Raw genomic sequence first — 49,501 nt, 5'->3', positions numbered from 1 at the left:
CATAAGAAATAGCGGCGCCCGCTTTTCCAGCTGCAATAAGATTTAATGAATTGCCAATACCCCAGATTATACCACCAAAAACACCGACCATATGAATTTTTAAGTTCCCACTAAAGTAAGCCTTGTAATTAGTGGGTTTGCCGCTAATACTGCCTCTAGACGTAATCTATTATGATTCCATTCCAATAAAGCAGACATTCAAAATGGCTCTATCAGCAAAATTTTGAAAGCTTTGCTGCCCATAAAAACAGAAATTAAAAACAACAAAGACAATGATAAACATCGAACTTATTGCGCTTGATGTTTTTCGCAAAATTCTATCTATCGAATTTGGGAAAACCTTTGTTGACGTAATGTTTCGTTTTTAATTTTCATTCATATTTTCTAATTTAGATTAGATTCACCTGAAGAAGGCAAATAAATAAACATATACAGCACCATCGCTTAAGCCAGTGTTTTTAATATTTCTTTGAAATATTTTCAACTTAAAACTATTGCCTTTATTTTTAATGACTTATGGCATTAGATTATAATAACACAACTAAGAAGAATTAGTGTATATCAAATGTTTCTATTAAATTTGTACAAACGTTAATTCAAGATATTTTCATGAGTGCTAAAATAAAAATTAAAGATATTGCGGAAAAGACTGGTTTATCAACTACTACAGTTTCTAGAGTCTTGACAGGTAAAGCAAAACAATATAGAATAGGAAAAAAATCGCAAAAAATAATCCAAGAAGTTGCAAAAGAACTAAATTACATTCCCAACCATTTTGCTGCAAACCTGAGGTCTGGAAAAAGCAATACCATAAGTCTTATTGTCCCCTCTTTAGGTAATCCTTTTTTTGCGAATATTGCCAGTTTACTCAATCGCGAAGTAAGAAAGCTTGGTTACACTCTGATCATTTCTGACACCAACGAAGACACTAAAGCTGAAATGCTTGAAATACAACAGCTTATCTCTCGGAATGTAGAGGGATTTATTATAATTCCTTGTGGTGAAAATTTTGAACATATTGAGAAATTATACAGCCAGGGGTTACCCTTGATTTTGTTAGATCGTTATTTTGAGAATAGTAATCTTCCTTTTGTTTCTACAGATAATTATTATGGTGCAATTACTGCAACAAAATATTTGATAGAGCATGGCCACACTTCAATTGCATGTATTCAAGGAGTTAAATCATCAACTCCCAACAAAATGAGAATTAAGGGTTTTAAACAAGCAATGCAAGAAGTTGGCAACACAAACATTCATGTAATTGGCGATGATTTTAGTGTACAGAACGGCTATCAGGAAACTAAACTTTTATTACGCTGGAAAGAACGTCCAACTGCTATTTTTGCATTAAGCAACACAATTACTATGGGATGTCTAAAAGCTTTAAAGGAGGAAAATATAAAAGTGCCAGACGATATTTCAGTAATTACTTTTGACGATCACCCGTATCTTGATTTTTTGGAAACACCAATAACAAGCATCGCTCAACCGGTTGAACACGTGTGCAAGATTGGCTTAAAATATTTGCTTTCAAAATTAAATAATGAATTGGAATTAATTACTGATCATGTAACATTAAGGCCAGACTTAAAAATACGGAACTCTGTTAAAAAGATTTAACTATTAAAAAATGTCCTTTGAAGATTTAGTGCTGAAGGAATGCGATTTCAGCATTTTATCAGACATTTGAACTCCCATAACAAGAGACTATACCAAGAACAAAAAACTATGATTCACCATTCAGAGTTTTGCCCATATTTTTTTTTCATTCCATCCGATCAAATGCTAATTAAATGATATTTTAAATTGTTTCTCAAAATATAAATTCTTTTGAGAGATGTTTTTAAAACTAACCACTAATTCATTTAGTTTGACACCTAAAATGTGATCTTCAAAAAATCTCTGATATACAAGTGCTCTATTCCTTCAAAACCTCTTCGTACAGTTATCCATTGATACAACTATTTTGGAAAGTCTATCTTCAATTTTTAGGAAATTATCAAATTCCCTTATGATATTTTTCTAAAAGACATTTGACCTGCACATACTTCTTTTCGTTCTGTCATTCACAAACAAAGTCAATTTCGAGATCTTTCAATACATCAACTTTTGCGGCATATCCACTATTGTAGGATTTTTAAGTCTTACATCGGAAGAATTTAGTTGATTTCTTTCAAATAGACAAAATTATTAACCCACATCAGTCTTTTTGAAAAATCAATATTATAATTTTGTTGTTTTAAACTAAAGTAAATTCGATATGAAAGGATCAAAATTAATTTTAGGAAGTATAATTTTACTTTTTGCAATGTTGTGGTTGCCTATGGGACAGTACGATTTTTTAATTGACCATTGGATGAAAATTGGAACCTACGCTTTACCATTTCTGCTAATAGGTGCATTTTCGTTAAACAGGAATGGAGAATTTAAGAATCTTAACAAAGATTATAGATTTATTAGCATTATAATGTTGATAGCCTATATTGTTCATCAATACGAAGAACATTGGATAGATTTATTTGGGAATTATTATTCGTTTTATGTTTTCAATAATAAATTCATTCTTGGTAATTTAGGTGCAACTGGTTCGGCAATAAAACCGCTTACAAAAGAAGCCATTTTTGTAATTAACACATCATTGGTTTGGTTAGTAGGTGTTTTAGCTATTTTGCGTGCCCCGAAGCATATTTTCCCTTTAATTGCTATGGCAAGTATAATTATTGTAAATGGATTTGTTCATATTTTAGCAGGGGTGATCAAATTTGAATACAATCCTGGAATGTTTACTTCAGTAGTTATTTTTGTTCCTATATACATAACGTTTGTCAGATATTTAATAAAACAATCAAAACATTACATAAAGCAGATTTTTGGAGGAATTGTATGGTCGCTTCTTGCTCATGTGATAATGGTCTCTGGCTTATTAATGGCTAATTGGTTTAATATTTTTCCTGAATTTGTGTATTTTATTGGATTGGTAATTTGGTCAGTCATACCTTTAGGATTATATAGAAATAAAATTCGGATGCAAGTCGAGTAATTTAGGAAACTTTCACATTAGAAATACATTTAAATAATAGGTATACCAAAAATCATGGCATACCTATCTAATATCAAAATAAATCAAGCTATCCTAATAAAACCTTACCTTAGTAAATTAACACAATTAATGATTTAAATTGATAAATCAAAAGATTAAATAATACTCGTAACATATTATGCTTTATAACTAACCAAACAATTCTTAATAAAAACAATATTTACACCATTTAATCTTTTGATATGTTTACAATTAGAAACTCACCTTTTCGTAATCAGCTAGAAAAACTTCTAAACCTTTATCCGTTAAGGGATGATTTAACAACCCCTTAATCGCACTCAATGGACATGTTGCGACATCAGCTCCTGCATCCAGACATTGGATAATATGCATAGTATGGCGAATAGAAGCTGCAAGCACACTTGTCTCAAATTGATAATAACCAAAAATCTTAATAATTTGATTTATTAAAACATTTCCATCACTTGATATATCATCTAGGCGTCCAATAAATGGAGATACATATGCAGCTCCAGCTTTAGCAGCCAACAATGCTTGTCCAACGGTGAAAATCAATGTGCAATTGGTTCTTATGCCTTTCCCTGCTAGATATTTTATAGCTTTAATACCATTTTCAGTACAAGGAACTTTAACCACGATTTGAGGATGAAGTTTAGCCAAGTGTTCACCTTCATTAATCATACCATCATAATCAGTCGCGATTACCTCAGCACTTACATCTCCATCAACTATTTCACAAATATCAATGTAATGCTGATTAATTTTATCTTCACCTTTTATTCCTTCTTTAGCCATAATAGAAGGGTTTGTAGTTACCCCATCTAAAATACCTAAACTATTCGCCTCTTTAATTTGATTTAAATTTGCTGTATCTAAAAAAAATTTCATAATTCTTATTTTATAAATGTTTGATCTTAAAGTTTAACTTTTCAATTTGAATACTTAGTTGAGCATTCTACAATTAAATATGTTATTTAAAATGATAGTTTTTCTTTATTTATAATCCTCCTTTCCTTAATCATGTATAATGTCAAAGCAATTAGATCAATCAACATATATAATTAATATGTACTTCCTTGATGTTGACTTTATTTCATAGTAGATTTATTTTATTGATTTATCTAATATTTTGGTATAAACCTATAAAAAATTCACCTATTGCACAATCGTTTGTTCTTTTTTTACAACTTTCTGATATATCAGATACTAAAAATCCCATCAACCCTCATAAATAATCAATAAATGAAAGTATTGTCATCTTAGGCAAAAAATAGCCATATCTGGACAAAGGTTAATTCCAATGATTTACTTATACAGATAACAAGTGTTAATGCTATTGCTAAAATGAGAAAACTCTCTATTAGACCATAGCAAGAGTTTTTAGTGGCAAAGCAGAACAATATAGAATTAGGAAAAATTTACTTTATAGAGTTAAGGCTGCAGCGCAAGAATTAAACAGATGCTTTTTATTATCAGCAAGCAAATAATTGAAGTTTTTTATAACAGGCCTTATTATCCATAACTAGATCCAGACATCAATTGATATCTTGATTTATTTAGAATTGAAGTTGAATCGTTAAAAAAATTAATTCATTCTTTTCTTGAACTAGTTCAACCTTTTTTATTTAGAACCATTCTTTCTTTGTATTTAAGAAAATTAAAAGCTAGTGATATTAGACTAGAACTTATTATTAATAAAAAGCAAATCAATGAAAAAATTTAAAATCATCAATTGGATTAGTACAGGATTGTTAACTACAATGATGCTTATGTCGGTAGTTTTGTATTTTACTGAGCATTCAGAAATGGTAAAAGGATTTGAACTTTATGGTTATCCTTCTTATATCATATATCCCTTAGCCATAGCCAAAATATTTGGTTTGTTGGCCATTTGGTTTTGTAAAAACAAAGTCATTAAAGAGTGGGCTTATGCAGGTTTCTTCTTCAATTTTGTACTGGCATTTTTAGCACATTTTATGATTGGCGATGGTGAATTTGGAGGAGCCATTGTTGCGATACTTCTTTTAGCAGCATCCTATTTCACAATGAAAAAAACTGATTCAGTTATTGCTTAACTTAAACAGTTTTAATGAGCTTTAAGGTAATGTAGTTGATTTCTGTTTTTTATCAAAAGTGATCATTTTAACTGGTTGTTAGATATCAATCTTTTTGATTTACAAAAATGTAAATTTCAAGTTTTTTAAGATTGCAATAGTGCTTTAGATCATATGGGAATTGGTGCATATTTTTGAAGGTATCATGACCATGAAAGATGTGTTAACATGAGATATTGTTGTTTTGGCAACAGGCATTGCCTATAAAATTAACCCTGAAACATTAAAAGTGAATTATCTTGGCTCTTCTGAAGCAATTATTGGACAATATGGCCTCAATTTATTTTGGATCGGAATGGTAATTTTTATTAGTCCTTCTTTATAAAACTTATGGTTTAGATCAAAGCATATCGCGCAAAGCCACTTATGTGGACATGAAACCTGCATAGAGTGTCACTTAAATGTATTCAATGATTGGGTGGATTCCGATCACGATAAAGCCATGGATCATGCCAATGATTCTGCGATTTTTGGGGTTTCACCAACAAAACCATTGAGTACAATGGCATGAATCATAAGCTCTATAAAAAAGAAAATCGATTCTATGCTTTTACCTATGGCGAAGATAGAAGCATGCAGGAGTTTGAAATCAAATATGTGTTTGGAAATTATCCCTGTAGCAGTATTTGGTTGAATTCGATAGGGTAGATTACGATGCCTACCTCTGACCTAGAACTCGAAAGTTAGTGTGTGGCATCACATGTCCGCAGCGGTGTATAAAAATGAAATGATCGAACACAACACCTGGTTGCATTGGGCCAACCAGGCTCAAAACTGAAATGGGATGTGTTCCGATGGTCATTCAACCAACCTGGTAAATTTGGCGTATGTTGGTTTGATATAACAGTATAAAGCACAACATTCTCAATGTAACGAAGCATCATAGTCCAACCTTTACAAGAAGTAATCTTTTCCTTAAAAACTCTGATTTTTGTTATCTTGTTGCCTATAAGAGATAGTTTGTGTCACTTTTAAAGTGAGTAATTTAATTCGTTGTGGCAACAATCAATTTGCTTAAATTCAATAAATTGACACAACTATCTTTTTTTGGTCGTTTTGATTCGATCAGCTTAGGTTCAATGAAGGTAACGACACATAACTCAAGTATTAATGCAATTGCAAACCATACCATTAATTTCCTTGCCTAATTCTACATGAAGTAATATTTACCTAATCAGGTTCAGAAACAAGTTAATTTGCTTAGAAACTTTGTTAGTGCTTCTTTCCATATTAAAATTTACCGATTTACAAACCCTCACAATATAACAAAGAGTCACAACTATTTAATTGTGGCTCTTGTATTTTAATTCCCGTTATAATTATTTCACGGATTGTACTAGCGTTAGTATTTCTTTCCTAGTAACTCAGGATGAAGTCATTTAACGACTTTATATCTACGACAATTCTTAGGACAGTATTTCTGATTATTAGTTTAAAGAGCTAATAAAGCAGTTTTTAAAAGTCAAAAGACATTAAGCAATTCAATTTTACTCTTGTTTATGAACTTGACTAATTAGACCTACATGGTCAAAACATGCCTATTAAAAAACATTACTTTACCTTATAAGTAACTTCTAACGGTTTAGAAATATCTAAATCGCAGTTTGTCGGTGAACAATTACCTATATACAACTTATACTCTCCTTTTTTTATTAATCCTTTCCCTTTTTCATCAAACTGCATCATACTTTTTGATGAAATAACGATATCTATTTGAGATTTTTCTCCAACTTCCAGCGTTACTCTTTTAAAACCTACCAGTTTTTTAAACGGTGCAGTTTCTCCCGCTCCCGGCTGCTCTAAATACATTTGAACCACCTCTTCTCCCTTCATATCACCAATATTAGAAACCTCACAAGTCAAGGAGATATCCATTCCTTTCTTAATATTCACAGCACTTAATTCTACATTTTTTATGTCAAACTTTGTATAATTCAGCCCATATCCAAACGGAAATAGCGGATTGTAATTCATATATTTATAAGTACGGTTCTTCATACTATAATCCTCATATGGAGGAAGCTGATCTTCTGAAGCCAGAAAAGTAAGTGGTAAACGGCCTGAGGGAGATACTTTCCCAAAAATAATGTCTGCTATAGCAGAACCTCCTTCCTGCCCCGGATACCATGCCCATAAAATTGCATCGGCCAACTCTACCACTTCAGGAATAATCATGGGACTGCCTCCTGTCAGTAGCACAACAATAGGCTTATCATTGTTTTTTCTAAGTTTTTTCAGAAATTCCAATTGATTATCTGGCAAATACGGACTTAAACGATCACCTTTAGATTCTGAGGCAATAGACTCTCCTTCTTCCCCTTCAATGGCTCCACTTATACCCAATACAGCTATAATAGCATCAGCTGCTTGTGCTTCCTGTGTTGCCCAGTCAATTGGATTAACATTTTTACGATATGGCAGACATCCTGGTTTATAGTTGATAGTTGTTCCAGCACTTACTGCTGAAGTAATTCCTTCTAATATATTAACCAGGCGATTACTCATTCCATAATAATTCCCTAATAACACATCACTATTATTAGCATGCGGACCGGTTACGTAAAGATTTCTAATCTCGGGTGACAATGGTAACACCTTATTTTTATTGGTCAACAAAACCAGCGATTTCTGAGCAGCCTCTAATGCCAATGCTGAATGCTTATCACTACATAACACATCCTCACTTATGGCATTATAAGGATTATCTTCAGAAGGATCAAATAAACCTAATTTAAAACGGGTTCTTAATAATGTTTTTAGCCTTTGGTCAATCGTTTCTTCTGTTACCAATCCTTGTTTAACCGCTTTAACCAAGTGAGGGTATGTACTTCCACAATTTAAGTCAACACCACTGTTAATAGCTAAAGCCGCCGACTCTTCGGGTGTGTTTGTAACATGATGGAAAAGATGAAAATCAGATATTGCACCACAATCAGAAACAACATGTCCTTTAAACCCCCATTTTTCACGCAATATCTCCTGTAATAAAAACGGACTTCCGCAGGCAGGTTCCCCCAATACCCTGTTGTAAGCCCCCATCACTATTTCAACATTAGCTTCCCGAACCAGTGCCTCAAAAGCCGGCAAATAGGTTTCGTGTAAATCTCTAGGTGTAACAATCGCATCAAACTCATGTCGCAAAGCCTCAGGACCAGAATGAACTGCATAATGTTTTGCACATGCTGCTGTTTTTAAATATTTTGGATGGTTTCCCTGCAGCCCCTTCACAAAGGCAATCCCGATTTGAGAAGTCAGGTAAGGGTCTTCACCATATGTTTCCTGTCCTCTTCCCCAGCGAGGATCTCTAAAAATATTAACATTAGGAGTCCAAAACGTTAATCCTGCATATCTCGAACGATTATCATTTTTAACTGCGATATTATATTTAGCACGAGCCTCATCCGATATTGCTGATGCGACCTCTTCAATTAATTCTGTATCGAAAGTTGCAGCCAACCCAATAGCTTGAGGAAAAACAGTTGCACGTCCATTACGAGCCACTCCATGCAAGCATTCGTTCCACCAATTATATTCAGGAATGTCTAAACGAGGAATAGCCACACTGTGATCTGTCAATTGTGACACTTTTTCTTCAATTGTCATAGCTTCTATCAAAGCTTCAATCCGATCTTCTATTGTAAGGCTAGTATTAAACCACTCAAAATTAACTTTCTGAGCAAAGGATGGAGACGAAACAACCATCAGAATATGGAATAAAAAAAATAACTTCTTCATAAATTTTCTAATAATTCAAACACTTAAAGATATAAAAAATAAAGTTTTGTTATTTAAAGATAAGCTCTAACTGATCACTCAGTTGAGCTCCACTTTTTGCTACAATCTTATTCTTTCCTGGTCTTAATTGAACATCAAAATAGAAACGCCCGTAATCACCCTTAATACCATGCACCTTTTCCCCATTTAAAAACAGTGTAACCTTATTCTGATTGGAATAAACTTTGATTCTTTGGTTGGCATTACTGCGCTCTGTAACTCTTTTTTCAGCAATATAGACCATAGGTTGCTTGTTCCAATTGACTTTATAGAAATAAAATGCATCTTTTCTTTCCTTTCTGTCGAAACTCACCAAGCCTTTATCATTCTTACCTCTCACTTCACCTTCTCGACGGTGAGCCGCTCCAAAATCAAACAAACTCCAGATAAATGTTCCCCACAAAAAAGGACGTTGGTCAATTTCAATCCAATGCTCTTCATGAAAATAAGTCTGCCAGTTTTCTGGATGCCAGTAGCTTCCTGCTATAGTTTTTATTAACTTTTCTTGCTGATGATATAAACTTGCTCCTGCTCCATATTCACTTATCCCAATGGGCTTATCAGGCATTTGAGCATGCTGTTTATCAGCCCATTTTCCAATTTGACTCACATTATTTCCATACCAGCCAAAGTACTTATTCCAGCATATTAAATCAGTTATTGAATTTAAAGTTTCATCATTTTGATTACTTGCAGCAGTTGTAATCCTTGTAGGATCTTCACTATGAGCAAGCTGTTGCAATTCCTTAATATAGGTTACAGGATTATCTCCCTGTACCTTTAACTCATTAAACAAGCCCCAAAATAAAACCGAAGGATGATTCATATTCTGGCGAATTAACTCAGTTAATTGATATTTTCCATTTTTTTTAAATGATTCCTGATCAACAAAACCTTTGTCTCTGTAACCACCTGGTCCAACAAATGGTATTTCACACCAAACTACAAATCCTTTTTCATCCAACAACTGAAACATGTAAGGATCTTGTGGATAGTGACTCATTCGATAAGCATTAGCGCCTATTTCTTCCATAATAGCCACATCTTCCGAATGATGACAAGTGTGTAATGCATTTCCTATTTCAGGACGATCCTGATGTCGACAAACACCACGCAATTGAACATGTTCTCCATTCAGGAAGAATCCCTTGTCCGGATCAACATGATAATATCGCAAGCCCATGGGCTGAACCACCTTATCAATGATCTTACCATTCTTTTGAAGTTCTACATGCACAGCATAGATATAGGGATCCTTCCTTCCATTCCACAAATGAGGTTTTTTCATTTCAAAAGGAATCATTACTTCACCTTTATCTGTATTTTTAGCCTTTTTGACAAGCACAATGCCTCCTTCATGATCCTTCACCTTTAATACAATCATCGTTTCTTCATCTGTCAGAACTTTAACAACAGCTTGAACTTTGGCCAACGACTCAGATACTTCATGTTGGAAAAGGTAAACACCTTCTGATCCATGATCAAGTAAGGAGATACAATTACTATCAGTGATATACAGATCTACATCTCGATAAATACCTCCATACATATTAAAATCTCCTACCAATGGCATTATATCCAGTTGTGGAGCGTTATTTACTCGAATCCAAATTTCATTTTCTTCTCCATAACTTACAAAATCAGTTATTTCAAAAGCAAAAGCTGCATATCCACCGCGATGTTCACCAACATGTTTGCCATTCACAAATACATTTGCAATTGTATTAACCCCTAGGAAACGAAGGAACAATCTTTTGTTTTTCCATTCTTCCTTTACCAGAAATGAACGCTCATAATTACCTAAGCCCCTGTAATAGTCCACGTTTCCTCCTAAGGCATCGGTCGTATTCCAAGTATGGGGTATGTTTACTTCAGTAAAAGCATTTTTACGTACTTCGTACCCAGATGTAAATTTCCAGGATTTATTCAAGTTGACCTTTTCTCTTTGAGCTTTAATATTACCCACTAAAAATAGACAAATACCTACTAACAATATTTTTCTAATCATGATTTTTATTGATTTTTAAACTCAATTCTTTCACTACTTCCTCATATTTTGGATTATCAGCTACGTTTATATTTTCATCTGGATCATTGGAGTGGTCATAGAGCATATTAACCTTATTGCCATTTTTCTTTTTCCATTCGGTATATACATAACGTTTTGTAATGACTGATTCTCCTGAATGATACCTGGTAAAGACAGTATCCTTATGTATTTTAGACGGATTATTTAATACAGGCTGCAAACTCTTCCCATCCAAATGCTCAGGCATGTCAATTCCGGCTAAATCGCATAATGTTGGGTAGATATCTATAAATTCAACTAAGGTATTGGATTTTTTACCCTCCTTCATACCTGGCGCCTTGAACATTAAGGGTGCCTTCATCACCTTATCAAAGTTGCAATGCTTGCACCAAAGTCCATGCTCACCTAGATGCCAACCATGATCACCCCATAAAACTACAACGGTATTCTTATCTAACCCTAACCTTTTCAATTCCTTTAGAACCTTCCCTATCTGAGCATCGGTATAGCTAACGCAGGCATAATAGCCATGAATTAATTGACGGGCTAACTCATCTGACACAGGTCCCTCCTTTGGAATCCCAGCATACATGCCACGAAGTTCATACCAATCTGTTTTTGCTTTTTTAGGAGCATTTTGTGGCATAAACGGGTTATCCGCTAATTGAATATCCTCCTCACTATACAGGTCCCAATATTTTTTAGGCGCATTAAATGGTAAATGAGGTTTCCAAAATCCAACACCTAAAAAGAATGGTTCTTTAGATTTGGCAAATTGGTTTAGATCCTCAATCACCTTGTCAGTTAGCATTCCATCCGGATAGGCATTATCTTCGACATCTGCCATTTCAAATGGAGGTCCTTTAACTTGATCAGGATTTTTGGGATTTTTATTTGCTTCAATTATTTTACGCGATTCTTCTGTTATATAGCTTCTCCAACTTATACCGGCTGCTGGTATATAAGGCTCCTCAGACCATGCTTCCAAATCATCATCGCTATGATGATATATTTTACCTCTAGAGAGTGTGGTATAACCATTCTCCTTAAACCATTTGGGGATACTAGTTACATCTGGTGCATCTTTATCTTTCCACGTATGATAATTTACAAATCGTTTTGAAGTTGGCCTTAAACCTGATAACAAACTGGCTCTGGATGCCCCACAAACAGGAACACTGCAATACGCCCGGTTAAAAACAACTCCATCATTCCCCAGCTCATCAATGGCTGGTGTAATCATTTGTGATTGACCATAAATCCCAGCTTGAAGACGAAGATCATCTACTGCAATAAATAATACATTCTTTTTTTGCTTATTTATATTTTCTGAAGTTTTATAGCCGCATGAAGCAATTAACAAACTAATTACAAACAAAGCTAAAACTTTTATACTAACGAATCTCATATCTTGAATTTCCTACATTAATTTTATTCCTCTTCCTGAATAGGCACTGCTGTCACTTCAGAAACCCGATACTTGTTTTTTAAAATTGAAAGTTCACTCTTTAGTGTCTTTAACTTTTTCTTATATTTTGGATTAGAACAGATATTATTCATTTCATTTGGATCATTTTTTAGGTCATAAAGCTCCCATTCCTCACCATTGAGAACACCCAATCCATAGAACCTGATTAATTTCCAACGTCCATCAAAAACACCTTCATGACGACGTACACTATGAAATCCGGGATACTCATAATAATGGTAATAAAGCGACTTGCGCCAATCCTTTGGTGTTTTTCCTTTTAATAAGGGAACAAGACTCTGCCCTTGCATATCCTCGGGAATCTGAGCTTCTGCCAGATCCAGGAAAGTTTCGGCAAAGTCAATGTTTTGAACTAAATCAGTGTTAACTGAACCGGGCTTTATTTTTCCTGGCCAGCGCGCAATTAAAGGAGTTCTGAAAGATTCTTCATACATAAATCGTTTATCAAACCATCCATGCTCACCCATAAAAAACCCCTGATCGGATGAATACATCACAATTGTATTTTCATCTAATCCTAAATTTTCAAGTGTTTGAAGAATCTGACCTACACTCTCATCCACGGCCCAGGTACAGCGCATAAAATCTTTCATATATGTCTGGTATTTCCACTTTACCAGCTCTTTTCCTTCAGGCTTATTTTTGGCAAACCATTCCGCTCTTTCATTGTATCTTGGATGATTGCCCCATTTACCCTCCACCTTTAAATCATAGCCTAATATCATAGTTTTTTTAATGCTCATGTCTTGACTATTTGCTGCACTGCCACGGTTAGCATAGTCATCAAACAAATTATCTGGTTCAGGAATTTCGACATCTTTATACTTACTCATATGGCGATCTGCCGGTTCCCAATTACGGTGTGGAGCTTTATGATGTACCATCAACATAAAAGGCTTATCCTTATCCCGTTCATTCTCTAACCAATTTATTGTCCGTTCTGTAATTACGTCTGTTACATAACGCCCAGGATAGGTAGTTTGACCTTTTTCAGTAATAAAATCCGGATCATAATATTTCCCTTGGCCAGGAAGTACTTCCCAATAATCAAATCCTTGCATCTTACCATTTAAATGAATCTTACCAACCATGACCGTTTGGTAACCACATTTCTGAAGTATCTTCTGAAACTGCTGCTGCTCATGATCAAAACCTCCATTGTTATCCATCTTACCATTCAAATGACTATGTTTTCCTGTTAACAGTGTAGCGCGACTTGGCGCACAAATGGAGTTGGCAACATAAGCCCGATTAAAACGAATACCCTCTTTTGCTAATTTGTCAATATTGGGCGATGGGTTTAATGAAGCCAGTTGCCCACCATAAGCACCTATAGTCTGATAAGAATGATCATCTGAAAAAATCCAAACTATATTCGGTTTTTCCTGTGCGGATACTATTAAACAAAAAAATGTTAATATGAATGTTATTATTTGCCTATTCATTTTAATAATATATCTATTGTTTTGGATGTTTTAATACACGTACTTTCCTATTTTCTTGTAAATACTATCAAGTTCATCCAGGTTTTTTTTCAGGTAATGGGACTCTACCGTAATTTCTATATCAAGTCGGATATTTCTATCACTTCTTTCAGTATAACGTGGCCAATTGGGCAGATCCTTAGAGTTTGGATTACCTGTTTTTGCAAATTGCGTCCAATATGTAATCATTGCCGTAGATAATTTTTTGTAAGCCTCTGTTTGTTTTTGAGGATCTAGTGATCTAAAAACAAAAACAAGTTCTGCTGCATGAGCCGATCCACCTGCAGGCCATCTCATGCTTGGGTGAGCAAAATGGTAGAGATAGGTATTTTTATTTTTCTTTGACATATATCTGGCCATCCAACGTGTTGGCTGTGCAAACCAAATATCATTTATAGTTTGACATACTGCTCCTTTGATATCACTTTTCGAATCAACCGGATACATTTTCATAATATCTTCAGCATAACCTCTAAATACTTGCTGAGCTCCAGCCTTATATTGATCTACTGATTGCTTATCTGCTCCGTAAAGAAACATGGTTCCCTCATCAGTATTTGTTCCAACTAACATAGGCCTGCTCTGCTGTTGGCCCTTTTCAAAAATATTAGCAGGATTATCCTTCATCACAAAACCATCAATAGCAGCAGGAAGTCTAAATCCCTTACTTTGCTTAACCAAATTGCTAACATCTATACTACGCAGAGTATCCATGGATGAAATTCCATCGCTAACAAGTTTCTCTGCAAAACGAATACCTGTTGCTTGAACCGATTCTCTATCATAGGCCGGTTTGGTAAGAGGAGAAATGCTGGCATCGGTAACCCATGGACTTTGCGCTATAGCTTTGTGAAATAATCCATGGGTTAAATCAGAAGAGCATAATATATAAACCGCTGCTCCTCCAGCCGACTCACCAAAAATAGTTACGTTATCCGGATCCCCACCAAACTGTTCTATATTTTTCTGAACCCATTGAAGCGCACTAATCATATCTAATAGGCCATAGTTGCCTGATATATTTTTTTCGGTTTCTTCTGAAAGTAAGGGATGAGCAAAAAAACCTAAAGGCCCTAACCTGTAATTAATAGAAACCAAAACAACTCCTCTTTCTGCTAAAGCACATCCATTCGACAGATTACCGGAACCTCGGGTAAATCCTCCTCCATGAATCCAAAACATAACAGGAAGTTTTTCATCTTTATTCTTAGCCGGAGTCCAAATATTGAGATAAAGACAATCTTCGCTCATTTTATCAGAATTTTTATCCCACGGATTTACCTGTTCACAAATATCTCCAAATGCATTCATTTCTCTTATCCCTTGCCATCCTTTGGCAGGTTGAGGTGCCTTCCATCTTAATTTTCCTACTGGTGGTGCAGCATATGGAATGCCTTTAAATACGTTAATATCTGGATTACGATCGGTTAACACGCCTCTTATCAGTCCTTGTTCAATTTGTAATGTGGATGTTACCTTTGCTGAATCCAGTGAGGTATCCATCTTACTCTTTGCCTCAGATGTAACTGAATAGAGACTTATAATTAAAATAAAACTTTTGTGTAAAAGTTGATTAAATTGTTTCCTTCTCATTATTAAATGATTTTTTATTCCTTACTTTTTTCAGTATGCTCTATGAGCTTAGGTAAATTAGAACAATACTCCTCCGTTTCCGTTCTCTCTGTATTCATTATTTGAATCATCTCTTTAACTATATCAGGACGTTGATCTGCCATATTAATCCTTTCTTTCTCATCGTTTGATAAGTCAAATAATTCAAACTTAGTTTTATCCTGTTGGGAGGAATGATAAGCAACTCCCTTCCAATTCCCTAAACGAACTGCCATACTACCTCCTTTTTCTTGAAATTCCCAATACAAATATTTATGCCTGGCCTGCTCCTGTCCCAATAATTCCGGTAAAAAAGAAATACCATCAATTTCTTCAGGAGTTTGAACACCTACTAAATCAGCACAAGTAGGTAAAACATCCCAGAAAGCAGAAATATGATCAGATATAGTACCAGGTTCAATAGTGCCTGGCCACGAAACAATAAATGGAGACCGTATACCTCCTTCGTACAAGTCCCTTTTATATCCTTTTAATCCGCCATTACTATTAAAAAAATCCGGATCGGCTCCACCTTCACGGTGAGGACCATTGTCGCTGGCAAACATCACTACTGTGTTTTTATCAATTCCTAATTCTTTTAGCCGATTGACTATCTGACCAACGTAAACATCCATACGATACATCATGGATGCAAATACCGCTCTGGGCTTCGGTTGAGAACAATAATTACTAATGTTCAGATCCTCACCATAATCAGCTCCTTGGGTACCCACATAAGGAATTTCTTTAAACCTGTGTTCAAATTTTGCATATATGGAATCATACGGCACGATTAATTCAGCATGGGGAATAACAATAGGCACAAAGGCAAAAAAAGCAGTATCTTTTTGATCTTCAATAAATTTTAAGGTAACATCCTGAATGACATCCTGAGCATAAGTTACTGTATTTTTCCAATCGTTTCCAGGCATTTGTACCCGTTCCTGGTTATGCCATAAGTATGATGGATAATAACGGTGTGCCATACGCTGGCAGTTATAACCAAAAAATTCATCAAATCCCTGCTTGTTCGGATCTCCTTCCGATCCGGGATATCCCAAACCCCACTTACCAAATGCACCAGTAACATAACCAGCCTGTTTCATGATTTCGGCTATTGTTAGGGATGATGCGGACAATGGGTGCTGTCCTTCCGGTTCTACTTCTAGGTTTCCGCGAATCGGAGTATGTCCGGTGTGCTGCCCTGTAAGTAATGAAGAACGGCTGGGTGCACAAACCGTTGAACCTGCATAATGCTGAGTAAACCTTATACCATTCTCAGCCAGTTTATCCAAGTTTGGGGTATTAAATCTGTTTTGTCCGTAACAACTTAAATCTCCATAACCAGCATCATCTGCCAGTATATAAATTATATTGGGTTTACGACTCTCTTCTCTATCGTTGTCATCGCTTTTAGAAAAATCAAGACGACAACTTGTAATCCCCACAATAGAAAAAAACACGAAACTTACTGCCAGACATTTAACCCTATTCATTTGCTACTTTTTTTGAAATACTCTTACAAAATCTATCTCATATTTTCTTGGAAAGCTCGTTAGAGACGGATCACCTCCCTGACCTCCTATAGCCAAATTTAATAAGATATATTGAGGTTGATGGAATGGGTTTGTACCGTCAGCATTAATGGTCGTTGAAAGATCGACTTCATTGAGCAGTAAATCATCCAAATACAAACGGATGAATTCCTCTGTCCATACCATTTTCCACATATGAAATTGATTACACCAATCCGGTTCCTTATTTGTAAATTGTGATAAAGGTATTTTCTCTGAATCCCAAACAGGTTTCATGTCTTTGTCTGCCCAGGCTGCATTAGCTAAAATAGTGGGTTCGCCCTCGTATCTGTAATACTCCATCTGGTCCACTTCACCATTCGATGGCCACTGTTTGTCAATGCCTAGAGTCCAAATAGCAGGCCACATCCCTAAACTTGTATCGATGCGGGCTCTCACTTCCATAATACCATACTGAAACGAAAACTTGTTTCGGGTTATAATGCACGCAGAAGAATATTCTGCATACATTCTATTCTTTTTCCAACTAGGATCATTTTCTTTATATCCCTTGTTTTTAATTCTTTCATGTCTGCCTTCAATAATTAAAACACCATCCTTTACATTAGCATTATCTGGCTGATACCATTGTAATTCCTTGTTCCGGACAAAACCATTTTCATATGACCAATATCGCTTATCGGGTTTTCCTTCCTTTGAAAATTCGTCAGACCAAATTAACTGATAGCCTAAAGGTTCCTTAACAGGTACACTATTTGCCTTGTAAGGATTTATCATTGAAACAGAGTCTGGTGTTAAATTCTTTTCTGACCCTTTTCCCTGAGCATGGAGTATAGTTATTACACATAAAGCAAAACAGAAAACCACTAATTTTATTATAGTTTTATTTATCATGATTCTTTAATAAGCTATCATTTTATACTATCACTAGATTTAACACCTGAATATGAAATTCATAGATACACACAAATCAATGCATTGGTTTAATTGTATAACTGAACTGATAATTATTATTTATTAATCGGTAAGGCTTTAATGGAAAAGCATGAGTTAACCAACTTGTTGTACCTCCAACACCCATTTGTGTATTATCTACATTTAAGAATATGTCAGGATGACGAGTTAATTCAAACGAATATGCACTAGTTTCAATATCTTCCCTGCTAAAATGCGATACACCAATACCTAATAGATTACTACCTTTAATTTTAATTCCTTTACCCTCATTATTAGTCATTACAAACCAACGAACATCTGACTTATAACCATTTTCCTGAGGTCGAGAATATTCTACCCACTCATGATCCACTGTCGATGAATAGACTCCTATTTTTTCCACATTTCTATCCTGGTAAGTAGGATTTTTCCCGGGACCATACCATTGCACATTTTCAAATCCACCTGAAACTACCAGTTTAGTTCCTTGTCTGGGTACCATAGGAAGTGGCATATTACCTGCAACATAGTTACATTCCACTTTTACATGACCTGCACCGGATATGGTATAAGTTTGAGTATAATCTGCACCTACCAATGGTAATTTTCCTTTTGCAATCAATATTAGTTTATCATTTTCCTCTTGAATGGTGAAGTCATCTGTAATCCATGTTCCGGCCGATTTCCATATTCCCAACTGTGGCAGTTTTCTATTTCCACTATTAACTGCACCTAAATCATTATCAGTAAGTGCTCTCCAAAAATCTGCTTGTGGACCTTGTTTAATCACTAACTCATCATCCACGTAATACTTTTCTATACATCCAGTAAGTTTATCAAGAATAATTGAAAAATTATCTCTCCAAACATATACTTTCCTTCCCTCCTCACGATACTCTGGTCTTTTATCAGTAATTTGAATATTCTCAATCTTTTCTTTGCTTATTGGTAGTTTAAACTGATCCCAAGCCAATTCATGTCCTTGGGAAGCAAAGAACTCCTTTTCTTTTAAATGAAAACTAAAAGTGATAAAATATTCTTTCCCTGCTTTGGGTATGAATTCACCCAATTCAACCTGGATCACTTTACTTCCTCGTGCCGGTATATCCAATCCATCAAGCACATTACTTTTAACCACTATTCCATCTTCTAACAATTCCCATCTTCCTGTCACCCTGTCGGCAACATTGGAAAAATCGAACCAATTGGTGATTTTGAATTTATACTTCTCTAATTCAATTGCTTCCACATGGATGTTTCGATAAAAGTACTTGATTGTATTCAGTCCCGGGTGGGGAGTTCTGTCTGCTGCAATCAAGCCGTTCATGCAAAAGTTCCCATCATGATGGATACCTCTTGCATTCTCCCACCATCCACCATACGCATAAAAGTACTTGTCAGCGCTAGTATTTTTATATTCCTGCGGTACGGATTGCTTTATACCCTGATCCATCCAGTCCCATACAAATCCCCCCTGAAAATTATTATCGGCATAAATCAAATCCCAATATTCTTTAAGGTTACCATTGCTGTTTCCCATTGCATGCGTATACTCACACAAAATAAATGGCATATGCGCTTTTTCAGTAATTATTTTCTTGCATCCTTCTGGAGAAGTATACATCCTTGAGTATATATCAGCATAATCTCGCCCCCCTTTTCGTGTGGTACCTTCATATAAATAAGGCCTGGATTTATCTATAGAATTAACCCACTCATGACAAACTTTTGCATTGATTCCGTCACCGCTTTCATTTCCCATTGACCATATTACTACAGAGGCATGATTACGATCGCGATAAACCATTCTTTGTACACGGTCTAAAAAGGCCTCTTGCCACTCCGGTGAACATGTCAAACGATTTTCTCCATTATTACCAAATCCATGCGCTTCAATATTTCCTTCATCAATCAGGTAAAGACCATATTGATCGCATAAGTCGTACCATTCCGGCACATTGGGATAATGACATGTACGAACAGCATTAATGTTATTTTGTTTCATCAGCATAATGTCCTTCATCATATCCTCACGTGTAATATAATGCCCCGTTACAGGATGATGTTCGTGACGGTTGGTTCCCTTAAACAATACTGCCACTCCGTTAATCAAAAGCCTTCCTTCCGCAATCTCTACCCTTCTAAAACCAATTTTTTGAGGAATAATCTCCAGCACATTATCACTTTCATCTTTTAACTTGATAATCAGGTTATACAGATTAGGTGATTCTGCATTCCAGCTATCAACATTCTTAAGTATATGTTCCTGTGTATTAAAATCAATCATCCCTTTTGAAACAGCAAGTGCTTTTTTATGATCTAATACTACCTCACCGTTTTCATTGGTTAGTTTATAGGATAATGAAGTTGCACCCTTGGTTTTTGACAGGATTTCTCCCTCAATTTTAAATACCCCATTCTTATATGATTCATCCAGAGAGGCTGTCACGTGAAAATCGCGAATATGGGTGCTGGGCGTTGACCATAGGTAAACATCGCGGAATATACCGCTTAATCGCCAAAAATCCTGATCTTCAAGGTAAGAAGCGTCGCTCCATCTATAAACTTCCACAGCAAGTTGATTTGTTCCAACCTTCAGGTATTTGGTAATATTAAATTCGCCCGGGGTTCGGCTTCCTTGGCTATAACCTACTTTTTTACCATTTACCCACAAATAAAATGCGGACTGCACCCCATCGAAATTGATAAAAACATCTCTTCCATCCCAATAATCAGGTACTTTAAAAGTATGTTTGTAAGAACCTACCGGATTCCATTCTTTTGGAGCTTCCACATTTTCTTTTTCAAAAGGGTATTCTATATTGGTATAAATTGGGATACCATGCCCATGCATTTCCCAGTTTGATGGAACAGGTATCTGTTTCCATTCCTTGACATCATAGGTAGTTTTGTAAAAATCAATAGGTCTTTCAGAATGATTTTTTGACCATTTGAATTTCCAATTACCGTTAAGACTTTGAAAATACCTGGATTGTTCTTTTTTAAAAGTGATGGCATTCTCCTCAGAACTGTACACCATCATAGTTGCATGAGGTTTTTCGCGATTTATCTGCAATACTTTTACGTTGTCCCATTCCGATTTTAGGGCAGCATAACTGATGAATTTGCACACTATTAAAAAGAATAAAAGAAATGAAATCCTTATCATTATATATTAATTTATATTTTTTCGCTAATTTATAATTACAAATACTTATTGGGGTGCACCACAAAACTCACTTGTTAAGAAAATCTGCTTTTTGTTATTTATCCCAACATTTGAAATGATCTACACAAAAGCAAATTTCCAAATGTCCCCTTCAGCGAACTTAGGGATCAAAAAGGAAATTTGTCTTAAGCCTTCCTTATCTTATTTACCTATACTTTAATTTCTTTTGTCAGGTAAGTCTTCTCTATAAAATAAATGACTTCGTTTCACCACAACATAGGATTTTTAGGAAGAAAAAGACAACTTCAGGTATTTATTTCTTAGTGGTTTTATTTTAAAATCAGCATTGAAGAAAATAAGACCCTTCAATGCTGAATTGTACACACTACTTAATCAAAACTTGTACTTGCTTTGAGGTACCTTGTCCGCCTTATGCTTTAACGATATAATATCCTTTGGGAAATGCAGATAAATCGAATGTAGTTTCATAAGCCTTATTATCAATCATTTTAACAGCCTTTCCATATTATAAGCCGAGCAAGTTTTATTGAATCCAGAGAGACCTAGCATCTCTCTGGAAATATTTAAGCAACATGCTATTTATTTCTCTAATTTACCAACCAGGATTTTGGGTTAAATTAGAGTTTTTATAAAGTTCTGTCTGCGGAATTGGAAACAGGTTCATTCGCTCGTTCCACACACGGGTTTCCACATCTATGTTCCTATAAATATATTCCCCTTCAGAACCCAATTCTACATGCATACCATTTATATCAATATCAGCTCCAATTTTCCATCTTCTCACATCCCAGAAACGGTGATCTTCAAAAGCCAATTCAACCCTTCTTTCGTTTCGTAACTTGGTACGGAACTCATCAGCACTCATACCTGAAGGGAAATCAGGCATTCCTGCGCGACTGCGCAGTTGATTAACTGCTTGCAGAGCTGTCATTCCATACCCTGCGTTATTTTCAGGGCCATAGGCTTCGTTCATTGCTTCAGCAAAATTCAGCAGCACCTCGCCCAACCTAAAATAAACCCAAGTATGTCTTTTCTTACTGATATTCCCTGTTTCCAAGTTTACACTCTCAATCACATATTTTTTAAGATAGTAACCAGTTTTTGTAGCATTATACTTAGGCTCTGCATTGGCTCCTCCATACCAAACTTCTATGCTTTGTCCCTTCCAGCTCGAACCATTTACAATAACCGTTTTCGCTAAACGGGGATCCCTGCCTGAGTAAGGGTTCACATTATCATAACCCGATGACGGGTCATCAATTGAAAGGCCAGTACTCTGCATTTCATAAGCATCCACCAGGTTTTGAGTTGGACAAGTACCAGTGTTTCCACCTTCATAACCAATAGGGAAATTTTTAATTTCAAAGTCATTACTTTCATCTTGACGTTTTTCGAAAATAAGCTCTGAACTATTTCCTTTGTTAACAACGTTATTATAGTTTCCTTCCAGACTATACCATGCCGAATCTATAATGGCATAATTTGCCTGCGCAGCAGCTTGCCATTTGTTTATATCGTTGGATGTATTGTGCAACGGGCTGGCGGCATACAACAAGGTACGCGCCTTAAGTGCCATGGCTGCACCTTTGGTAGCTCTTCCAGTTTCTGAGTTATTACTAAAACCATCGAATGTTACAGGCAATACCTCTATTATGGCATCACATTCACTTACAATATAATCGACCAATTCATCAAACGAAGCCCTGATAACTGAATTTGCTTCTTCTGCGCTTAATTCTGTTTTAACAATAGGCACTCCGCCATATCGTCGCAGGAGCTCAAAATAAAAGTAAGCTCTTAAATAACGAGCTTCATACGGATACATCTCGAACTGTTCCATAAGCTCAGGATAATCTTCATTCCACATAAGCTCTTCCCAAGTTTCACCTTCGATCTCAGATAAGAACAAATTTACATCGTAAATGCCTGAGTACATACCCGACCAATGGCCGTCAACCGTATTAATGGCACTCCATGTACCATCGTTAAACTTACGAACATTAGATAAGCTATTTACATGTACGGCCTCGTCAACACCACAAGCCCGTATTGCGCCATCAACCGTTCCCCAATCTGCCGGCAATTGGGTATATATATTGGTCAAATAACTTTCTGCCCTTGAATACTCCGAGAATACATCTTCTCTGGTAAGATAAGAAGATTCGTCATAATCAAGATAGTCGCATCCACCAAATAATAACGAACCGATAAATGCCAGTATTATTGATATATATTGCTTCATTTTAATATATTTTTAATTTAAAAACCAATGTTAACACCAATGTGATATGAAGCCAATGTAGGATAGCTTATACCATGCGATTCGGGATCTACATCATCAAAATCATCAATCGAAAATAAATTCATGCCTTGCAGAAAGACTTTTGCCTTTGATAATTTGAATTTAGAGACCAGTTTTTCCGGTAAATTATAATAAACATCAAGTGTTCTTAGTTTTAGATAATCTCCATCTTTCAACCAAATAGAGTTTTTTCTATAATTATTGTCATTGTCTTCCATAGACAACCTTGGTAAAGTAGCCGTTGACTTTGTGTCTGGAGTCCAGCTATTTGCAGAAAAAGTTGAAATATTGGTATTATTTCGGAGTGGCCAATATACACTTGAAGTATTCAAAAATTGCGTTTGATTAGCAATTCCCTGGAAGAGCGCATCAACCCCAAATCCTTTGATTTCAAAACCTAATTTTAATGAATAATAGATTTCAGGATTTACATATGACTTTCCTATTGCTACTTCGTCATATGCATCAATAACTCCATCGTTATTTTGGTCCTTGTACTTAACATCTCCTGGGCGCACATCAGAAAACAACTGCTGTGGGCTGTTATTTATATCTGCCTGATCTTGGAAAAATCCAGTGGCCTCAAGGCCAAATTGCTGACCAATAGCCCGGCCTGTTCTATTCTGGTAACTATAAGGTCGATAAACCTCATTTTGGTTAATGATTTCATTCTTTGCATAAGAGAATGAACCACCAACATAGTAATTAAAGCTTCCTAAATTGTCTTGCCACAACAAATCAACCTCAAAACCTTTATTCTTTACTTCGCCATCGTTTGTATAGTCTGATGTGATCCCGATCACATCAGATACAATTCCTTCCGAATCAACCAGGATGTCTTTTCTTTTTTCGTAAAAACCATCAAGTGTAACATCTAACTTTTTGAAGAATCTAAAATCAAAACCGATATTTGTCATAAAAGCGGTTTCGTAAGTAAGATCACTAGAAGCCAGACGTCCTGCTGTATAGCCACTATAATCTGCAAAATTATTAGTAAAATAATAAGTTCCTTTCTTAGAGAATTTCTGGTCTTCCAGATTTGCAGAAACCGCATCGTTACCTGTCATACCCCACGAAGCCCTAAGCTTGAATAAATCGATTAATGACGATTTCTTCAGGAAATCCTCCCGTGAAACGATCCAGGCGCCTGATAAAGCAGGGAATACTCCAAAACGATTCCCATCTTCCAAAAGACTGCTCCCTCCATATCCCACTGTTAAATCTGCGAAGTACTTTCCTTTATAACCATAATGTGCTGTTAATGCAACATCCTGATGCAGATAAGTATTATATTGACCATCGTTAACCACTTTATCCTGTGAATAGAGCAATGAAGTTGCTAATTGGCTACTGCCCCAGTTTTTTTCATAATTAAGCTTAGCCCTAAAGGTGGCCCTACGGGATTGATCTAACCAATAATGGTTTCCATCCACATCTTCCAGATCTGATTCAGCACCATATAGAACTGAAGTGGGCTCCCCGTAAACTCCATTTTCGTCACGGACAGCAGAAACACTCTCATATTCGTAACTCTTGCTTTTTCCCTCGTAAAATATTGCTGAATTGTCATAGGCCACCATTAACTCAGCGGATAAACCTTCTACTAATTTATCCATATCCTGCTTAATGGTTAAATCACCCATGAACTTTCGGACAAAATCTTCGCGGTAACCAGTAGAAGCGATCCGGGCAACGGGATTATCGTTGTAATGCGCGGTTCCACCCCATTTTCCATTCATAGTACGAACCGGATAAGCAGCTGCTGGAGTATTATAAATTGAGTTCATGATAGACCCTACTGACGTATTTGGTGATTTTCTGTCATTTAAAGCCACTTGTGCATTTATGGATACCAAGGTATTGGGGGTAATATCAGCATCAATATTACTTCTAACAGTAAATCTGGTATATTTTAATTTACTGTCATATCTCGAATCCAAATCCGTTTGATCAAATAATCCCGTTTCGGTTTGATAATTTAAGGAAGTGAAATATTTAAGCCTTTTGCCACCCCCTTTAAACTGGGCATTAAAATTGGTAGATACACCATAATCCTTCATGGTTTCATCCATCCAGTTCACATCAGGATTAAAATAAGGGTTAGTACCATTTTTAAAATCCGCTAAGTCCTCTGCAGAATATATATCTGAATTACCATCCAATATACTGGCTTGGTTTACGGCCAAGGCATACTCATAAGCATTAAGCATATCCGGCATACGAAATGCGGTATTCACCCCATATTGATAAGAGGCTTCCACTTCGAAAGATTCATACTCACCTCTTTTTGTGGTTACCACTATTACACCATTTGCTCCTCTTTGTCCATAAATAGCCAAAGATGAAGCATCTTTCAACACGGAGATACTTTCAATTTGATCCATTGAGATAGACGATAAAGACCGCACCACACCATCAATAATAACCAGAACATTATTATCATTTAAGCTACTGACACCGCGTATCATTAAATCTGGGTTTCGGCTCCATGGGGTTCCCCCGTTTTGTAGCACCGTTAAACCTGACAATTGTCCGTATAAGGAATTTTCGGGATTGATTACGCTAGCTTTGTTAAGGGCGTTGGAATAGGTGGTACTCACTGCACCAGTAATTTCATCGGGATGCCTATTACTAACCATTCCTAAATCTATCTCACCATGATAGCGGTCTAAAACATAATCGAGATCATCTTTTTGCAGATTGAACACTTCTGATACCAAACCTTTCTCAACCTTAATCAAAGTATCTTCCGGATCTACCTCAAGTGTAAAAACACCGTTTGCACCTGTTTCAACACTTTGCTGGGAGCCTATCAAAGTAACCATGGCACCTTGCACATATTTTCCTTCGGCACTTAAAACGCGTCCGTTTATTGGTTTGGTTTGTGCATTCGCTGTTGAAGACAGCAACCAACCAAATATGAACAACAAAATATATGTTGGATATAAATTTCCTTGCATCTTTTTAAATTTTTAATTGTCAAAATCCAGTTTTCATTACTCCCATCCAGGATTTTGTACTAATCCATACTCTTTATTCACCTCATCAGAAGGGAAAGCACTTAAGTACCATTTAGGCGACCAGAATTGTTGCCAATGGCGAGACGGGCAATCGAATAATTCCCTGGTGTAGACTCCATCAGATTCCTTATATATATTAGTACCATGCAGATTTTTCGTAAAGTCTCCTTCCCTTTTCCAACGAATCAGGTCAAACCATCTCACTTCTTCAAAGCCAAACTCTTTGGCTCTTTCCTCCAACACCGCCTCTCTGAATTCCGTTTGTGATAAACCGGATGGAAGCCCTGCCAAACCAACACGGGCTCTTACTTTATCGACATACTCATAGGCTTTAGCCGTTGGGCCACCATTCACTTCATTTAACGCTTCGGCTGCGCTTAGATATATTTCTGCCAATCTTAAATAAGGCCAATGAACAACCGAATAAAGAGAGGTTGAATAATTTCGTTCCAAAAGGAATTTTCTTAATCCATACCCACTCTTAACTCCAGCTGAATTTGTAGTTTTTCGTTCCCGTCCACCTATCCATAATTCGGCAGTACGACCCTTGTAACTATCTCCGTCCACCAAAACAGTTTCGTATAATCTGGGATCGCGATCGACAAAAGGATTATTAGCATCGTAGCCCGAAGAAGGATTAGTAATCGGTAATCCATTCGACATACCAAACATATCTATATATTCCTGCGTTGGACAGCCTGCACCATAACTACCTGCACTTTGATAGAAATAATAGTATTGGCTCCAATAACTATAAGAGGTATATGAATAACGCGTGGAAATCAGAACTTCACCATTTCCACGGTCATAATAGGCATCCTGAAAGTCCTGCCTGTATTTCCCAGTATTTACTAGACCATACCCATGCCCTTCTGCTTCCCGAATTAAATCTTCTGCTGCTTCAGCCGCATCATTCCACAAACTCTCATCCTTGCTGCCGAACCAAACCATTTTCTGCTGGGCTGCCTCTCCGTCCAGATAAGGTACATCATCATTAAACAATGGACTTGCGCCAAACAATAGCATACGGGCTTTTAGTCCCATGGCAGCTGCTTTGGTAAATCTTCCGTCCCAATTACTGCCATCTTCTATGGTCCAGGGTAAATCCGGAATTGCTTTATCAATTACACTAACTATTGAATCGAGCGTTGCCCTTGCCGTAGAACGGGGAAGATAAGTATCTTCATCTGCTGCATAAACATGGTTAACCCAGGGTAAACCACCATAATGCCTATACATATCAGAATAATGTAATGCGATAATCATTCGGGCTTCAGCCTTCAATTGATCAATATATTCAGGTTCACCATCCGGTATCTGATCAGCATTTTCTATGAAGTTCCATCCTATCCTAATTCCTTCCCATGTTTCTTCTATAGTATAGTGAAATTTGGTTTTTGTAGTAATATAATTATCCGAGTCATAATTTTCGAAGCCTGCTGTATATTGTCCGTTATAATATAATTCATTAGCCCCTGCCCACGATAAATAACTGTGGTTTAAATCAGTCAAGCTCTCCAGAACATCCATCCCTAATTTATTGCTTTTTTTGTCCCAGTTTACATTTAATCCATAAGGAAGTGTGCTATAGCCTTCCCAGAGATAATCCTCTGCATACTCGAGTCTCGAAAATATAGTATCTCGGTTAACACTCAACGTAGGAGGGTTCTCCAATGCTTCATCTCCCAATTCAAGCTCCTCGCAACTAAATAACATAAAGCTACTTAAGCAAAAGAGTATAATATATTGATATATCTTCATTTATTAAATATTTTAGTGATTAGAAATTGACTTTTACCCCTACGTTATAAATCTTCAGCAATGGATATTTTGAATCATCAGCTGTATTAGATTCAGGATCTGCAATATCCAAACGGTCAAATGTTAACAGGTTGGATCCGTTCACGTATGCCCTGAATGTTTTTATTCCAAAAGATTCTAAAACACCTCCTTTAAAATTGTAACCTAATTCAACATTCTTTAAACGTATATAGGAAGCATCCCTGACCCAAAAATCAGAATTTTGGGTATTATAAGCACTATTAACCAAGGTCAGGCGCGGATAAGATGCTTTATCTGCTGTTTCCGGTGTCCATCGGCCATCAGCCATATATTGTAATAGCGAACGATCATTGGTTGCTCCAAAAGCATCCCGATATGTTTCTCCCAACTCCCTAGAAACATTTGTTGCCCCGGTCCATGACATCGTAAAGTCAAAACCTTTATAACTGCCACCTAAGTTTAGCCCAAAAATATATTCCGGAGTACGGGAATAACCATGATATCTCATGTCGTAGTTATTAATCACTCCGTCGTTATTTAAGTCCTTATATTTCATATCTCCTGGTTGTAGTCCGGAGTCCGCATAAGTACTTGACGAAAGATCTTCCTCTGTAATAAAACCATCGAAAGCATAACCATAAGGTGTGTTCACCCGATGACCTGTTAGATGCATGTAAGTTTCTGGTTGTTTTACCTCGTCAAGCTCCAATATTTTATTGCGCGCAAAGGATACATTGGCATTGACCCAATATTTAAAATCAGCGACATTATCCCTCCATTTTACTTCAATTTCATAACCCTTGTTTTCCATTTTACCCAAGTTTACAGGTACCTCATCATAAGCCGTATAATCAGGTGTGGTTTGTCGCAGCGCTAGGATATCGTCCCTTTCTTCCCAGAACAGATCAACATTAACCCCCAATCTGGAATTAAAGAAATAGGTGTCGATACCAATATTCTTTTTGTGGGCAGTTTCCCAGGTTACGTTTTTATTTCCGATAGACATTTCTCTTGCGGTACTTTGATTGTTCGGATTATCTGTTCCGAAATTATAACCTCCTGAAGCTAAATCATATGGTCCACTTAAATATAAAAAACGTGAAGTATTATATTTATCATTACCTACAATCCCATAAGAGCCCCTAATTTTTAGATAATCGATAAAGTCAAGATTCTTCATAAAAGATTCCTCAGATACTACCCAACCAATAGATCCAGCAGGAAACCATCCATACCTGTTATCTTTATGAAAATTTTCAGAGCCATTATAACCAACATTAAACTCTGCTAAGTACTTGGTTTTAAAGTCATATGCAATACGCCCCACAACACCGACAACCCCGGTGGGAATATCATCATAATCCATATCAGATCCCCAGGAAGTTGTAGGATAATACGTTTTTCGTTGGTTATAAAGTAACAAACCAGCCACATTGTGATCCCCAAACTTTCTATTATAATTAAACCCAAAATCGGTATACCAATTCCGCCATGTCTTAGATGTCCATTCACTGTATCCCAGATCACCTTCTTCACCTTCGCGTCGGTATACCACTGTTTTATCATTCGGTGTGGTGTTATATTGTTGATAAAACTCACCATTCTCGGTCAAGTGTTCTTTAAAATATGGTGTATAGTATTCTTTTGTTGAACTGCGGTATTTTGTGTGTTTATAAGTAGTATTATACGAAAACTTGATCCTAAATTTCAATCCTTTAGTTAGCATATCAAGTTTTTGCTTCAGGTCAATATCAAAATTCAGCGTTTGAGTTGAAACATTGTTATATCCTCTTCCATAAAAAGGGGTAAGCCCTTCCTTTTTATCTGCGTCGGGTATATATGTATCATTGGCTTTAATCCACTTGTCATCAACAATTCCTGGTCCGGAATAAGGAACCGCCCAATAGATGTTACGGAACAAATAATCAATGCCGTTTGAGGTATTCGGTTCATTTTTATCTCCAATCCTTCCCCCAATCGTAACACCTAAATCCGTGGTTTTGGTTGCCTTGATATCGATATTTGATCGGTAATTATAGCGCTTATATGAAAAATTATAATCATGGTCCGACTCAAAGGTTTTAAACAATCCTTCCTGATCCAATATCCCAACAGAAACAAAATATTTAACCTTTTCCTTACCTCCGCTAATACTTACATTACCTTTATATTGAGTTGCTGAATTTTTTAAAATATAATCCACCCAATCTGTGTTGGAATAAATTAAAGGATCAGAATTCGTTCTGAAAGCTTCCACCACGTTAGGTTGAAATTTGTAATCAGTTTCAGGTTCCCCATCATTTGCTTGTGCTTCATTATAACGCATTGCATAAGTATAACTGTCTGCAAAATCCAATAATCTGGTAGGTATTTGTAGACCGGTTGAAACTGAAGCTGAAATTTTTGCTTTGCCCTCTTTACCTCGTTTAGTTGTAACGATAATAACGCCATTTGCCCCCCTGATACCATATACCGAGGTTGCCGAGGCATCTTTCAGCACCGTAATACTTTCTATTTCATCGGGATCTAACTGCGTAAATGACCGTTCCACACCATCTACAATATAAATGGGACTTGAATCATTAAAAGTACCTTGTCCCCGGATATAAATTTTAGGATCATCAGCTCCAGGCTGGCCAGAAACCTGTACGCTGGATAATCCTGTAACTTTACCTGCCAAAGTGTTGGCAACTGAAGCATTGGGTGATTTTAATAACTCTTCCGAACCAACACTACTAACAGATCCAGTTATGGTCATTTTTTTCTGTGATCCATAAGCCACAACTTGTACTTCTTCGATATCCATTGTTTTTTCTTCCAAAACAACATCAATATAGGCAGTGTTTATAGCCTTTTCTTTTGTTTTCATTCCAATAAAGGAGAAAACTAAAGTTTGATCCATGTCTGCAGATATAATAAATTCACCAGCAATATTTGTAATTACTCCATTGGTTGTCCCTTTAACAACTACTGATACTCCAGGTAAGGGATCATCATTAGAATCAGTTACTTTACCTTTCACCTGCATTTCCTGTGCCACAACATTGTAGCTGCAAAAAAGCCACAAAGCAGTAACAAGGCTTATTAGTTTTAGATGTCTTAGCTTTTGTTTCATATAACTTCAACTGATATTTAGTTATTATTTCTTTGAATTAACAGTTACTTAATCGATAAATTAAGCATTAGGACTCTTCTGATATTTTAAATGACAATAATATAGAATTATATACCGTACTTTTATTTTTTTCCATTATTAAACTTTTCATAGATTTTTTTTTTCATTGCTCTTTGATTTTATGATGCTTCATTATTTAACAACCGAAAATTCACACTTTTAAATATATTTTTCCAGTTTAAAATTTTCAAGAAAAGGGGAATATAGCTTCATAACCAAGTGGTCAATATTCTCAAAAAAAGAGGCATACATCACCATCTATCCATCATATAAGACTCTCTTTCATTTCATTAACCGTTTTTTTTGAAGCATTTAATTGGAATGTTATTTAACACAAGTAACCGTTGCACAACCAAGTAATATTTCAAAAAATAAGATAAAATCCTTAAAAGTAAGTGTGTTCACAAGCTTTTAAGGCTTTGTTTTTTTGCTTGATTGTATTTGTGTTTTAAGTTATTGAGTGCTTAAATCACTTCTAATTAAATCAAAACACATCTTTAAAAACAAAAATAGAACAACAATGGCCTGATATGTCATTGTTTCAGCTGTTTTACTCATAAATTTTATCAGTTTTTTTTAAGATTATAGGCAGTTGCCGACATTTGCATTACCTTGTTGGCCTGAGCAATTCCTATGGTGTTAATTTTCCGAAATCCTTTAAACTGACTTAATGTTACGAAAATAGACTCGACTATAGATTACTGTTTGCCTTTCATGTATTACCCAAACTTGCTCTGCACTCTTTTGTTATTACGTTTGGGCTGCTCAACTTATAGAGTTATTGCAATCTGTTTTTCATCGCTTTTGCCCAGACTCTTTTTCTTGATAGAGCAATTTTACAATCACTTTTATTGGTCAGAGAATTATACTGCAAAAATTTGGTTACCATTCTTCGTTTACGAAAAGTAACTTTCCTCCGCCAGTATTTTTCTTCCTTGCAGAATGTAAAGCCTTCGGGACCGGCCTTTTAAGTTTTGTGTGGAGTAATGTAACTGATAATGATTCTCTTTCAAGAACAGCATAGTCTTCTAAGCTACCGTAACCAGCATCAGCCAAACGAGTTGACCGCAACATAGCTTGTTTTTTCAACCTGTGTTTTAAGCGCTTTGAGGCATCTTGCAAATTTTGATTGTCTTTTTTGTCGGCTAGGTATGCTTTTACATCTGTTATCACATGATTATCTGCACCAACACTGATATTGTATAGAAAATTCTGCTTTCTGACCTTACAGGGTTTTACACTTATTCAGATATCGGGATCGGTACGACTTTAATGGTTTTTGTTATTGATATACTTAGCGCCTTTGTTAGTAGATCCCGGACGTTTATCCTGATTCTTTTGCCAGTTTCTATTGCGAGAGTTGAAAGCTGGAAAATACCTTCTCTTGATAAAGCTTATTCCCTTACATTTTTGTTACAAGTTAAGCTTATATCATTGCTAACTAAACTTATTATTATTGGATTTACGAACAAGCTATCAATAGTTGTGCAACAGGCACACAAATTGTAATTTAATAGGAACACATATTAAAATAGAGCATATTAAATTTTGGCAATATAGATATGAAAAGAAGCTATAGAATCTTAAGTGTCTCTTTTCCAAAAGCCAACATTGTGATAAAGATTAATCTACAGAGTAAATGAATATACCATTTAATCCTCGCACTATGCTTTTTGCTCTTTTCTATATTGCAAAGGATTAAGTTCAAAAGTGGCTCTAAATATTCTCCTAAAATTTTTCAGATCTTGATACCCTACTCTTTCCGCTATCTCAGAAACGCTTAATTCTGTTTCGGCCAATAATTTGGCAGCATGTTTTATTCTTATATCACGAATAAATTCACCCGGGGTTTTTTTTGCAAGTCGTTTGGTTTTTCTGTATAAAGTAGACACGCTCATGGCCATCTCATCGGCTAATAGGTCAGGATCAAAGCTAAAATCACCGATATGCTTTTCGATAAATACTATCGCTTTATCTAGGAACTCACCTTCCTCAGTGCTAATTTCAATATCATGTGGCTCAAGAAGTACTTTTTTAGAGAACTTTAAGCTTAGTTTTTCCCTGCTGGCAATTAGCAACTTTACCTTTTCAATGAGCAATAATGGGTCAAATGGTTTTGTTAAATACACATCGGCTCCTTTGCGAGCCCCGAACAACTGATCCTGAGTGTTTACTTTGGCGGTTAACAAAACAACCGGAATATGTGAGATGATATCATTGGTTTTGATTCTATGACAGAGTTCGAAACCATCCATAAGCGGCATCATAACATCCGAAACGACTAGATTCGGCATATGTTCGATTATCTTATTATAACCTTCTGCTCCATCTTTTGCCTCCACAATATCATAAAACTCAGATAAAAGATCGCCTACATAATTTCTCACTTCTTCATTATCCTCAACCACAAGCACTTTAGCCCCCTTTGTACCCGTATTTAAAGATCTTTTATTAGCATTATGATAAGTGTAATGAGCAATGCTTTGCTGCAAATAATTTGGATCAACCTGTTTAATATCATCCTCTGACAGATGCTGCCTGCCTTTTTTAAGAATGACGGTAAAAGTAGTTAACCCACCGGGTGCACGTTCAACCTTCACTTCACCTTTATGAAGGTCCACATATTTTTTAACCAAGGCCAAACCAATACCTGAACTACCCATATTATGTGTTCCCACAGCCCGATAAAATCTTTCAAACAGATATCGCTGTTCAATTTCGTCAATTCCTTTACCATCGTTTGTAATGTTAATAATAAACTCTTTATCATTTTGCGAAAGCATTAACCTAACATACCCCGGATTAGCAGCAAACTTAATAGCATTTGATAATAGATTATTAATTATCACTCTCATAAACTCTGCATCGAAATACACTGAGGTATCTTTTGCTTTATATACTTTCTCAAAATTCACATTTTGCGTATGAATCAAATCCTCAAAAGCCTCAGTCAATCTATCTATAAAGCTAACTATTTCATTTTCTGAAGCTTGCAACTTTAGTTTGCCAACTTCTGCTTTTCTGAACTCCAACAATTGATTTACCAAATTATATAATCGGCTCGTGTTTTGATAAATCAGCTTGATTTTATCCTCTACGTAATCAGGAGACAAAACACTCTTGTCTTTGTTGAGCAATTCTTTTACCGGTGCTAAAATAAGCGTTAATGGAGTACGAAGTTCATGTGATATATCGGTATAAAACCTCAACTTGTATTCATTCGCCTCTTTATCTTTTTCGCGGAGTATTTTTTCCATACGTGCCTGATAAGCCAACCTTACCTGCTTTCTGCCTACAGATACAATTAAGACAACCACACCAAAAATAATAAGGATATAAATTGCAATCGCATAGACTGTTCTCCATGGCGCTGGCAAAACTTTAATATTCAATAAGCGTTCGGTATCGCTCCAAACACCGTTGCTATTGGCACCTTTTAAATGCAAAATATAGTCCCCCGGACTAAGGTTACTGAAAGAAATATGTCGTCTTCTTCCTATATAAATTGTTTTATCATCTCGGCCTTCCAGCCAATAAGCATATTGGTTGTTTTCAGGAGCTTTAAAGTCTAATGCTGAAAATTCCAGGGAAAACTCTTTCTCCTTATGCGATAAGGTTAACAATTTCAGCTCATTTATATGAACAGGCAAAATCCCATCACTTGATACTGAAACATCTTTATTCATTACTTTAAAATCTGTGATCACAAGTGGAGGGATCGACTGATTATCTTTTATATTGTCTGGATGAAAAATGGTCAGATCAGAGTGGGCTCCAAAATACATTAATCCATCCTCATTTTTATAACACGAAGATTCACAAAAATTCAAGCCTCCAACCCCATCCGCAACATTATAATTCCTAATTTCTCCGTTACTAACACTTAACTTTGAGAGACCTGCATTAGTACTTACCCAAACATTGCCTGAATCATCTGAAAGAATGGCATTTATGTAATCATCTGAAAGTCCGTCTGTTTTTGTATATTCTTTCATCAAATAGCCTTCGCTACCCTCTGTAATTTTATTCAAACTACAAGGCGTACCAAACCACAAATTATTGTTTTTATCAATGTGGCTACAAAGAATAATATTACACATCGTTTTTTTAGCATCAGTCAATAATAAATCCAACGATAATAATACAGAATCAACAGGTTGATAAAGATATAAACCATTATATGTGGTCACCCATAAACGTCCAACTTGGTCTTTACATAGTGAAGAGATTTTAATGCTTCCTATATTGCTTTTACTTTCCGAACGCCTAATTTTTTTTGCCAACTGATATTTACCTTGTTTATTGTCGAACACGAAGAGCCCTGTTTGCTGTGTAGCGATCCAAAGTTCATCATCATAATTTTTGAAATCCTGGGCTTTTAAAACATTGTGCAAATCGGGACTATTGAAAAAATCAGCAGCATGAACCAAAACCCTGTTACCGTTAGGACCATCTGTAACAACGTAGATTCCGTCCTCCATACTCACCCACAAATTCCCTCCTTCATCCTGAAAAAGACACTTAACAATCTCTCCCTCTACACTTTTTAGGGTTTCTTTATGTAAATAGCCTACCTTTTTAAAACCGACATCCTTTGATTGAAAAAACAATCCGCCACCTTTTGTTCCAACCCACAACACACCATCAATGTCTTCAATTACTGCACTCACATGTTGATCTTTTATATTATTCCAATTCAGCGACCTAGCAGTTTCAAATTTGCTTTTATTGGACAACCTGACTACTCCTCCCCCATTGGTACCGATCCATATAGCGTTGGTTTGATCCTGATAAATATCTAAAATAACATCATAGCTAATGTTGGAGCTTATCGCATCCTTGGGCTCTATTTCAACTTTGGTAAATAATTTATTTGTTACATCAAAATAATATAAACCATTCCCCCAGGTTCCTACCCAAAGGTTCCCTTCTTTTTCTTCCAATAATGAATATGTGTTGATTCTGTTAACACCTTTATTATCCGGGAGGTTAAATTCCTGAAAAGTCTGACTGGCTATATTATATCTTATCAATGGTAATTCCCACCCTACAATCCAAACGTTTTCTCCGGTAGCATCCAGCAACATTTTGGTGACTTCATGATATTTATTCTTAAACAAGACAGCTTTAATTTTCCCATCTTCCCTCAAATATCTTAAACCATATGGTGCTCCCCAAAACATAATACTATCCCCTAAAGAAACAATAGAGTTAACACGTCGTCTGGCAAAATAGGGCATTAAAGAATCTTTGTTAACATTCCATTTATGCATTCCGTTTTGCCAACTTCCCATCCACATGTTTCCTTCAACGTCTTCATGAAATGACAATACGCGAGATAGCTTATCACTTTGCTCTTTATGAAGGTGATAAAAATGTTCCTTTTTACAATCATATATTGAGTAACCTCCCGACTTAGTACCAATCCAAATGTCACCCTTTCTATCTAAATAGAGTCTTTCTATACTAGGACAATTTAAACTCTTGCCATTATTTTTATCTGGTTTAAAATGTTTAAATGTATAACCATCATATCGATTTAAACCTCCCCTTGTTCCAAACCACATAAATCCATACTTATCCTGAATAATGGAAGTGACTTCATTCTGGGATAAACCATCTTGTACAGACAGATAACTAATTTGATACTCCTCAGAATGAACACGCAAAGAATTGACTATCAACAATATAGTAAATAAATAAATTCTATATTGATGTATTAAATAATGGTCACCTTTCATGCGTTTTTATTTAATTTGTTTATAAATGACTTTTAAAACATATACATATAAACTCGATTACAAATATACATTTCTTAAGAGCTATAAACAGAAAAATCCCAAAATAATCGATAAATGATAGGTCTCGGTGTTTAATTTTAACTATTTAACCTGTTAGTCTAAATCCAATTTTGATTATTTATTCATTTACCCTAATTATTTAAAAAACTGGTTCTGTATTTTTATAAAGTAAACACCTAAAGCTAAACCAGACATATTAAGCTGATCTTTCTTAGTTCTAATCATTCCATTTAATACAACTTTTCCTGAAGCAGACATAATTTTATAATGAACATGGCTAGAATAATTATTTTCAATGGTAATAAGAGATGATGTAGGATTAGTATACTCATTAATATCATTCTTAATTAGACTTTTAAACACTTATTTACTTACCCTTCCTATTTCCCTATTTCCTTTTCCGGTTTTCATGTTCATGTGTAAATCACCCAACTCTTCCCTGGCCTCCGTTGCCACTTCTAGAAGTTCCTGAACAATTTCTGGATACAATTCAGCTACATTATAACATTCACCCGGGTCGCGCATTATATTATACAACTCAGGCGATTCCACATTCATTGTGATTCTTGGCCCGCCATAACCATTGTTCTTGGTAATGTTTCATACGATTTGTAGATATGTGGCAACACCAACTTCCAGTTTCCGTTGCGTACTGCATTCAGGTTATTTTTTCCGTAATAATAATACAGTCCTTTTCTCGGTTCTGTACTAAAATCACCTCTCCATAAATCTATCATATTAATTCCATCAATATGATGGTCGGGTAAATCTGCATGTACTATAGATGCCAGCGTAGGCATTATATCAATGGAACATGCCAGTTTGTTGCATACTTTTCCGGAAAGGATATGATCAGACCATTTGATGATAAAAGGAACTCTTTGCCCTCCTTCTCAACTCGTGGTTTTCCCTTCCCGCAACCCACCTGCCGAACCGGCATGGTTACCGTAGTTTAGCCATGGACCATTGTCCGTGTTAAAGATTACAATGGTATTTTTATCGATACTGTTTTTCTTTAATGCTTATATTATCTCACCTACAGACCAATCTATTTCCATCATCACATCACCATACATTCCCTGTGCGCTCTTGTTTCTGAATTTTGAAGATACACCAAGTGGAATATGGGGCATGGGATGTGCAAGGTAGATAAAAAATGGATCCTTTGCATTTTTATCAATAAAGTCAACCGCCTTATTGGTAAATAATGTGGTTAAACTATCCTGCATTTCCAAAGTTTTGATTTCAGCTACCTTCTCATTTTGACTAATTAACGGAAGGTGAGAAAAATTACCTCTGCCAACCCCTTTTTCCCACTGTGTCCCATCTATTTTTATTGGCCACATATCATTAGAATATGTAGTAGCGAAATATTCATGAAATCCATGTTGCAAGGATAAAAAATCTTTTTTATGACCCAAGTGCCATTTTCCGTATGCTGCTGTTGAATAGCCTTTTGATTGAAACATCTCTGCAATCGTCATTTCACTTGGATTAAGACCTATTTTATGGTAAGGAAACAAGGCTCCTGAAAAACCAATTCGGTTCGGATAGCATCCTGTTAACAAACCAGCACGTGAAGCGCTACAAACAGGTTAGGCGGCGTAAAAATTCGTAAACCTCATTCCCTCACCTGCCATTCTATCCAGATTTGGTGTTTCAAATCCTGTTGCTCCATAACAACCTATATCACCATAACCTTGGTCATCTGTAAAAATGATGATTACATTTGGAAGGTCTTTGTTTTTTTTCGTCTTCCCTGATGATGCAAACATGCACGTTATGTTTGATATCCAAAACAATAAGATTCCAATTAATACTACTTTATTATTCATTCCAATAAACTTTAATTTATTACTATTACATTACATGCAGAAACTAAGTCTTCTGCATGTATAGTTTTTTGTCAAATCAATTAACTAACGATAAAAGAAAGTAGTCGACTTACAGTCTGATGAATTGGGTCCGACAAATAAGGTGAACTCTCCTTTTTCAATAGCTGTATTTAGTTCCGCATCGATAAATTTAAGTTTGTCTTCTGTGATGGTAAAAACAGCTTCTTTACTTTCACCTGCCTCAAGATCGAGAATCGCAAAATCTTTTAATTCTTTAACTGGACGCGTTACAGAACACACCTCATCGCGAATATATAGCTGTACAATTTCCTTTCCTTTAACTTCCCCTGTATTGGTTACTTTTATACTTACTTTGATGTTTCCGTCCTTGCCAAACACATCGGAACTTAACTGAATATCCGAGTAGTCATAAGAGGTATAACTGAGTCCATAACCGAAAGGATAAAGCGGATCATGACCTGTATCCAAATGTGTAGTTGTATATCTTGCATACTTACTATTCACTCTATTAAAAGAATGACTTGTCTTTCGGTAATTATAAAAAATAGGTACTTGTCCTTCATGAACAGGGAAAGTTACCGGAAGCTTTCCACAAGGATTAAACTCTCCAAACAAAACATCAGCAACAGCATCACCTGCAGTGGTACCAGGCATCCAGGTTTGTAATACGGCATCAGACTTTTTAGCTACATCCGTTAACACGTAAGGACGACCTGTTGCCATCAAGGTAACTATGGGTTTTCCGGTTTTGGCCACTGCATCCAACAGTTGCTGTTGAGCGCCAGGCAAGCGTAACGAAGCGGTCCCGCCACCTTCTCCACTCATCCAATATTCTTCACCCAATACAATAACGACTACATCAGATGCCTTAGCAACACGCACCGCCTCACTAATCTTCTCTACTCCTGCCACCCTGAAGCTATCAATGTCGCATCCTTTTGCATATTTCAGGTTGTGGCTTTTATTCATTTTATTGGCAATTCCTTCGTAAATCGTGGTCACATCCTTAGCTTCTCCTTTTCCAGACCACCATCCCATCATATCTTTATCGGCTTTTGCAAACGGTCCAATCACAGCTATTCTCTTACCGTTACTCTTTAAAGGAAGTAAATTGTTATCATTTTTAAGCAAGACCATACTCTTCATGGCGATATCTTTTGTCACTTTCAGGTTTTCCGCTGATAAAATTTCCTTTTTTTCACGCTCAACATTGTTATATAAATAAGGATTATCTAGCAAACCAAGTTTTTGCTTCAGTTTTAATACCTGACGAACGGCATCATCAACCTGTTCTTCTGAAATCAAACCGTCGGCTACTAAAGAAGGAATGATATCTACATAATATCTTGACTCCATATCCATATCCACTCCTGTATTCATAGCCATCTGTGTGGCAACGGTATCATTTTCCGCAACACCAATTTTAACCAGGTTTTTAATGGTACCCCAGTCTGTCATAATCAGACCTTTGAAACCCATTTCCTGACGAAGCACATCGTGCAATAAAAAACGGTTGGCCGTTAACGGAACTCCATCATATGCCGTATATGCGCACATTAAACTTGCAACTCCAGCATCAATAGCTGCTTGAAAAGGAGGTAAGTGAATTTCACGTAACTCGCGTTCTGAAAAATCCTGAATATTATAATCACGCCCTGCCAATGAAGCCCCATAACCAGCAAAGTGTTTAACACATGCTAAAATATTTTGATAAGGATTTTGATTGGTTTCCTGAAAGCCTTTCACCCTAGCAGCAGCAACCAGACTGCCTAAATAGGCATCTTCGCCCGCAGCTTCAATAATACGTCCCCAGCGAGGGTCGCGACAAACATCAACCATTGGGGCATAAGTCAGGTGTATGCCCGATGCAGCAGCCTCACGTGCAGCAACAGCTGCAGATTGCTGTATGGCTTCCAGATCCCAGCTGGCCGCTTCGGCCAGGGGAACCGGCGCTATGGTTTTATAACCGTGAATGACATCCTCCTGAAAAAGAATAGGAATACCAAGATTAGATTCTTCAACAGCTACCTTTTGGATTTTTAGAGTATGAGAGGCTCCATTGGCTTTTATAATACTGCCTACTTTTCCTTCGCGAATCATTTGTAGTTGCTTCTCGTTAGGTTCGTTTCTGATAGAAATAAGGTTTAATTGCCCTGCCTTTTCCTGAATAGTCATTTTCGACAACAAGGTTTCTATTTCTTGATCTTGTTTAACATTCTGTTCTCCTGAATTTGGCGTACAAGCTCCCAAAATCAACATCAGGATTACTGATAATTGAATGAATAATTTTTGCATTACTAATATTATTTTATGTATGTTTTAATCTTACTTATTTTTTTGTGCTAGATACTTCTTTTTTAATCTCCTAACCTCTTTAATTAATAGAGGGTATGACGGCTCCGCCATACCACCATGATTGAAACCATCAAGTTCATAAATCCTAGTTTCTTTATGACCTACAACTTTCATCATTCGCATCATGTAAGCATTTTCTTCATATCGACCTAACATCTCTAATTCACGATCCCCAGTAATTAATAATAAAGGTGGTGCATCGGCTCTTACATGATAAAGCGGTGCCATATCATCAAGAATTGGTTGTTTTCCACTGATACCTCTTTCTTTCCTTACTGTAAAATGAGTAATTGTATGGCCACTAAAAGGGATTAATCCGGCTATTCTATTTGCATCAATCTTGTGCTCACCTAACCACCTTTTATCCATCCCAACCATACTGGTTAAATATCCTCCTGCAGAATGTCCAGATATAAAAATCAATGAGGAATCTCCTCCAAAACTTTCAATATGATTGAACGTCCAGGCAACAGCTGCGGCTGCGTCTTCGATATACTTTGGGGCTTTAATTTTAGGGAACAATCGGTAATTAACAGCCACAATGGCAACTCCTTTTTCCTTTAATGCCTCAGGCACAAACTTCTTCCCCGATGTTAATCCGCCTCCATGAAACCAAACGATTGTGCTAAATTTCTCATTGTTCTTTGGATAATAAACATCTAATAAACATCTTTCTTTTATATAGTCATCAGAATTAATTTGCGACTTGCTATAATAAGGTATGTTTTCCTTAATTGCATATTCTATTTTCTTTGCTATACAAAAAAAAGATATGAATAATGCTAGTGTTGTGAATAAGAATTTCTTCATTTTGTATTGATTTAATTATTCAAACTTATTAATGATATACAGTTATTAACTTGGGTAAGTATATTCTTTACCACATGATTAAGTTATGATAATAATTAATTTAAATAAATATTAACATCACCGCAATTACAAATAAAAGCAACAGCCCATATAAAAACATTTTTAATTGCTTTGTTTTCCTTATTTTTTCTTCTATTTGACTTTCCATTGGCTTCATCTCACATTACATATTAAATTTATTGACACTGACTATATGGCTCATTTTTTACAAATTCAAGATTACATCTTTCAAGTCTAAGATATAATGTAAAATCTTTCAGAAAAAGTGGGCTTGTTTGTCAAATAACAAGGGTAAACATTATCAATAAAAGGGGGAAAGAAGACCAATACCCATTGCCATAACACAATAGATCATAACGTTACCTTTTCTACCATAGTCTATCCATAGTTACACTGGAAATAAGTCTAAAATAAATTAAACTAAAAAACTTTCCTTAGCTGCTATAGCTTATTAGGGAAGATTTTTAGAGTTCCTAAATTTATAGTAATATTCTATATCTTCATTCCTTATATACTCTTGCTTATCGCAACAAATTATTCATCATCTCAACATCTTTAAATCTATTAGATTTTAAAACTGCTTTGTTCCTTTAGTACTTTGCAATTATGTATTGATATCTCATTCACAGTATTCAGGTCAATAACTGTTTCATCATTTAAAACACTCTCTGTTTCAAAATTGGGTTCTTGGTCAAATTTGGGGACTTTAAAGTATCCTAATAAATGACAATATAAACATTTGAATATCCTAAATTAAAAGCATCTTTACTCATGATAAACTAAGTTGATTTTAGCATATTTATATATTAAACACCTCATGGGCAACCAAAAATTAAATATCTCAAAAATTGAATTTAATGAACCAAACTTGTAAATATTTGCATCGTTGATAGGTAAGCGTGCACAATGTCCTATGCGTCAAAAATACAGTTTTTCCGTTCATGAACGATACCAAAGAACCATCACAGAGATGTCGACATTTGAATTCAATTTAGTCATCATTTTATTAGTTTGAAAATTCAAAATGTAGAAATGCATATTGTGAGCAAAAAGTATTTACAGAACGACATAGTCACATCGTTTCATAAACTAGGCTCACAAATAGAGTTTAATGATAAATTATCAAAATTCGCAATCGAAATGACTGGTGGCTCTGGTCATAAGTTATCCTAGAAGATGAGGTTAAAGATGAAAGTAAGTAGATTTTTTTCGAAAAAAGAGATTGATGAATCCATCCAATAGAAATTCAGATATTTTGTAACAACATGAAAAAGAAATAGCTGAACAGTATAAAATGAACAATAATAATTCTCAGAACAAAAGAACATTGCAATTGAATACTCTCAAAAATAATTTGCTGCTTATTGCTCTGATGAAGACCTTAAATTACTTTGTCAGTATGTGATTTTATATGCAGAGAAAAATTCATTGCAGAATATAAAACCTATTACAATTAATGGCTTATCAGATCTTGACTTCTAGCATTTCGAATGGAATATCTGGAAACATTTCAAGATTGGAAAACAAGAAGAAATTTCTTTTGACAATTTCCCCAAAACCATTGCTCATTTGGTAGGCGAAGTAGAATAGCTGAAACTTCTTATTGAAAAGAGTCAAACTCCCAGGAATCCAGCAAAACACATCTCTGTAGGTATTGAAAAAGCCTGTATAATTATTGGCAAATCCAAACCCACCACTTACTCAATGGTTCAGAAACGTATGATTCACTGTTACAAAAACTTTAAGAAACTTTACTTTTTTGAAAATGAACTGCTAGAGCAGATTACCAAAGGAAAATGAAAACCATGTATAAAATCGAGATGAAAGCTCAAGTTGATTTCAAAAAACGTCCAGTAAATATAACAAATTGATCTTTTGCATTTTTTACATGTACTTGCATTTTAAAATTCTACCAGACCAAAACTCACCAATCTCATTTTAATGAATGAGAGGTATAAATTGAAAAAGGTAAAGAAACATAAATCAAAGTACAATGGAAAACAATGGAGACTTGCTCATGCAGAACTCAATTTTATGCTAGAAAAATCATTACCAATAAAAAGAGGAAAATTCGGGAACTACATTTTCTTTTTCCATTTGAAATTCCATTTTTAGAAGCTTGTTCATCACCGATGGTACAATTTGCTTGCACAATAAACAAGTTCAAGAGTTTTTATCATTAATAATCATAATTAGCAAATAATACTGGAAGTACTATTATGTAAGTGGCGATTCATTGTTTGATTGGGATTTGAACAAGGGACTACTATAACATGTAAAATATGGTTGAGGAAAAACCATACTTCTTGAAACCTATTCATTGCTTCACATTCACATTGTGAAAAAATTCAACCTGTGAGACCTCTTGCTTTTGTTTATTAAGGATACAAAACTACAAAAGCAAATTCGAACAGAAACAGTCACAAACTTTGTTCGCCTTCAAATGATTATTGATGAGCTAGGACATGAATCTGATACAGTTCAAAGGAAATGGATAGTCATTTTTTAAATTGCATCGGGAGCAGCGGGACACCAATCTTGGTCAGCTAATATATTCATCTTATCATTAGATGTATTCCTCAAAAAACGCTACTGCCTCGATAGTAGGAATTGGCCGTATGGCTAGCGCTGGCAGGTATGATTTAATTATCGTTTTGGGATTAGTATTTTATAATGCCAACTCAACAGTTTTTTTGTTCATTCCTTGTTGCTGGATCAATATATGCAATCATACTAGGTTAAGGATATCTGATTATGCCTAAAATTCAACCATTAGTTGAAAATTTACAGCCTATTAAATCATAATTTCAATTTAGAATTCTCGTTTCCCTATTTTAGTTTACAATATAAAATCATGAGAGAACTATTACTCACCTGATTTTTATGAAATAATTAAAGATTAACACTCTCTCTTTTAAAACTGTTTTAATTTGAAAGGTGTACTCTCAAATGAACAGAAAAATTAAATCTTCGGGAATACCAATAAATATGGTCACTTATATTTTTCGTTCGACTCCCTCCGTGTTCACCAGGAAAAGCTTCAACATTGAGTTGAAGCTTTTTTTATGTCCTTATTTTTTGAGAAAAGAAAAATCCGGAAATAAATGACAAATTAAGTGGCTGATTGTAAAACAAAAAGTCATTTTTTTCGTATTTTTTATTGAAAAGGCTTGCATAAAACAGACAATTTTCCTTATATTTGCACCGCCTTTTTAAGGAAACGGACGCGTAGCATAACTGGATAGTGCACCACATTACGGCTGTGGAGGTTGGGGGTTCGACTCCCTCCGTGTTCACTTGATAAAAAAGCAAAAAATAGAAAAACCTTGTAAACCTAACGTTTACAAGGTTTTTTCATTTTAACACCTTGCAAATAAAAGCATAAAAAGGAATTCAAATGGTGTTTTAATAGGTGTACCTAATATGGCATCAACAAACAACACCTATTATGATTCTTTTTCGCTGATTTACACCGTTTTGCATTTTTCTTTTTAAGACTCTAAAGCTAGTTTTGAAATCACATTTTTTAATCATTTTTAAAACTAGTTGTATGAAACGATCAACATTCTCTATCCTATTATTTATTAGAAGAAATTCAAACCGTAAAAATGGAGAATCTCCAATTTTTGTTCGAATAACCTTAAATGGAAATCGAACGGACATTTCTCTAAAAAGAACTATAGATGCTAAACTATGGGACAAACAAAAAGGAAAATGCAAAGGCAACTCGAGAAAGGCAAAAGACAATAACCATTATATGGATTGTGTAAGAGCTAGAATACTTGAAATTAGATCTGATTTAGAAATAAGAAACAAGCTTACCATTGTCAACTTGAAAAATATATTCTTAGGAAAAGACAAAAAAAATCTTTTAAAGGTATTTCAAGATCACAATGATAAAATGGAAGAACTAATCGGTATTGATTGTGTTAAAGGAACCGCAGAGAAGTATAGAACAACCTACCGTTATACAAAAGAGTTTATAAAGGTTCAATACAAAACAGATGACATACCTCTTAATGAAATTAATCACCTTTTTATCACTGATATGGAAAGATTCATTAAGACAACAAAAAACTGCTCGCATAACACTACAATTAAACATCTTAAAAACCTTAGGAAAATTATTCTAATTGCAATTAAAAACAATTGGATAAATCAGGATCCATATGCGGATATTACATTTAGGCATAAGAAAATAAATAGGGATTATTTAACAAACGAGGAATTAAATAAGTTAATGCAGAAGGATCTTTCTAAATTTGAAAGACTTGAAAAAATTAAAGATGCATATGTTTTTTGTTGCTTTACAGGACTTTCATTTGCTGATGTGAGATCACTCTCTAGTGAAGATTTAGTTCAAGGTGAGGATGGTAAACTATGGATTAAAAAAGAAAGACAAAAAACAAAAATTGAATTTGAAGTTCCTATCACAACCATCCCTGCTAAAATCCTAAAAAAGTATGAAAATTCCCCTCAAGTTCTACTAAGTGGTCTACTCTTACCAATTCCAAGCAATCAAAAATACAATGCTTATTTAAAGGAGATAGCCGACCTATGCGAAATAAATAAGAATCTTAGCTCCCACTCGGCTCGCCACACTTTTGCATCAACTGTAGCTTTAGGAAACAATTTGAATATTAAAGTTATTTCAAAAATGATGGCACATACAACCGTTAAAATGACTGAGCTATATGCTAAACCTAGCGAGGATCTCATTAGTTCAGAAATGAATAAAGTAGAAGAAATATATAAAGCTTCATAGAAAATTTTAAATACCATCAATGAACCGATCAACATATTTTGTTGGTCGGTAGTTTTGGAGAACTATTTTTTAGCATGCTGATATGATTCATAAACCTTATGAATCAATTCTTGTGGAGTAATTTGTAAAGCTGCAGATAATTTGAAAATTGTTGTTAATGTGGGTTGGCGTAATCCTCTTTCAAGCAAAGAAATATATGTTCTATCAAGATTACTAAATTCGGCAAGCTTCTCTTGAGAAATATTCTTCTCAGACCTTATTTCTTTTAAAATCAGACCAAATATATTCTCAAGCATAGTGCACTGTTTACCTTCATTTTTAGAAGTAACTGCGATCAATAGAAGCAATCAATTTTAATTTAAAGCAGTTATCATACTATTTTCAAAAGTAACAGGCTGATTTTTCAATATCCACAGACTATAGTCTGCATTTCTTTTTATATTTGCCGTATTAATGATAAATAATTTCAAGAAAATGACACAAAATACATGGAAACTACAACTCTTTACTGAGGACACGCAGATCATAGAAATCTGTAAGAAGTATTGGCAATTACAAGGTGAGAATCGATTCGATTACCAATATAGTCCTGCTCAAATAGGGAAAATTCATGATATCGATGGACCTAAAATTCCCAAAATTGTCTCAAAGAATAGCCAATTAAAAATCAACTGTGATAATCACGCAATATGTGGAAATTCAATAAGAATAATAAAGGCAAGGCGAGAGATAAAGTTAGATATATTTCAGGAAAAGGGATCTTGTTTATGCGAAACTTGCGAGCGACAAAAAAGATTTGAAAATTTAGAAATATCAAAGGATGAAGCTAAGAGAATGATGAATTATGCTTTTGAGCAAAAAAAGTGGACAATGCTATCCAATAAACAATTGGGTCTATTAATTCTTATCTCTCAATGCCAAACGAAAAAGGATATCGTAAATAACATCTTTAATAAAGTCAAACTCTATAGTATAGATTCAATTATCATTTGGGAATATCTAGAAAGGTTAGATGATTTAAAATTAATTTGGATTGAACGAAATCAAAACCATCAAATCATACATTATCATACCCACCCGAAATTAAAATCAACACTCAAATCACAATTCCCTAAAAGCTTCTCAAAAGATCTTATTCTACAGAATACCGGCCATAATAAAAGTCAGCTGTATATTACATTAGATCCTACACACAATAGAAAATCTAATATCCAACCAATTTACAGCGGTACGCACATTTTCAAATCCGATGTCATTCTTAAAGCAAATAAAAAATACAACTATCAAATTTGGGATAATAAAGATGGTACAGTAGTGTTCCAATTGACAGATCCAGATAACAAAAATAACTATGATGAAAGTAGAGAAATTAAACAAGATGTTGATGATCTCGCTTATAACTACTACATGGACGAATTAAAATTAAACTAATTCCACAAAAAATCAGCATTAAGCCATTTAAGGCCACTAAACATTATACCCAAACTCAATGCAATGAAAAAATTTCTTTTTAAAACTGTTATAATAATTTTACTAGGAGTAATCACGCCTATCGCAATGGCTACAACACCAACAAAGACTAACAAAGAACTTAATTTTAATGTTGAATTTGATTATTCCTTCGAGAACACAATATACCCTTCTTTGATTTTAGGATTATCGAACTATTCTGCCAAAATAAACCAGAGTTTTGGTTTAATTAGTTACACTTTTGATCCTCAAGAAAGTGATTGCAAATTAAAAGTTGTACTTGAGCAATCTACAGTCAATAAAAGAACATTTTTCCAAGAATCATTAATTGCTTCTAACGATACTACATTTTCACCAATGATTAATTGGGATTATGAAAGTTTGAAAAACATGAACAGTCCAGGTAATGTAGATTTAACTTTTGCTTGCTTCTATAATAACACAGAAATCGATCACAAAAATTTAAGGCTCAATTATCGTTCTGTAAACGAATGTATCTATGGTATAATCAATGAAGATGGAACTTATACCGATTTAAAATGGATGTTTGGTGCATATGTAAATGAAGATCACCCAAAAATTGATAACATCTTGCAAGATGCTCTTAAAACCGGATTAATAAACTCATTCATTGGGTATCAAGGAAATTCTGAAGAATCTATTCTACAGCAAGTCTTTGCTCTATGGTATCTCTTACAATCAAAAGGTGTGAAATACAGTTCCATTACAGGCACTGTATAACGTCAAAGCTAATTGGACAAATCGATACCTAAAATTAAGAGATACTTTTTTATCTAACAATAGGTGCATGATACTTAGCTAAAATGCCATGCATAACTATTGATTATAGAGAATTAGCCACGGTCATGGCTTCAGTTC

26 protein-coding genes, 1 tRNA gene and 2 pseudogenes are annotated in these 49,501 nt (G+C 35.3%); 8 read left to right on the top strand and 21 right to left on the bottom strand.

Features of this window, described 5'->3' with window-relative positions:
* Positions 1 to 609 precede the first annotated feature (609 nt).
* Both ELS83_RS18525 and ELS83_RS18520 read left to right on the top strand, forming a co-directional pair.
* Entirely contained in the window at positions 610 to 1,623 is a 1,014-nt protein-coding gene (locus ELS83_RS18525; protein WP_171597032.1) for a LacI family DNA-binding transcriptional regulator, read from the top strand.
* 640 nt (positions 1,624 to 2,263) lie between these two features.
* The gene (locus ELS83_RS18520) at positions 2,264 to 3,043 is read left to right on the top strand and encodes an HXXEE domain-containing protein (protein WP_171597031.1); all 780 of its coding nucleotides are present in this window, start codon (positions 2,264 to 2,266) and stop codon (positions 3,041 to 3,043) included.
* Positions 3,044 to 3,295: 252 nt separating this feature from the next.
* On the opposite strand, the gene fsa is transcribed toward ELS83_RS18520, so the two are convergent.
* The gene (gene fsa / locus ELS83_RS18515) at positions 3,296 to 3,952 is read right to left on the bottom strand and encodes a fructose-6-phosphate aldolase (protein WP_171597030.1); all 657 of its coding nucleotides are present in this window, start codon (positions 3,950 to 3,952) and stop codon (positions 3,296 to 3,298) included.
* An 821-nt stretch (positions 3,953 to 4,773) separates the two neighbouring features.
* On the opposite strand from fsa, the gene ELS83_RS18510 reads away from it, so the two are divergent.
* Complete coding sequence (locus ELS83_RS18510) at positions 4,774 to 5,139, top strand: DoxX family protein (protein WP_171597029.1); 366 nt, start codon at positions 4,774 to 4,776, stop codon at positions 5,137 to 5,139.
* A gap of 546 nt (positions 5,140 to 5,685) precedes the next feature.
* On the top strand, positions 5,686 to 5,826 hold the full coding sequence (locus ELS83_RS18505; RefSeq protein ID WP_171597028.1) for a hypothetical protein: 141 nt from the start codon (positions 5,686 to 5,688) through the stop codon (positions 5,824 to 5,826).
* 903 nt (positions 5,827 to 6,729) lie between these two features.
* Here ELS83_RS18505 and ELS83_RS18500 read toward each other — a convergent pair.
* The 19 genes and pseudogenes from ELS83_RS18500 to ELS83_RS18420 form a co-directional block, all read right to left on the bottom strand.
* Positions 6,730 to 8,913, bottom strand: coding sequence for a glycoside hydrolase family 3 C-terminal domain-containing protein (locus tag ELS83_RS18500; RefSeq protein ID WP_171597027.1), 2,184 nt, complete (start codon positions 8,911 to 8,913; stop codon positions 6,730 to 6,732).
* A gap of 49 nt (positions 8,914 to 8,962) precedes the next feature.
* The gene (lacZ4, locus tag ELS83_RS18495) at positions 8,963 to 10,960 is read right to left on the bottom strand and encodes a beta-glucuronidase LacZ4 (protein WP_171597026.1); all 1,998 of its coding nucleotides are present in this window, start codon (positions 10,958 to 10,960) and stop codon (positions 8,963 to 8,965) included.
* Positions 10,953 to 12,389, bottom strand: a complete 1,437-nt coding sequence (locus tag ELS83_RS18490) for a sulfatase (protein ID WP_171597025.1) — start codon at positions 12,387 to 12,389, stop codon at positions 10,953 to 10,955. The genes lacZ4 and ELS83_RS18490 overlap by 8 nt, the downstream gene beginning before the upstream one ends.
* A 23-nt stretch (positions 12,390 to 12,412) precedes the next feature.
* Positions 12,413 to 13,915: a sulfatase family protein gene (locus ELS83_RS18485; RefSeq protein ID WP_171597024.1), complete on the bottom strand. Its 1,503-nt coding sequence runs from the start codon at positions 13,913 to 13,915 to the stop codon at positions 12,413 to 12,415.
* 30 nt (positions 13,916 to 13,945) lie between these two features.
* On the bottom strand, positions 13,946 to 15,547 hold the full coding sequence (locus ELS83_RS18480) for a carboxylesterase/lipase family protein (protein ID WP_171597023.1): 1,602 nt from the start codon (positions 15,545 to 15,547) through the stop codon (positions 13,946 to 13,948).
* Between the two features lie 14 nt (positions 15,548 to 15,561).
* Positions 15,562 to 17,061, bottom strand: a complete 1,500-nt coding sequence (locus ELS83_RS18475; RefSeq protein ID WP_171597022.1) for an arylsulfatase — start codon at positions 17,059 to 17,061, stop codon at positions 15,562 to 15,564.
* Positions 17,062 to 17,064: 3 nt separating this feature from the next.
* Positions 17,065 to 17,994, bottom strand: coding sequence for a glycoside hydrolase family 16 protein (locus ELS83_RS18470; protein WP_216616695.1), 930 nt, complete (start codon positions 17,992 to 17,994; stop codon positions 17,065 to 17,067).
* 76 nt (positions 17,995 to 18,070) lie between these two features.
* Positions 18,071 to 21,205: a beta-galactosidase, LacZ type gene (gene lacZ, locus ELS83_RS18465; protein WP_171597021.1), complete on the bottom strand. Its 3,135-nt coding sequence runs from the start codon at positions 21,203 to 21,205 to the stop codon at positions 18,071 to 18,073.
* Positions 21,206 to 21,818: 613 nt separating this feature from the next.
* Positions 21,819 to 23,468 (bottom strand): RagB/SusD family nutrient uptake outer membrane protein, encoded by a 1,650-nt coding sequence (locus tag ELS83_RS18460; protein ID WP_171597020.1) that lies wholly within the window; start codon positions 23,466 to 23,468, stop codon positions 21,819 to 21,821.
* A gap of 17 nt (positions 23,469 to 23,485) precedes the next feature.
* Positions 23,486 to 26,488, bottom strand: coding sequence for a SusC/RagA family TonB-linked outer membrane protein (locus ELS83_RS18455; RefSeq protein WP_171597019.1), 3,003 nt, complete (start codon positions 26,486 to 26,488; stop codon positions 23,486 to 23,488).
* Between the two features lie 36 nt (positions 26,489 to 26,524).
* On the bottom strand, positions 26,525 to 28,309 hold the full coding sequence (locus ELS83_RS18450; RefSeq protein WP_171597018.1) for a RagB/SusD family nutrient uptake outer membrane protein: 1,785 nt from the start codon (positions 28,307 to 28,309) through the stop codon (positions 26,525 to 26,527).
* Between the two features lie 19 nt (positions 28,310 to 28,328).
* On the bottom strand, positions 28,329 to 31,445 hold the full coding sequence (locus ELS83_RS18445; protein WP_171597017.1) for a SusC/RagA family TonB-linked outer membrane protein: 3,117 nt from the start codon (positions 31,443 to 31,445) through the stop codon (positions 28,329 to 28,331).
* A gap of 1,724 nt (positions 31,446 to 33,169) precedes the next feature.
* Positions 33,170 to 37,246, bottom strand: a complete 4,077-nt coding sequence (locus ELS83_RS18440) for a hybrid sensor histidine kinase/response regulator transcription factor (protein WP_171597016.1) — start codon at positions 37,244 to 37,246, stop codon at positions 33,170 to 33,172.
* Positions 37,247 to 37,441: 195 nt separating this feature from the next.
* Complete coding sequence (locus ELS83_RS22735) at positions 37,442 to 37,669, bottom strand: T9SS type A sorting domain-containing protein (protein ID WP_171597015.1); 228 nt, start codon at positions 37,667 to 37,669, stop codon at positions 37,442 to 37,444.
* Positions 37,670 to 37,864 carry a hypothetical protein gene (locus tag ELS83_RS22110; protein WP_216616694.1) on the bottom strand — a complete coding sequence of 65 codons (195 nt, stop codon included), beginning with the start codon at positions 37,862 to 37,864 and terminating at the stop codon, positions 37,670 to 37,672.
* Positions 37,861 to 38,178, bottom strand: a pseudogene (locus ELS83_RS22730) (hypothetical protein); the annotation flags it as partial. The gene ELS83_RS22110 and the pseudogene ELS83_RS22730, both read right to left, overlap by 4 nt.
* Before the next feature lie 150 nt (positions 38,179 to 38,328).
* A pseudogene (locus tag ELS83_RS22105) lies at positions 38,329 to 39,081 on the bottom strand (sulfatase-like hydrolase/transferase).
* Positions 39,082 to 39,225: 144 nt separating this feature from the next.
* Positions 39,226 to 41,457 (bottom strand): beta-glucosidase BglX, encoded by a 2,232-nt coding sequence (gene bglX / locus ELS83_RS18425; protein WP_171597014.1) that lies wholly within the window; start codon positions 41,455 to 41,457, stop codon positions 39,226 to 39,228.
* Positions 41,458 to 41,487: 30 nt separating this feature from the next.
* On the bottom strand, positions 41,488 to 42,327 hold the full coding sequence (locus ELS83_RS18420) for an alpha/beta hydrolase (RefSeq protein ID WP_171597013.1): 840 nt from the start codon (positions 42,325 to 42,327) through the stop codon (positions 41,488 to 41,490).
* Positions 42,328 to 45,609: 3,282 nt separating this feature from the next.
* On the opposite strand from ELS83_RS18420, the gene ELS83_RS18415 reads away from it, so the two are divergent.
* Positions 45,610 to 45,683: transfer RNA gene (locus tag ELS83_RS18415), tRNA-Arg, on the top strand.
* A gap of 254 nt (positions 45,684 to 45,937) precedes the next feature.
* Positions 45,938 to 47,152 (top strand): site-specific integrase, encoded by a 1,215-nt coding sequence (locus tag ELS83_RS18410; protein ID WP_171597012.1) that lies wholly within the window; start codon positions 45,938 to 45,940, stop codon positions 47,150 to 47,152.
* Positions 47,153 to 47,214: 62 nt separating this feature from the next.
* Here ELS83_RS18410 and ELS83_RS18405 read toward each other — a convergent pair whose 3' ends face one another.
* Complete coding sequence (locus tag ELS83_RS18405; RefSeq protein WP_171597011.1) at positions 47,215 to 47,448, bottom strand: helix-turn-helix domain-containing protein; 234 nt, start codon at positions 47,446 to 47,448, stop codon at positions 47,215 to 47,217.
* A 178-nt stretch (positions 47,449 to 47,626) separates the two neighbouring features.
* Here ELS83_RS18405 and ELS83_RS18400 point away from each other — a divergent pair, with 178 nt between their 5' ends.
* Positions 47,627 to 48,583, top strand: a complete 957-nt coding sequence (locus ELS83_RS18400; RefSeq protein ID WP_171597010.1) for a hypothetical protein — start codon at positions 47,627 to 47,629, stop codon at positions 48,581 to 48,583.
* Between the two features lie 63 nt (positions 48,584 to 48,646).
* The gene (locus ELS83_RS18395; RefSeq protein WP_171597009.1) at positions 48,647 to 49,363 is read left to right on the top strand and encodes a hypothetical protein; all 717 of its coding nucleotides are present in this window, start codon (positions 48,647 to 48,649) and stop codon (positions 49,361 to 49,363) included.
* Positions 49,364 to 49,501: the final 138 nt, after the last annotated feature.

Origin of the sequence: Marinifilum caeruleilacunae, from assembly GCF_013141825.1 — a bacterium.
GTDB lineage: Bacteria > Bacteroidota > Bacteroidia > Bacteroidales > Marinifilaceae > Marinifilum > Marinifilum caeruleilacunae.
Note: the sequence above shows the minus strand (reverse complement) of the source record. Positions and strands in the feature narration are given on the sequence as shown.

Excerpts from the sequence above, each read along its gene's own strand:
- ELS83_RS18525 (WP_171597032.1), top strand. The coding sequence starts at position 610 with ATGAGTGCTAAAATAAAAATTAAAGATATTGCGGAAAAGACTGGTTTA.
- ELS83_RS18520 (WP_171597031.1), top strand. The coding sequence starts at position 2,264 with ATGAAAGGATCAAAATTAATTTTAGGAAGTATAATTTTACTTTTTGCA.
- fsa (WP_171597030.1), bottom strand. The coding sequence starts at position 3,952 with ATGAAATTTTTTTTAGATACAGCAAATTTAAATCAAATTAAAGAGGCG.
- ELS83_RS18510 (WP_171597029.1), top strand. The coding sequence starts at position 4,774 with ATGAAAAAATTTAAAATCATCAATTGGATTAGTACAGGATTGTTAACT.
- ELS83_RS18505 (WP_171597028.1), top strand. The coding sequence starts at position 5,686 with ATGAATCATAAGCTCTATAAAAAAGAAAATCGATTCTATGCTTTTACC.
- ELS83_RS18500 (WP_171597027.1), bottom strand. The coding sequence starts at position 8,913 with ATGAAGAAGTTATTTTTTTTATTCCATATTCTGATGGTTGTTTCGTCT.
- lacZ4 (WP_171597026.1), bottom strand. The coding sequence starts at position 10,960 with ATGATTAGAAAAATATTGTTAGTAGGTATTTGTCTATTTTTAGTGGGT.
- ELS83_RS18490 (WP_171597025.1), bottom strand. The coding sequence starts at position 12,389 with ATGAGATTCGTTAGTATAAAAGTTTTAGCTTTGTTTGTAATTAGTTTG.
- ELS83_RS18485 (WP_171597024.1), bottom strand. The coding sequence starts at position 13,915 with ATGAATAGGCAAATAATAACATTCATATTAACATTTTTTTGTTTAATA.
- ELS83_RS18480 (WP_171597023.1), bottom strand. The coding sequence starts at position 15,547 with ATGAGAAGGAAACAATTTAATCAACTTTTACACAAAAGTTTTATTTTA.
- ELS83_RS18475 (WP_171597022.1), bottom strand. The coding sequence starts at position 17,061 with ATGAATAGGGTTAAATGTCTGGCAGTAAGTTTCGTGTTTTTTTCTATT.
- ELS83_RS18470 (WP_216616695.1), bottom strand. The coding sequence starts at position 17,994 with ATGATAAATAAAACTATAATAAAATTAGTGGTTTTCTGTTTTGCTTTA.
- lacZ (WP_171597021.1), bottom strand. The coding sequence starts at position 21,205 with ATGATAAGGATTTCATTTCTTTTATTCTTTTTAATAGTGTGCAAATTC.
- ELS83_RS18460 (WP_171597020.1), bottom strand. The coding sequence starts at position 23,468 with ATGAAGCAATATATATCAATAATACTGGCATTTATCGGTTCGTTATTA.
- ELS83_RS18455 (WP_171597019.1), bottom strand. The coding sequence starts at position 26,488 with ATGCAAGGAAATTTATATCCAACATATATTTTGTTGTTCATATTTGGT.
- ELS83_RS18450 (WP_171597018.1), bottom strand. The coding sequence starts at position 28,309 with ATGAAGATATATCAATATATTATACTCTTTTGCTTAAGTAGCTTTATG.
- ELS83_RS18445 (WP_171597017.1), bottom strand. The coding sequence starts at position 31,445 with ATGAAACAAAAGCTAAGACATCTAAAACTAATAAGCCTTGTTACTGCT.
- ELS83_RS18440 (WP_171597016.1), bottom strand. The coding sequence starts at position 37,246 with ATGAAAGGTGACCATTATTTAATACATCAATATAGAATTTATTTATTT.
- ELS83_RS22110 (WP_216616694.1), bottom strand. The coding sequence starts at position 37,864 with ATGAATGTGGAATCGCCTGAGTTGTATAATATAATGCGCGACCCGGGT.
- bglX (WP_171597014.1), bottom strand. The coding sequence starts at position 41,457 with ATGCAAAAATTATTCATTCAATTATCAGTAATCCTGATGTTGATTTTG.
- ELS83_RS18420 (WP_171597013.1), bottom strand. The coding sequence starts at position 42,327 with ATGAAGAAATTCTTATTCACAACACTAGCATTATTCATATCTTTTTTT.
- ELS83_RS18410 (WP_171597012.1), top strand. The coding sequence starts at position 45,938 with ATGAAACGATCAACATTCTCTATCCTATTATTTATTAGAAGAAATTCA.
- ELS83_RS18405 (WP_171597011.1), bottom strand. The coding sequence starts at position 47,448 with ATGCTTGAGAATATATTTGGTCTGATTTTAAAAGAAATAAGGTCTGAG.
- ELS83_RS18400 (WP_171597010.1), top strand. The coding sequence starts at position 47,627 with ATGACACAAAATACATGGAAACTACAACTCTTTACTGAGGACACGCAG.
- ELS83_RS18395 (WP_171597009.1), top strand. The coding sequence starts at position 48,647 with ATGAAAAAATTTCTTTTTAAAACTGTTATAATAATTTTACTAGGAGTA.